The 56,395-nt window shown below is 70.6% G+C and carries 49 protein-coding genes (1 of these 49 cut by a window edge); 17 read left to right on the top strand and 32 right to left on the bottom strand.

Going from position 1 to position 56,395, the window contains the following annotated elements; all coding sequences use genetic code 11:
- Positions 1-2,227, bottom strand: the 5' portion of a protein-coding gene (locus tag ACZ6KY_RS28485; RefSeq protein WP_469313123.1) for an excinuclease ABC subunit UvrA. Its footprint begins 146 nt before the window's first position; only the first 2,227 of its 2,373 coding nucleotides appear in the window; its start codon is at positions 2,225-2,227; its stop codon lies beyond the left edge, outside the window.
- A gap of 194 nt (positions 2,228-2,421) precedes the next feature.
- Complete coding sequence (locus ACZ6KY_RS28480; protein ID WP_469313122.1) at positions 2,422-2,922, bottom strand: methylated-DNA--[protein]-cysteine S-methyltransferase; 501 nt, start codon at positions 2,920-2,922, stop codon at positions 2,422-2,424.
- Positions 2,923-3,146: 224 nt separating this feature from the next.
- On the opposite strand from ACZ6KY_RS28480, the gene ACZ6KY_RS28475 reads away from it, so the two are divergent.
- The 3 genes from ACZ6KY_RS28475 (at position 3,147) to ACZ6KY_RS28465 (ending at position 7,721) form a co-directional block, all read left to right on the top strand.
- A complete protein-coding gene (locus ACZ6KY_RS28475; RefSeq protein WP_469313121.1) occupies positions 3,147-3,920 on the top strand; it encodes a nuclear transport factor 2 family protein in 774 nt (257 codons plus the stop codon).
- An 83-nt stretch (positions 3,921-4,003) separates the two neighbouring features.
- Entirely contained in the window at positions 4,004-4,972 is a 969-nt protein-coding gene (locus ACZ6KY_RS28470; RefSeq protein WP_469313120.1) for an aldo/keto reductase, read from the top strand.
- 631 nt (positions 4,973-5,603) lie between these two features.
- Positions 5,604-7,721, top strand: a complete 2,118-nt coding sequence (locus ACZ6KY_RS28465; RefSeq protein WP_469313119.1) for a ricin-type beta-trefoil lectin domain protein — start codon at positions 5,604-5,606, stop codon at positions 7,719-7,721.
- Positions 7,722-7,757: 36 nt separating this feature from the next.
- Here ACZ6KY_RS28465 and ACZ6KY_RS28460 read toward each other — a convergent pair whose 3' ends face one another.
- The 3 genes from ACZ6KY_RS28460 to ACZ6KY_RS28450 all read right to left on the bottom strand — a co-directional run bounded on the left by ACZ6KY_RS28460 (position 7,758) and on the right by ACZ6KY_RS28450 (position 11,523).
- Positions 7,758-9,005: a polysaccharide deacetylase family protein gene (locus ACZ6KY_RS28460; RefSeq protein WP_469313118.1), complete on the bottom strand. Its 1,248-nt coding sequence runs from the start codon at positions 9,003-9,005 to the stop codon at positions 7,758-7,760.
- A 218-nt stretch (positions 9,006-9,223) separates the two neighbouring features.
- Positions 9,224-9,994, bottom strand: coding sequence for a DUF4232 domain-containing protein (locus ACZ6KY_RS28455; protein ID WP_469313117.1), 771 nt, complete (start codon positions 9,992-9,994; stop codon positions 9,224-9,226).
- 143 nt (positions 9,995-10,137) lie between these two features.
- Positions 10,138-11,523 carry a serine/threonine-protein kinase gene (locus ACZ6KY_RS28450; RefSeq protein WP_469313116.1) on the bottom strand — a complete coding sequence of 462 codons (1,386 nt, stop codon included), beginning with the start codon at positions 11,521-11,523 and terminating at the stop codon, positions 10,138-10,140.
- Positions 11,524-11,569: 46 nt separating this feature from the next.
- Between ACZ6KY_RS28450 and ACZ6KY_RS28445 the strand changes: the two genes are divergently transcribed.
- A complete protein-coding gene (locus ACZ6KY_RS28445; RefSeq protein WP_469313115.1) occupies positions 11,570-12,121 on the top strand; it encodes an RNA polymerase sigma factor in 552 nt (183 codons plus the stop codon).
- A gap of 70 nt (positions 12,122-12,191) precedes the next feature.
- Here ACZ6KY_RS28445 and ACZ6KY_RS28440 read toward each other — a convergent pair whose 3' ends face one another.
- Together ACZ6KY_RS28440 and ACZ6KY_RS28435 are read right to left on the bottom strand one after the other, a co-directional pair.
- Positions 12,192-13,541 (bottom strand): jacalin-like lectin, encoded by a 1,350-nt coding sequence (locus ACZ6KY_RS28440; RefSeq protein ID WP_469313114.1) that lies wholly within the window; start codon positions 13,539-13,541, stop codon positions 12,192-12,194.
- Positions 13,542-13,571: 30 nt separating this feature from the next.
- The gene (locus ACZ6KY_RS28435; protein WP_469313113.1) at positions 13,572-14,951 is read right to left on the bottom strand and encodes a glycoside hydrolase family 43 protein; all 1,380 of its coding nucleotides are present in this window, start codon (positions 14,949-14,951) and stop codon (positions 13,572-13,574) included.
- A 338-nt stretch (positions 14,952-15,289) separates the two neighbouring features.
- Here ACZ6KY_RS28435 and ACZ6KY_RS28430 point away from each other — a divergent pair, with 338 nt between their 5' ends.
- Entirely contained in the window at positions 15,290-15,781 is a 492-nt protein-coding gene (locus tag ACZ6KY_RS28430) for a phosphatase domain-containing protein (protein WP_469313112.1), read from the top strand.
- A 43-nt stretch (positions 15,782-15,824) separates the two neighbouring features.
- On the opposite strand, the gene ACZ6KY_RS28425 is transcribed toward ACZ6KY_RS28430, so the two are convergent.
- Complete coding sequence (locus ACZ6KY_RS28425; RefSeq protein ID WP_261707589.1) at positions 15,825-16,040, bottom strand: dodecin; 216 nt, start codon at positions 16,038-16,040, stop codon at positions 15,825-15,827.
- Between the two features lie 242 nt (positions 16,041-16,282).
- On the opposite strand from ACZ6KY_RS28425, the gene ACZ6KY_RS28420 reads away from it, so the two are divergent.
- Positions 16,283-17,545, top strand: a complete 1,263-nt coding sequence (locus ACZ6KY_RS28420) for an extracellular solute-binding protein (RefSeq protein ID WP_469313183.1) — start codon at positions 16,283-16,285, stop codon at positions 17,543-17,545.
- Positions 17,546-17,823: 278 nt separating this feature from the next.
- On the opposite strand, the gene egtD is transcribed toward ACZ6KY_RS28420, so the two are convergent.
- From egtD to egtA, 4 genes are read right to left on the bottom strand one after another with little or no spacing between them, the layout of a single operon-like run.
- Positions 17,824-18,786: an L-histidine N(alpha)-methyltransferase gene (egtD, locus tag ACZ6KY_RS28415; RefSeq protein ID WP_469313111.1), complete on the bottom strand. Its 963-nt coding sequence runs from the start codon at positions 18,784-18,786 to the stop codon at positions 17,824-17,826.
- Positions 18,783-19,574: an ergothioneine biosynthesis protein EgtC gene (egtC, locus tag ACZ6KY_RS28410; protein ID WP_469313110.1), complete on the bottom strand. Its 792-nt coding sequence runs from the start codon at positions 19,572-19,574 to the stop codon at positions 18,783-18,785. The genes egtD and egtC overlap by 4 nt, the downstream gene beginning before the upstream one ends.
- Positions 19,574-20,905: an ergothioneine biosynthesis protein EgtB gene (gene egtB, locus ACZ6KY_RS28405; protein WP_469313109.1), complete on the bottom strand. Its 1,332-nt coding sequence runs from the start codon at positions 20,903-20,905 to the stop codon at positions 19,574-19,576. Before egtB ends, egtC begins: the two co-directional genes overlap by 1 nt.
- Positions 20,902-22,239, bottom strand: a complete 1,338-nt coding sequence (gene egtA / locus ACZ6KY_RS28400; RefSeq protein ID WP_469313108.1) for an ergothioneine biosynthesis glutamate--cysteine ligase EgtA — start codon at positions 22,237-22,239, stop codon at positions 20,902-20,904. The genes egtB and egtA overlap by 4 nt, the downstream gene beginning before the upstream one ends.
- Before the next feature lie 256 nt (positions 22,240-22,495).
- Between egtA and ACZ6KY_RS28395 the strand changes: the two genes are divergently transcribed.
- The gene (locus tag ACZ6KY_RS28395; protein WP_469313107.1) at positions 22,496-23,329 is read left to right on the top strand and encodes a TIGR02452 family protein; all 834 of its coding nucleotides are present in this window, start codon (positions 22,496-22,498) and stop codon (positions 23,327-23,329) included.
- A gap of 93 nt (positions 23,330-23,422) precedes the next feature.
- On the opposite strand, the gene ACZ6KY_RS28390 is transcribed toward ACZ6KY_RS28395, so the two are convergent.
- The 4 genes from ACZ6KY_RS28390 to ACZ6KY_RS28375 form a co-directional block, all read right to left on the bottom strand.
- Entirely contained in the window at positions 23,423-23,869 is a 447-nt protein-coding gene (locus ACZ6KY_RS28390) for a type II toxin-antitoxin system PemK/MazF family toxin (protein WP_355840621.1), read from the bottom strand.
- 203 nt (positions 23,870-24,072) lie between these two features.
- On the bottom strand, positions 24,073-25,563 hold the full coding sequence (locus ACZ6KY_RS28385; protein WP_469313106.1) for a flotillin family protein: 1,491 nt from the start codon (positions 25,561-25,563) through the stop codon (positions 24,073-24,075).
- A 201-nt stretch (positions 25,564-25,764) separates the two neighbouring features.
- A complete protein-coding gene (locus ACZ6KY_RS28380; RefSeq protein WP_469313105.1) occupies positions 25,765-25,989 on the bottom strand; it encodes a hypothetical protein in 225 nt (74 codons plus the stop codon).
- A 20-nt stretch (positions 25,990-26,009) separates the two neighbouring features.
- Complete coding sequence (locus tag ACZ6KY_RS28375) at positions 26,010-27,434, bottom strand: amidase (protein WP_469313104.1); 1,425 nt, start codon at positions 27,432-27,434, stop codon at positions 26,010-26,012.
- Positions 27,435-27,603: 169 nt separating this feature from the next.
- On the opposite strand from ACZ6KY_RS28375, the gene ACZ6KY_RS28370 reads away from it, so the two are divergent.
- From ACZ6KY_RS28370 to ACZ6KY_RS28360, 3 genes are all read left to right on the top strand, one after another.
- Positions 27,604-28,638 (top strand): LacI family DNA-binding transcriptional regulator, encoded by a 1,035-nt coding sequence (locus tag ACZ6KY_RS28370; protein WP_469313103.1) that lies wholly within the window; start codon positions 27,604-27,606, stop codon positions 28,636-28,638.
- 94 nt (positions 28,639-28,732) lie between these two features.
- Positions 28,733-29,947: a 4-hydroxybenzoate 3-monooxygenase gene (locus ACZ6KY_RS28365; protein ID WP_469313102.1), complete on the top strand. Its 1,215-nt coding sequence runs from the start codon at positions 28,733-28,735 to the stop codon at positions 29,945-29,947.
- Between the two features lie 17 nt (positions 29,948-29,964).
- Entirely contained in the window at positions 29,965-31,401 is a 1,437-nt protein-coding gene (locus ACZ6KY_RS28360) for an aldehyde dehydrogenase family protein (RefSeq protein WP_469313182.1), read from the top strand.
- Positions 31,402-31,456: 55 nt separating this feature from the next.
- Here ACZ6KY_RS28360 and trxA read toward each other — a convergent pair whose 3' ends face one another.
- The gene (gene trxA / locus ACZ6KY_RS28355) at positions 31,457-31,870 is read right to left on the bottom strand and encodes a thioredoxin (protein WP_469313101.1); all 414 of its coding nucleotides are present in this window, start codon (positions 31,868-31,870) and stop codon (positions 31,457-31,459) included.
- Positions 31,871-31,989: 119 nt separating this feature from the next.
- Between trxA and ACZ6KY_RS28350 the strand changes: the two genes are divergently transcribed.
- Positions 31,990-33,423: a dihydrolipoyl dehydrogenase family protein gene (locus tag ACZ6KY_RS28350; protein ID WP_469313100.1), complete on the top strand. Its 1,434-nt coding sequence runs from the start codon at positions 31,990-31,992 to the stop codon at positions 33,421-33,423.
- Positions 33,424-33,512: 89 nt separating this feature from the next.
- Here ACZ6KY_RS28350 and ACZ6KY_RS28345 read toward each other — a convergent pair whose 3' ends face one another.
- From ACZ6KY_RS28345 to ACZ6KY_RS28325, 5 genes are all read right to left on the bottom strand, one after another.
- Positions 33,513-35,099: an ABC-F family ATP-binding cassette domain-containing protein gene (locus ACZ6KY_RS28345; protein WP_469313099.1), complete on the bottom strand. Its 1,587-nt coding sequence runs from the start codon at positions 35,097-35,099 to the stop codon at positions 33,513-33,515.
- A gap of 426 nt (positions 35,100-35,525) precedes the next feature.
- On the bottom strand, positions 35,526-36,185 hold the full coding sequence (locus ACZ6KY_RS28340) for a peptide deformylase (protein ID WP_469313098.1): 660 nt from the start codon (positions 36,183-36,185) through the stop codon (positions 35,526-35,528).
- A 419-nt stretch (positions 36,186-36,604) separates the two neighbouring features.
- Positions 36,605-36,952, bottom strand: coding sequence for a tetratricopeptide repeat protein (locus tag ACZ6KY_RS28335; RefSeq protein WP_469313181.1), 348 nt, complete (start codon positions 36,950-36,952; stop codon positions 36,605-36,607).
- A 111-nt stretch (positions 36,953-37,063) separates the two neighbouring features.
- Entirely contained in the window at positions 37,064-37,504 is a 441-nt protein-coding gene (locus tag ACZ6KY_RS28330) for a MarR family transcriptional regulator (RefSeq protein WP_469313097.1), read from the bottom strand.
- 2 nt (positions 37,505-37,506) lie between these two features.
- A complete protein-coding gene (locus tag ACZ6KY_RS28325) occupies positions 37,507-38,037 on the bottom strand; it encodes a MarR family winged helix-turn-helix transcriptional regulator (protein ID WP_469313096.1) in 531 nt (176 codons plus the stop codon).
- 179 nt (positions 38,038-38,216) lie between these two features.
- Between ACZ6KY_RS28325 and ACZ6KY_RS28320 the strand changes: the two genes are divergently transcribed.
- The 3 genes from ACZ6KY_RS28320 to ACZ6KY_RS28310 all read left to right on the top strand — a co-directional run bounded on the left by ACZ6KY_RS28320 (position 38,217) and on the right by ACZ6KY_RS28310 (position 41,631).
- Complete coding sequence (locus tag ACZ6KY_RS28320; RefSeq protein WP_469313095.1) at positions 38,217-39,182, top strand: pirin family protein; 966 nt, start codon at positions 38,217-38,219, stop codon at positions 39,180-39,182.
- Positions 39,183-39,527: 345 nt separating this feature from the next.
- Positions 39,528-39,704: a hypothetical protein gene (locus tag ACZ6KY_RS28315; RefSeq protein WP_469313094.1), complete on the top strand. Its 177-nt coding sequence runs from the start codon at positions 39,528-39,530 to the stop codon at positions 39,702-39,704.
- A 946-nt stretch (positions 39,705-40,650) separates the two neighbouring features.
- Positions 40,651-41,631: an Lrp/AsnC family transcriptional regulator gene (locus ACZ6KY_RS28310; RefSeq protein ID WP_469313093.1), complete on the top strand. Its 981-nt coding sequence runs from the start codon at positions 40,651-40,653 to the stop codon at positions 41,629-41,631.
- Between the two features lie 168 nt (positions 41,632-41,799).
- On the opposite strand, the gene ACZ6KY_RS28305 is transcribed toward ACZ6KY_RS28310, so the two are convergent.
- The 10 genes from ACZ6KY_RS28305 to ACZ6KY_RS28260 all read right to left on the bottom strand — a co-directional run bounded on the left by ACZ6KY_RS28305 (position 41,800) and on the right by ACZ6KY_RS28260 (position 52,066).
- Entirely contained in the window at positions 41,800-43,314 is a 1,515-nt protein-coding gene (locus ACZ6KY_RS28305) for a GMC family oxidoreductase (RefSeq protein WP_469313092.1), read from the bottom strand.
- A gap of 114 nt (positions 43,315-43,428) precedes the next feature.
- The gene (locus tag ACZ6KY_RS28300) at positions 43,429-44,793 is read right to left on the bottom strand and encodes an aldehyde dehydrogenase family protein (protein ID WP_469313091.1); all 1,365 of its coding nucleotides are present in this window, start codon (positions 44,791-44,793) and stop codon (positions 43,429-43,431) included.
- Positions 44,793-45,893, bottom strand: a complete 1,101-nt coding sequence (locus ACZ6KY_RS28295) for a phenylacetate--CoA ligase family protein (RefSeq protein ID WP_469313090.1) — start codon at positions 45,891-45,893, stop codon at positions 44,793-44,795. The genes ACZ6KY_RS28300 and ACZ6KY_RS28295 overlap by 1 nt, the downstream gene beginning before the upstream one ends.
- Before the next feature lie 104 nt (positions 45,894-45,997).
- Entirely contained in the window at positions 45,998-46,636 is a 639-nt protein-coding gene (gene phzG, locus ACZ6KY_RS28290) for a phenazine biosynthesis FMN-dependent oxidase PhzG (RefSeq protein ID WP_469313089.1), read from the bottom strand.
- Positions 46,637-46,649: 13 nt separating this feature from the next.
- Complete coding sequence (locus ACZ6KY_RS28285) at positions 46,650-47,483, bottom strand: PhzF family phenazine biosynthesis protein (protein ID WP_469313088.1); 834 nt, start codon at positions 47,481-47,483, stop codon at positions 46,650-46,652.
- A complete protein-coding gene (locus ACZ6KY_RS28280) occupies positions 47,483-47,836 on the bottom strand; it encodes a hypothetical protein (RefSeq protein ID WP_467760772.1) in 354 nt (117 codons plus the stop codon). The genes ACZ6KY_RS28285 and ACZ6KY_RS28280 overlap by 1 nt, the downstream gene beginning before the upstream one ends.
- Positions 47,833-49,698 (bottom strand): anthranilate synthase family protein, encoded by a 1,866-nt coding sequence (locus ACZ6KY_RS28275; protein WP_469313087.1) that lies wholly within the window; start codon positions 49,696-49,698, stop codon positions 47,833-47,835. Before ACZ6KY_RS28275 ends, ACZ6KY_RS28280 begins: the two co-directional genes overlap by 4 nt.
- The gene (locus tag ACZ6KY_RS28270) at positions 49,695-50,318 is read right to left on the bottom strand and encodes an isochorismatase family protein (RefSeq protein ID WP_467760770.1); all 624 of its coding nucleotides are present in this window, start codon (positions 50,316-50,318) and stop codon (positions 49,695-49,697) included. Before ACZ6KY_RS28270 ends, ACZ6KY_RS28275 begins: the two co-directional genes overlap by 4 nt.
- Before the next feature lie 24 nt (positions 50,319-50,342).
- Positions 50,343-51,509, bottom strand: coding sequence for a 3-deoxy-7-phosphoheptulonate synthase (locus ACZ6KY_RS28265; protein ID WP_469313086.1), 1,167 nt, complete (start codon positions 51,507-51,509; stop codon positions 50,343-50,345).
- A 47-nt stretch (positions 51,510-51,556) separates the two neighbouring features.
- Positions 51,557-52,066 (bottom strand): PhzA/PhzB family protein, encoded by a 510-nt coding sequence (locus ACZ6KY_RS28260; RefSeq protein WP_467760768.1) that lies wholly within the window; start codon positions 52,064-52,066, stop codon positions 51,557-51,559.
- Positions 52,067-52,406: 340 nt separating this feature from the next.
- Between ACZ6KY_RS28260 and ACZ6KY_RS28255 the strand changes: the two genes are divergently transcribed.
- The 3 genes from ACZ6KY_RS28255 to ACZ6KY_RS28245 all read left to right on the top strand — a co-directional run bounded on the left by ACZ6KY_RS28255 (position 52,407) and on the right by ACZ6KY_RS28245 (position 56,135).
- Entirely contained in the window at positions 52,407-53,204 is a 798-nt protein-coding gene (locus ACZ6KY_RS28255) for an IS5 family transposase (RefSeq protein WP_469313085.1), read from the top strand.
- A gap of 449 nt (positions 53,205-53,653) precedes the next feature.
- Complete coding sequence (locus tag ACZ6KY_RS28250; protein ID WP_469313084.1) at positions 53,654-55,012, top strand: FAD-dependent oxidoreductase; 1,359 nt, start codon at positions 53,654-53,656, stop codon at positions 55,010-55,012.
- Between the two features lie 13 nt (positions 55,013-55,025).
- Positions 55,026-56,135: a hypothetical protein gene (locus ACZ6KY_RS28245; RefSeq protein ID WP_469313083.1), complete on the top strand. Its 1,110-nt coding sequence runs from the start codon at positions 55,026-55,028 to the stop codon at positions 56,133-56,135.
- Positions 56,136-56,395: the final 260 nt, after the last annotated feature.

Here is a 56,395-nt window from a genome sequence, read left to right as displayed (position 1 = left end):
CCACGACCGTCATGTCGTGCTCGACCACCACGACGGTGTGACCGGCGTCGACCAGACCGTGCAACTGGCCCATCAGCACCTCGACATCGGCCGGATGCAGTCCCGTCGTCGGCTCGTCGAGCAGATAGAAGGTGTGCCCCCGGCGAACCCGCTGCAACTCACCGGCCAGCTTGATGCGCTGGGCCTCGCCGCCCGACAACTCCGTGGCGGGCTGGCCGAGTCGCAGATAGCCGAGGCCCACGTCGAGCAGTGTGCCGAGGCTGCGCAGGACGGCCGGGGTGTCCGTCTCGGCGAAGAACCGCGCCGCCGCCTCGACCGTCAGATCCAGGATCTGCGCGATGTTCCGTCCCCGGTACGTCACTTCGAGGGTCTCGGGGTTGTAGCGCGCGCCGCCGCAGTCCGGGCACGGGGCGTACGTGCTGGGCAGGAACAGCAGCTCCACGCTGACGAAGCCCTCGCCCTGACAGGTCTCGCAGCGTCCTCCTCCGGAGGGGGCACCACCGGCCACGTTGAAGGAGAACCGGCCGGCACCGTAGCCGCGCGCCGTGGCCTCCTCCGTCGCGGCGAACACCTTGCGCACGACGTCGAACAGCCCTGTGTAGGTGGCGAGATTGGAACGGGGGGTACGGCCGATGGGCTTCTGGTCGACACTGACCAGCCGGCCGACCCCCGCCAACTCCTCCGTCACCTCGCCGATCAGCGTGGACTTCCCGGAGCCGGAGACCCCGGTGACCGCGGTGAACACACCGAGCGGGAACTCGGCGGTGACCCCGCGCAGATTGTGCCGCGTCACCGGCCCGACCGTCACCTGTCCCCGGGGCCGGCGCACCGGTCGCGCCGGAGCGGGGGAGCGGTCGAAGAGGAAGCGTGCCGTCGCGGACTCCCGTACGCCCTCCAGGCCGGCGACCGGGCCGCAGTACAGCACCCGCCCGCCGTGCTCCCCGGCCCGCGGGCCCACGTCGACCAGCCAGTCCGCGCCGCGCACGACATCGAAGTGGTGCTCCACGACGAACACCGAGTTGCCCGCCGCCTTCAGCCGCTCCAGCACGGTGAGCAGAGCCTCCGTGTCCGCCGGGTGCAGTCCGGCGGACGGTTCGTCGAGGACGTACACCACACCGAAGAGTCCGGAACGCAACTGCGTGGCCAGCCGCAGCCGTTGGAGTTCACCCGCCGAGAGGGTGGGGCTGGCCCGGTCGAGACTGAGGTAGCCGAGCCCGAGTTCGACGACGGGCGCGATACGGGAGGTGAGGTCCTCGGTCAGCACACGGACGGTCTCGGAGTCGCCCGTGAGGGACTTCGCGAGCTCGACCAGCGGCAGCGCGGCCAGTTCGGCGATGGTCCGCCCCGCGAACGTCACCGCCAGCGCCTCGGGCCGCAGCCTGCTGCCGCCGCACACCGGACAGGGAGCGGCGGCGAGGAACCGCTCCGCCTTGGCCCGCAGGGTGGCGCTCTTCGTGTCGGAGAAGGTCTTCAGGACATAGCGCCGGGCGCTCATGTACGTCCCCTGGTAAGGGCGTTGGATGCGCTCGGCCTCGCGCACCGGGTGCACGGTGACCACCGGCTGCTCGTCGGTGAACAGGATCCACTCCCGTTCCTCGGCGGGCAGTTCGCGCCAGGGCCGGTCCACGTCGTACCCGAGCGTGTCGAGGATGTCGCGGAGGTTCTTGCCCTGCCAGGCCCCCGGCCAGGCGGCGATGGCGCCCTCGCGGATCGACAGCGACGGATCGGGGACGAGCAACTCCTCGGTCGTACGGTGCACTTGACCGAGACCATGGCACTCGGGGCACGCCCCGGCCGCCGTGTTCGGCGAGAACGCGTCCGAGTCGAGCCGCTCCGCGCCCGCCGGATACTCACCCGCGCGTGAGAACAGCATCCGCAGCGAGTTGGACAGATTGGTGACCGTGCCCACGGACGAGCGCGAGGTGGGCGCCGACCTGCGCTGCTGAAGGGACACCGCGGGCGGCAGCCCGGTGATCTCCCCGACCTTCGGCGCCCCCACCTGATGGATCAGCCGCCGCGCGTACGGCGCGACCGACTCGAAGTACCGCCGCTGCGCCTCCGCGTAGATCGTCCCGAAGGCCAGCGACGACTTCCCGGACCCCGACACACCGGTGAACACCACGAGAAGGTCCCGCGGGATGTCGACGTCCACACCCCGCAGATTGTGCTCCTGGGCACCGCGGACGCGGACGCAGGAGTCGCGGGGGCGGCCGTCGGGTCTTGGCATCGGCGGGACTCCTGCGGGCGGCCCGGTACCGCGGGCCGGTGGGCCGCGGCCCGGGCGTCGGTGGGGCGCGGGGCAAACCCCACGATTCTAGGTCGTGGCCGGTCCCGCGACCCGGGCGAGGCGCAGGCGGGGGTCCCGGAGTGCGGTCCGACCGGGCTCGAAGCCACCGCGAGGGCGGACCCGTCCGCGTCCGGTCATGACGGCACGTTCTCCAGGTCCAGGAGCTGGCGCTTGCGCTCCAGGCCGCCGGCGTAGCCGGTGAGCGCACCGCTCGCGCCGATCACGCGGTGGCAGGGGCGGACGACCAGCAGCGGGTTCGCGCCGATCGCCGTACCGACGGCGCGGACCGCGGCCCTGGACGCGCCGATCCGCGCGGCGATCTCGCCGTAGCTGAGCGTGGTGCCGTACGGGATGGTCTCCAGGGCCTGCCAGACGCGCCGCTGGAAGTCGCTGCCGCTCGTCACGTACTCGATGTCGAAGGCGGTCAGCCGGCCGTCGAAGTACGAGCGCAGCTGGGAGACGATCTCCCGGAAGGCGTCCGCGTCCTCGCGCCAGCCGTCCTGGACGACCGCGCCGTACTTCTGGTCCGGCACGGACAGCGCGGCGAGCGCGGTGCCGCCCTTCGCGGTGACCGACTCCTCACCCACCAGCAGCAGTCGGCCGAGCGGGCTGTCCATGGTCGTGTAGACCGTCATCGGTCCGGTCCTTTCCGAGGTCTCTCAGCAGTCTCACAGCGCGTTCACCGTCAACAGTGCGCCCCGCGCGGCATTCCGTCCGGCGGGATTCGGACAGAGCGCCGAGCGGGCGCTTCGGGGTCGTCGTACGGGACACCGTCACCGTCACCGCCGGTTGAGGTCGCGCCGGGGACGGTACGGGCACACGATCGAAGTCGACCACTCCGTACGGCCCAGGAGGCCACATGGTCTGGATCCCGCAGATCTCCGACCTCGTCGACCGGCTCGGCGCCGCCGGGCTCGCCGACGCGCTGCGCGACCCGGCGTCGGCCACGGTACCCGTCGCCCTCGACGACCCGGAGGCGGGCCGGATCAGCGGTGTCGGTGTCCTGGCCGCCTGGCTGGCCGTGCAGGACACCTGGCGGGCGGAGCGGAAGGTGGACATCGAGGAGGTCGCCACCACGCTCGGTGAGGGGCGGGCCGTGGGTGAGTGGGTCGTACACCTGGAGGGCCCGGAGGGCGAGCGCATCGGGCTGCCCGTGGCCGCCGCCGTGGACCCCGCCTCGACGCTGCCGGTGCGGATCCATCACTCCCGCCTGCCGCTGCTCGGCCGGCATGTCGTGCGCCGCCCGATGGTGCCGCCGGACCCGCGGGCGCACGCCTCCGACGTGGTGGGCGCCTACAAGGCCGCCCTCGACGCGGGGGACACCGCGGCCGTCGTCGCCGCCTTCGCGCCGGACGGCTCCTTCCGCGGGCCCACCGGTGACGCGTACCGGCACGTCGGGACCGAGGAGCTGACCGAGCTCTACGACTCCTTCTTCGCCGCGGGCGGCGGCATCCCGCTCAAGCTGTGCACCGTGACGGAGGACGGCACCCGCAGCGCGTTCGAGTACATCTGCGACCGCTGGGGCGACGCCGAGCTGCCGCCGCAGCCGGGCCTCGCGGTGTGCGCCCGGGGCGGTGATGGCCTGATCGTGTCGGCGCGGGTGTACGACGACGTGGAAGCCCCCGTGGAGTAGGGCTGTAGGGCGCCCATCGCGGGCAAGGATCTGTCCTCGGATCTCCCCACCCACCCCCACCGGCAGTGAGAGCAGGAGTGAGCATGCAGTACGTGAAGCTCGGTTCGACGGGTCTGGACGTCTCCCGGATCTGCCTGGGCTGCATGAGTTTCGGTCTGCCCGACCGAGGTGTCCACGAATGGACCCTCGACGAGGAGGCCTCGCGCCCGTTGATCCGCCAGGCCCTGGAGGCCGGGATCACCTTCTTCGACACGGCGAACGTGTACTCGGACGGCACCAGCGAGGAGATCGTCGGACGGGCGCTCGCCGAGTTCGCGCGCCGCGACGAGATCGTCATCGCCAGCAAGGTCCACGGCGCGATGCACGAGGGCCCCAACGGCCGAGGCCTGTCCCGCAAGGCGATCATGACGGAGATCGACAACAGTCTGCGCCGCCTCGGCACCGACTACGTCGACCTGTACCAGATCCACCGCTTCGACCGCCGTACCCCCGTCGAGGAGACGATGGAGGCCCTGCACGACGTGGTCAAGGCGGGCAAGGCCCGCTACATCGGCGCGAGTTCGATGTACGCGTGGGAGTTCTCCAAGGCCCAGTACACGGCCACCCTGCACGGCTGGACCCGGTTCGTGTCCATGCAGAACCACTACAACCTCCTCTACCGCGAGGAGGAGCGCGAGATGCTGCCGCTCTGCGCCGACCAGGGGGTCGGCGTCCTGCCGTGGAGCCCGCTCGCCCGCGGCCGGCTCACCCGCGACTGGGACACGGCCACCGCGCGCAGCCGGAGCGACGAGTTCGGCCGCAACCTGTACCAGGACGGCGACCGCGAGATCGTCGACGCGGTCGCGCGGATCGCCGCCGAGCGTGAGGTGCCGCGCGCCAGGATCGCGCTCGCCTGGCTGCTGCGGCGGAGCACGGTGACCGCGCCCATCGTCGGCGCAACGAAACCGCTGCACATCGAGGACGCGGTCGCCTCGCTCGACGTGGAACTCTCGGACAAGGAGATCGAGGAGATGGAACAGCCGTACACGCCCCGGGCGATCAGCGGCCACTGACGATCACGAGCCGCCACGCCGCCGCCCGTCACCGTGCCGCCCGTCATCGGGGCGCCTGTCACCGAGGCGCCTCCCACCGTGCCGTCAGTCACGGAGCCGTCGGCCGCAATCGGTCCCGTCGGGCCCACGGGCGGCCGGCGTGTCCGTGACGGGTGGCACGCCAACGATGGGCGGTGTGCGGCGACGGCTCCGCGCCGCCGGCGGGGCTCTGGGAGATCGGCGCCCGAGCGACAGGAATTCCGTGCGGAAAGGTGCTCGGATGAGCGCGTGAGAGCGCTCCCATTGTGGAGACTTCGGACGGATGGCAGAGACTTCGGGTTTCCGAATTTCTTTTAGCGCGGACTGACTGACATTTGGTCAGTATTCTCGGCGGGGCCGCATTAGGAGAAAATCCGGGTTCGCTTGTTCCCGCTCGGTGCCCTGTGCAAAGGTGTGCGTTGTCGGCGTGCAGACAATATCGGCTTCGTTCTGCACGCGTGCGGCGCGCCCGCTCCCCCTCGCCCGAAAGGGCTGTCAGAGGTGGTCGTTCGCGGCGTCACCCCCCATGGGTAGACCCTCCGGCACTGTCGGGCGGTCTACATACCCATTGGTATGGACTATTCGCCACGCTACCTTTGGGAGGAAAGCGGACGTGAATGACGGATCGCTGTCTCATTCGTCCGACCCCGACCGCTCGTTCGAGGTGTCGGATGAGCGGCTCGCGGCCGAACTGAAGAGCCAGGGGGGCGCGCCCGCGAACCATCCCGTCGGAGAACTCCTGGACCGCCACTGGGAGGCGGTGTTCTCTTACGCGCGGCTGTGCACCGACGGCGTACGTCCCGCCGGAATGCTGACCACCGCCTCATTCACGCGCCTGTTCGGGGATTCGCTGCACCAGGGAGGTCCGAGCGCCGCGTGGCGGCCCCAACTGCTCGTCACCGTCCGTCGCATCGCCGCGGAGTGGCTCACGGACCCCCGGCGCGAACTGCTCGATCCCGGACTCCTCGCCGAAGCGGAGCGGGAGGACCGGGAGAACCGGGCGGCGGCACGACTGCTTCCCCCGGAGGGCCGGCGTCTGATCTCCCGGGCGTTCCAGCGGCTGCCCGAACCGGCCCGCTGCCTGCTGTGGCACGGTGAGGTGGAGGCCGAACAACTGGACGTGCCCGCGGCCTTGTTGGGAATCTTCCCGGAGGACGCGGTCACCGAACTGGAGCGGGCCAGGGAACGCCTGCGCCAGGGCTGTCTGGAGATCCACCACGAATTCGCCCCCGGGGACGAGTGCCGCCGCTACCACCGCATGCTCGACGTCTCCTTCCGGCGCGGCGGCGCCGACCTCGACCCCGACCTGCGGGGCCACATGGACGAATGCGGCCACTGCCGGTACGCGGCCGACCAGTTGAGCCAGTTCAACGGCGACCTCGCCGTCCCGCTCGCCGAGGCCGTGCTCGGCTGGGGCGCGCGCGCCTACGTGGCATCCCGGCAGGCGCGGGCCGCGGCCGCCACGGAGGCGGCCCGCGAGCCGGGGAGGGGCCACAGCGACCAGGGCCCGCCTCTCGCCGACGGAGCGACGGCTGCCGGGAACTGGCCGACCGCCGAAACCGCCCGCATCGTCGAGTTCCAGCCCGAGGCCGACGTCGTACGCCCGCCGGGCCTTCCCCCGCTCACCCCGCCGGACGTTCCGCCGAACACCGGCACCCCGCCCACGGCCCACGAGGCGGCCGTGCCGCAACCGGCCGCCCCGTCGTCCCACCCGGGTGCCCCCACACCCGATGGAGGCACCCGTCCCTCCCGCCGCCGAGGCGCCCCCCTCTCCGGCGTCGGCACGCGCTCGTCGCGCAGGGCCACCGGGCACAAGGCGCCCAGACGCGCGCCGGGGCGCCGCAACGTCGCCCTCGCCGTTGCCACCGTCAGCGCGCTGATCCTGGTCCCGCTGGTGCTGTGGGCATCGGATCCGGGCCCCGGCAGCAAGAGCGGTACGGCCGACGGCAGCCACTCCTCCGTGGCACCGAGCCCGCGTACGAACCCGTCCTGGGTCGGGACCGGCGAACAGAAGGACGGCACCGTCCGCGGCCGGCTGCGCAACGCAGCGACCGGGCTCTGCGTCGGAATCGCCGGAACCACGCCCGCGATCGGTGCGGAGACCCGGCTCATCCCGTGCTCGTCGGAATCGGCGACGGAATACACGTACGCGGCGGACGGGCTGTTGCGCGACGCGGACCACCCCGGCCTGTGTCTCGACTCGCACCTCGGCTACTCCGTCCAACTGGCGCCCTGCGCCGGCCCGTCGCAGCCCGGAACCAAGAACGTCCGCTACGACTTCACCCTCCAGGGCATGCTGGTGCCGCGCTGGAACCAGGATCTGGCCCTCGCCCCGGCGTCGGCCAAGGGGGGTTCGGCGCTCGTCCTCAAGCTCCGGAACGACGAGCCGATCCAGCACTGGACGCTCGACACCTCGTCGCCCTCGCTCCAACTGGAGGTCGTCAACTGGGACTCCACGACCGGCGACGCGAAGGGCTCCACACCCCGGGAGCGGTCCACGCCCTCGACATCACCGGCACCCACCGGCACCCGGACGCCCACCGCGACACCCTCGACCCCGGGCCGGACCACGCCGACCGCGGCTCCGTCCGACGGCTCCTGTTCCTCCCTCTCCGCCTCCTGTCCCGGGGACGGGAACAACGGCTCGGTCCGGGACGGCGGTTACGGCACGGGCTCCGGTTCCGGCGGCTCCGGATCGTTCGGCGGAGGAGGCCGGGGAAGCCGCCGGTGACACGATGGACTCCGGGGGCTTCCTGGCTTCGGACCGTCAGGACGTCGCGGTTCCGGGGGACTTGGCGGCCGAACCGGCCGTGCCCAGGAACTCGGCCCAGCCGCCGAGCGGCGACTGCCCGGGACTGAGCGTGCGCAACTTCCGCAGGACCGCGGGATCCTGGGCCTCCAGCCACCGCACGAGCTGGCGGAAGGAGACCATGCGGACGTCGTCGTGGGCAGCCATCCGGGAGACGGCCTCCTCGACGGCGTCCATGTAGATGCCGCCGTTCCAGCGCTCGAAGTGGTTGCCGATGAAGAACGGGGCCCGGTTGCTCTCGTAGGCGCGCCGGAAGCCGGCGAGGTAGCTGTCGCGGGCCTGGGCGCGCCAGGCGTCGTAGCGGGTGCGGTCGCCGAGCGGGTTCGCGTTCGACTGGTTGGCCATCAGGTTGTAGTCCATCGACAGGACCTGGAAGGAATGGCCGGGGAACGGAATGGACTGGAGCGGGAAGTCCCAGATCCTGCCGCCCTGCACCTTCCCGGGCCACATCTGGAGCCCGCCTGGCGAGCTGGCGTCGTACTTCCAGCCGAGAGCGGCGGCGGTCGGCAGCAGACTCGACTGCCCCTCCAGGCACGGGGTGCGGCCGCCGGTCAGCTCCTTCTCGTAGTCGAAGGGCAGCGGTTCCAGGTCGGTGAAGCCGGTGTTGGTCCGCCACTCGGTGACGAACCTCTTCGCCTGCTCGATCTCGCTGCGCCACTCGGCCGGAGACCACCGCCGGACCCCGTCCGGGCCGCAGAAGTGACCGTTGAAGTGGGTGCCGATCTCGTGGCCCTCCAGCCAGGCCGCGCGTATCTGCTGGAGCGTCGCGTGGATGTGCCGGTCGGAGAGATAGCCGATCGCGGAGGCGCCGACGGGGTGCTGCGGCGGGTGGTAGAGGTGCTTCTTCGACTCGGGCAGGGCGTAGATGCCGCTGAGGAAGAACGTCATCGACGCCCCGTGGTCGGCGGCGACCTTGCGGAATCGGGAGAACAGCCTGTTGCTGAGTTCGCCCGCGCCGTCCCAGGAGAAGACGACGAACTGCGGGGGGCGTTCGCCGGACTTCAGGCGTTCCGCCCTCGGCTGCTTCGGCTGGGCTCCGGTGTCCGCGGTGGAGCCGTCGCCGATCGGTTTGACCGGCCGGGGCCGCGCCGGGCCACTGCCGCCGCTTCCCACGGACCAGTCGTCGGCCGAGCAGGCCGACAGGGCTCCCAGCGCGCCCGCCGACGCCGTCGCGGCCAGCAGTCGCCTGCGTGAGACACCGCTCATGATTCGTCCCCCGTTGCTCTTGGTGCCGGCCGGGGTCGTGCGGCCGGCACCTTCGTCCGTGCGACGCGCCGTTCACCGGGCGCGTCAAACGGTGGGATGCGCGCAATTCCGGAAAGGGTCGCGCGAACCCGGACGTGTAGCCGTTCCGTGACAAACCCGCCACCCGGGGGACGGATGGCGGGGCTGTGGGGAGCGGGACGGCTGTCGTGGGCGGACGGTCAGACGCCGCTTCCGGGGCGGACGACCGTCAGCCAGACCGACGAGGCGTTGCCGGACACGGGCACCTTGCCCCCCGTCCACGTCACGGTGAGGGAGTCCTTCTCGTCGGGCGGTGTGACGATCAGTGAGGCGGGTGTCGCCGTGTGGGCCTCGCTGATCTCCGGGTTGGAGAAGGTGAGGCCCGACCACGCGCTGTGCCCGGGCGCGAGCACGACCGTCGTCGGGGTGCCCGAGGACCGCCGGGGATCGGGGCCGAGCTGCTTGCCGGACGCGTCGACGAACGCCGCGCCGGGGTAGCCCCGCACGGTGCAGGTGCGCCCGGAGCGGTTGGTCAGGACGATGGGGAAGTTCTCCTGCCCCGCTCCCGGGTCGTTGCGGCCGACCGAGGCGCGCAGCTCCGACGTGTGGCAGCGGCCGCTGCCGGCGGCGGCGCTCCCCGAGGAGACCGAGGCCGAGGCGGAACCCGCCCCTGTCCCCGTCCCTGTTCCGGTTCCCGTCCCGGTCCCCGTCTTCTTCGAGGCGGCGCTCGCGGACGGGCTGGCCGCTCCGGTGGAAGCCGCCTTCGTGCTCGTGTCGCCGGAGGCCGGTCCGGCCGTGCCGGGAAGGCTCTTGGGCGAGCTCTGCGCGGTGCCGTTGCCGCAGGCGGTGAGCAGGCTCAGCAAGGCGACACCCGCGAGCAGCCCGGCCCGCCGGGCGACGGGTGAAGCACGGTGCGTGGACACCGTGCCGGGCCGGTCCGTGTCCGCCACCGTGCGCGGGAAGGTCGACATGTCACCACTCCTTGCGTATCTCCGCACGGGCTCGTCGCACGTGCGCGGGGCGTGTTGTGCCCCGTCACTACTCTCGGATGCGCCCGGGGCCCGAAAAGTTCTCGGGACCGCCGATGAATTCCGCCGGGACCGCCTGCCCGGCATCAGGCCTTGAGCCGTACGGAGCCGATGACGCCGTCGGCCGTGCCGTCGTCGCCGCTCTCCTGGCGGATCTGGACGTACACCTGGGGCTGTCCGGCGCCGCCCGCCGAGGTGAGCGCCGCTTCGGTGAGGGACCCGTGATCGCCCGGACAGCCGTCCCAGGTCCGTATCAGTCCGTGCCAACGCGCGCCGGAGTAGGCGCGGCTTCCGGCGTAGTGGCATCCGGGGTGCGTGATGGCCCGGACCTCGCCCGTCACGTCACCGTGTTCGCTGAGTCCGACGAAGGCTCCGTCGACGCCGGTGCCGAGGTTCTGCCAGCGAACCAGGTGGTTCGCGACGACGAGACCGGGTTCCGTGCCGTCCCGGAGTCCCAGCGCCCGTGGATTCCACCCGGAGTCGCGCGACTGCCCGCCCCAGGCGGCCGGGATCTCCACCGTGATCCGGCCCGTGCCGTCCGTGACGCGGAGGGTCTTCGCGGCGGGTTCGCGGGTCAGCAGTACGGCGGTGGCGCCGACGGCGCAGGCCACGACGACGCCGGTCAGCGCAAGGAGCGCGGTGCGTCCACGCCGCCGGGGCGCGGGGACGCCCCCGTCCGAGACCTCCTCGGCCAGCCGGTCCAGCTCCGCGGCGAAGGCGGTGGCTGTCGGCCACCGTTTCTCCCGGTCCGGTTCCATGGCGCGCAGCAGCGCCCGCCCGACGTCCGGGCCGACGTCCGTACGGAGCCGGTCGGGCCGTTCGACCCTGCCGGGCGGGCCCGGAACCGAACCGGTGACCAGATGGTGGCCGAGGGCGCCCAGGCTGTACACGTCGGCCCGCGCGTCGATCCCGGAGCCGGGTTCCGCCTGCTCGGGCGGGGTGTAGCCGGCCGAGCCCGCCGCCATGGTGAGTCCGGAGGCCTGGGCCAGGCTCTTGGCCAGCCCGAGGTCGGCCAGCAGCACCCGGTCGGCTCCGCCGGGCGTGCTTCGCAGCAGCACGTTGGACGGCTTGATGTCGCGGTGCACGATCCCGGCCTCGTGGAGCGCCGCCGCGCCCCTGGCCGCCAGGGCGGTCAGGCGCAGCGCCTCGGCGACGGGCAGCGGTCCGGCCTCGATCCGGTCGGCGAGGGTGCCACCGTCGGCGTACTCCATGACGAAGTAGGGCCTGCCGTCCGGGAGTTCACCGATGTCGTAGACCTGGACGACCCGGTTCGAGTCGGCCTTGCGCAGCAGCCGGGCCTCGGAGAGGAAGCGTTCCCGGATGTCCAGGCGGTCGATCCAGTTCTCGGAGAGCACCTTGACCGCGACGGTCGCGTCGAGGACGTCGTCATGGGCGAGCCAGACCACGCCGAAACCACCGGCGCCCAGGCGTCGTTCCAGGCGGTAGCGGCCGATCCGCTCCAGAGAGTGCATGCGACTATCATGCCTGGCCTCTGATCGACAATGAGGGGAGCGCCCGGTGGGGGACGCGGCGGAGACGGAGGAGCTGGCCCTGCGGGCGGCCGCCGGTGACCGGGCGGCACTCGACGTCCTGCTGCACCAGGTCCGGCCCGAGGTCGTGCGGCGGTGCGGACGCTTTCTGACCTGCCGCGAGGACGCCGAGGAGGCGGCCCAGGACGTTCTCCTCCAAGTGGCCCGGAAGATCACCACGTTCGAGGGCCGCAGCCGGTTCAGCACCTGGCTGTACACGGTGGTCGCCAACTGCGCCCGGCAGAAGTACCGCGAGCTGAAGCGGCGCGCCGCCGAGCAGCCGGAGACGATCGACGCGGCGCGGTACGTCGATCCGCGCACCACGAGTGTCATCGCGGGTTCCAGGATCGACCTCCTGGAGGCGCTGGAGCGCCTGGAGCGCGAACACCCGCATCTGGTCGCCCCGTTGGTCTACCGCGACATCTGTCAGCTGGAGTACGCGGAGGTCGCCGAACGCGTCGGCATTCCGCTCGGCACGCTCAAGTCCCGTCTGCACGAGGCACGCAGGAAGGTCAGGCCCTGGCTGTCCGACGTCTCCTGACGGGCGGTCGGGGTTCTCCGCCGAGTCCGCCTGGACTCGGCGGAGAACGGGCTCGGGGCCTGTCGTCCGGTCAGCGCTGGGTGTAGATGAAGCCGATCTTGTCGACCTCGTCACCCGCGCGGCCGTGGAAGCCGGCGATCTGCCGGCCGGCGGGCGCGGTACGGGTCACGCAGTCCGACGTCGTGGTGCCGCCGGCCAGGGTGCGGCCGAGGTTCGTGGTGAACTTCGTGTAGAAGATGCGGGTATGACTGTCCTTCACTCCCTCGCAGAGCTGCGCGGAGGTGACGTACTCGCCGCTGCCCAGCGTCAGTGAGGCGGCGGTGCCGCCGGTGCCGCCGTGCGCGAACGTCGTGCCGTCGCTCAGCGTCAGCCCCATCCGGTCGACCCGTGCCCCGCTGCTCAGGGACACGGCCGTCGCGCGGGCGCCGGCCGGTACTCCGGGGATGTCGTTGAAGTAGTCGCCGTGCGGGCCGCCGAACTGGTCGCTGAGCTGGAAGGCTGTGTTGCGCGACCAGGTGAACGACGCGGTGATCGGGTCGTGGTCGGAGAGCATCAGGCCGTCGGAGGTCAGGAAGCGGGTGTGCTCGTTGTCGTAGCTCGTCGCGTCGAGCGTGACGAGCTTGCTGCCGCGGTAGAGGATCTTGTCGACGACCTCGCAGGTGTCGGGCACGGTGGTGCCGCTCTGGTCGCAGACGAGCGCGTCGCTTCCCTTGGCCGGCGCGGTGCCGCCGCGAACGAGCTGGACCCAGGCGTCCGTCAGCCCGTTGGCGGCGTCGAACTCCGCGATGGTGTCGCCGGAGCGGGTGTAGCGGGTGTTCGTGTCGCCCATCACGACGACGGCGTTGCCCGCGGAATGGGTGCTGATGAACGCGGTGAGCTGGCTCAGGTTGTCGGCGCGGGAGGCGAGGTCGCCGTCGTTGGTGCCCGCGTTGGTGTGCAGGTTGTAGAAGTCGACGTAGACGCCCTCGGCGAGGCGTTCCCGCATGAACGTGAAGCCCTTGGGCGTGAGGCAGTCGCCGGAGTCGACCTGGCAGGAGTTCCAGCCGACCCGCTCGAAGTCGTCGGTGTCGTAGGAGATCTTCGAGAGGGTGTTGAGACCACTGCCGATGCCGGCGCCGCCGCTGGTGGGCGTGCGGTACGGGTGTGCGGTGTCGGCCGCGTACAGGGCCGCGTGGTAGTTGAAGTCCTCCTCGACATGGACGATGTCGTAGGGGGCGATGAGCCCGCCGATCGCCGTGGTGCTGGAATCACGGGGTGTCGGGGCGCTGGAGATGCCGTCGGGCAGCCCGGCGACGTTGTAGCTGAGCACACTGAACGTGCCCGAGTCGGCGGCCGTGGCGGGGGACGCGGCCGCGGTGAGTCCGCCGAGTGCGGCGGCTGTCGCCGCGGCACCGGCGAGAAGTCTGCGGAGAGGGGACATCGGGGGTTGTCTCCTGGGGACGAAGGGACGTCAAGAACCGACCGAGAAGGTGGCGTCGGCCTTGTCGGTGGAGGTGGAGATCGGATCGATGCGCAGCACGAAGTCTGCGTGCCTGAGGTAACGGTCCGGTTGGTTGTAGGAGCGGAAGGATGACCACGACGTGTCGGCCAGGCCCGCCGTCCGGTAGAACGTGGCGTCCTGCGCGAACGTCGTGGTCCCGTCGTCGACGTCGAGCGCCATCTGGTAGCCGCTGTGCCGCAGGTAGCGCGTCGGGTAGTTGACCGAGCGGAACGAGAGGCCCGCGGTGTCGGCGAGTCCGGGCACCAGCGTCCACTGCGAGTCCGTGTACGGGTCGAAGGGGTACTCGTCGATCCGGCCGACGTAGTTGGAGTGCCGGACGTAACGCGCCGGATAGTTGTAGGACTTGAGCCGGTTCCAGGCTGGAGCGCCCCACTTCGCGAGGAGGTTGGCGTACTCCGTCGTGGTGATCGGCTGGATGCCCGCGTGCTTGGAGTTGAGCGGCTGCGTGTACAGGCGCTGGTCGACCGCCGTCCAGGTGCCGCTCGCGAGGTCGGCGGACCGCCAGGCGTAGAACACCCCGTTGGGCGTGTAGGTGTCACCCCAGAGGAACCAAGTCCCGGTCGACTGGGCCTTGATGAGGATCGGGGCCTCGGTGCCGCCGTGGGCGACCGGGGTGCCGAACACGGTGAAACTGCCGGGGTCCAGGGACGTCGACCTGGCGCCCACCAGGGTCTGGTCCTTCTTGAAATACAGGTAGTTCACGCCGCCGACGCCCACGGCCAGGTCGCCGTCGATCACGTCGTAGCCGGGGTCGAAGAAGACCTGTGCCGCCGACGCCGTCACGAAGTCGGACGTGTGGTTGACCATGATGACGTTGTGGCCGCTGGAGTCGACGGCGGAGTAGATGATCCCGTACTGGCCCCGCCCGGCGTCCCAGTAGGCCTCGGGGGCCCAGCTGTGGGTGGCCATGTCGTGCAGCTTCAGCCGGCGGTAGCCGGTGAAGGACCGCAGATCGGCCGAGTCCCAGACGTGGATGTACTGGCTCTGCAGACTCCAGTCGGTCCCTTTGAGGTCGGTGGCGAGGACCACGAACGTGCCGTCCTGCCTGCGCAGGATGAACGGGTCGCGCAGACCGCCGGTACCGCCCGTGGGGGTCACGACGGGCTTGTTCTGGTTCAGCGGCGTCCACTGGAGGGAGTCGGCGCTGACGGCCAGATGAAGGCCGTAGTCCGCTCCGTCGCCGTTCGGGGACTCGGTGAAGTAGCCCATCACATAGGCGGTCGTGGCCGCGGCGCGGGCGGCCGGGGTCCCGAGGGCTAAGGCGGCGGTGAGGCCGGCCATCGCCCCGAGCGCGACGCGCCGGGACGGCTGAAGGGGACGGTCGTTCATGCCGGTCTCCTCGACGGGCGTGACGCCGTGTCGGGTGTGGTCATATGCGGCTCTCCTCGGGATCGCTGCTCACGGGGCCGACGGGAGGGGGCTCACCAAGAAGGGCGCGGGTTCGCCTGGACCTCCGCATGCCGAAGAGCGGGGCGGTGGTGTCCCTCCACCGCTCCTCTCGTGTTCGAAATATCGAATGCTGTGCGACATGCTGTGCGGGGTATTACGGTAAGGGCTTGCTCGGCGGTGTGAACAGGGCCCGTAGGGGCGGAAGTTGAGCGTGTTCACGCGCGGGACCGGGGGCCGTGGCGCGCCCGCTGTCGGTGCCGCTCCCTAGGCTGGTCGGCGTGAAGGAACAGAGCAGCAGGCCACTCGCCGTGTTCGATCTGGACGGCACCCTCGCGGACACCGCGCACCGGCAGCGGTTCCTGGAGCGCGCGCCGCGGGACTGGGACGCGTTCTTCGCGGCGGCGCCCGAGGACCCGCCGCTCGCGGAGGGCGTCGCGCTGGCGCTGAGCAGCGCGCGGGAGTGTGAGGTGCTCTATCTGACGGGCCGGCCTGAGCGGTGCCGGCGGGCGACCGTCGACTGGCTCGCCGTGCAGGGCCTGCCCGAGGGGCGCGTCTGGATGCGGCGCAACGACGACCGCAGGCCCGCCCGCCGCACCAAACTGGAGATCCTTCGCCGGCTCGCCCGGGACCGGGAGATCCGTGTCCTCGTCGACGACGACGAATTCGTCTGCGAGGAGGCGGAGCGGGCCGGCTTCACGGTCGTACGGGCACGGTGGGCGGCCGCGTCGGCGGCGCTGAAGGACGCGCAGGGGCGGGAGGGGCGGACCTGAGGGGTTCTTCGGAGAGCGGGGGACCCGCGAGGCGCGGGTCGGGTCAGTCGGCGTCCTCCAGCCGGAAACCGAGCTTCAGACCGACCTGGTAGTGCTCGATCCGCCCGTTCTCGATCTGACCCCTGACCTGCGTGACCTCGAACCAGTCGAGGTTGCGCAGGGTCTGCGAGGCCCGGGTGATCCCATTGCGAATGGCCTGGTCGACGCCCTCGTGGGAGGTCCCGACGATCTCGGTGACCCGGTAGGTGTGGTCGGACATGCGGGTGCTCCTCTCCGCCGTGGCGCGAGTGCCAGGCGTCATTCCACGGTGCCCCAGGGTGCGGCGCTCCGCGAGACGGCGGGGGTGGCCCGGTGACGTTCGGGTGACGTCGGGTGACCGTGGGCCCTTGACGGAGCCGATTGGTCCATACCAAACTCCAGACGCCCGTTCGAGCGACCGGCTCGTCCCCCACGTCGGGCCCTTGCCCCTGTCCGCAAGACAGAACAGGACCCCTCGTGAACGTGAAACGCCGCATTCTCGCCGTCGTCTGCGTCACCGCCTCCCTGCTCACCGCCTGCGGCACCCTCCCCGGCACCGGCGCGCACCGGCGGACCATCACCGTGTGGCTGATGAAGGACAGCGCCTCCAAGGACTTCCTGAAGCGGTTCACCGAGGACTTCGAGCGCAAGCACGGCGGCCTCCGGCTCGACATCCGCATCCAGGAGTGGACCGGGATCGGCGAGAAGGTGCAGGCGGCGCTGAAGCGGGACGACCAGGCCGCACCCGATGTCATCGAGGTCGGCAACACCCAGGTCGCGCAGTACGTCGACGGGGGCGGCCTGAGCGACATGACCCTGGAGTCGATGCGCGACTGGGGCATGAACGACTGGCTGCCGGGCCTCGCCGTACCCGGCCGGTTCGGATCCCACCAGTACGGCATCCCCTGGTACGCCGCCAACCGCGTCGTCATCTACCGCAAGGACCTGTTCGCGGGGGCCGGCATCGAACAGCCGCCGAAGACCCGCGAACAGTGGCTCACGGACACCGAGCGGCTCGACTCCGGTGGCAACCAGGGTATTTATCTGGCCGGACAGGACTGGTACACCCTCTCCGGGTTCATCTGGGACGAAGGAGGCGACCTCGCCGAGGAGTCGAGCTCCGGGCACTGGGAGGGCACGCTCGGCACGCCGGCCGCCCTGCGCGGCATGGACTTCTACCGGCGCCTTCAGGGACTTGGCGAGGGGCCGGCGGGCGCCGACGAGGAACACCCGCCGCAGTCAGGGGTGTTCGCCAAGGGCCGGGTCGCTCAGATCGTGGCCGTGCCCGGACTCGTCCAGGCCATCGAGCGGACCAACCCGGACCTCAAGGGCAGACTCGGCTTCTTCCCGGTCCCCGGCAGGACGGCCGCGAAGCCCGGCGCGGTCTTCACCGGCGGCTCCGATCTCGTGGTGCCCGAGAACACCGACGACCGTCCCGGCGCCACCGCCGTCGTCGCCGCCCTCGCCGGCGCCAAGTGGCAGACCGAGCTGGCCCGGACGATGAACTACGTGCCCAACAAGAAGACGCTCGCCCACGCCGTGGCGGGCGAGGCGGGGGTCGCGGCCATGGCGGCGGGCGCCGCGCAGGGCCGGGCGACCCCGTCGTCACCCCAATGGGCCGCGGTCGAGGCGAAGAACCCGATCAAGGACTGCATGACGAAGATCCTCGGCGGAGCCGACCCGGCGACGGAGGCCCGGCGCGCCTCCGACCGCATCACGGCCATCCTGACGGCGGACGGCGGCTGACGGACCGTCGCCGCCGCGCCAGGACGGGTCCGGGCCGCCGCCCGGCAACGGCCATGGACCGCTGCCCCGGACCGGGCCCGGCTGTTCATCAGGATCACCCGCGACCCGCTCCCGGCGGCGGCCACTCCGCCCGCGCCGGCATCCTCGTGGAGCTCGACTCCGCGGGCCCGCAGCGGACCGCGGGCCCCGACGAAACGGTCTTCGAGGTGGATCACTCCGCCTCGGAGACCGTTTCGCCGGCCACCGTTCGACAGGGGTCCGGCCGGGTTTCGGAGGGACTACGCCGCCATGCTCAGCGACAGGGCGAAGCGGCCCTTCGTGTCCGTCCACCAGTGGGTCAGGCCGAAGCCTGCCGCGGCCAGTTCGCCGCGGACGCCGTCCTCGCGGAACTTCGCCGAGATCTCCGTCCGCAGCTCCTCGTCCTGCGCGAAGTGGACGGCCAGGTCGAGGGCCGGGATCTTCACGGTCTGCGCGATCCGCGACCGCAGCCGCATCTCGATCCACTCGTTCTCGGCGTCCCACAACGCGACATGCTCGAACGCGTCGAGGTCGAAGTCGGCGCCGAGCTCGCGGTCGACGACGCTCAGCACGTTCTTGTTGAACGCCGCCGTCACCCCGGCCGCGTCGTCGTAGGCGCGCACGAGGACCGACTCGTCCTTGACCAGGTCGGTACCGAGCAGCAGGGTGTCGCCGGGCGACAGCAGCGCCCGTACGGACGCCAGGAACGTCGCGCGCTCGGCGGGCAGCAGATTGCCGATGGTGCCGCCGAGGAAGGCCACGAGCCGTGGCCCGGGAGTGCCCGGGAGCGCGAGACCGCCGGTGAAGTCGGCGATCAGCGCGTGCACGTTCAGGCCCGGCCGCTCGGCGATCAGCGCGTGCCCGGCCTGGGTGAGCGCGCTCTCGCTGACATCCACGGGCACGTAGGTGTGCAGGTCCGGCAGCGCGTCCAGAATATGGCGGGTCTTCTCCGACGAGCCCGAACCGAGCTCGACGAGGGTGCGCGCACCGCTCGCCGCGGCGATCTCCCCGGCCCGGGCGAGCAGGATCTCGCGTTCGGCGCGGGTCGGGTAGTACTCCGGGAGTTCGGTGATCTTCTCGAAGAGCTCGCTGCCGTGGGCGTCGTAGAACCACTTCGGCGGCAGCGTCTTGGGCAGGTGTCCGAGGCCGTGCAGGACGTCGGCGCGCAGGGCCGCGTCCGTGGCGTCCTCGGGGAGGGTGCGGGTCAGCAGGAACGGACTCACGTACGGGGCTCCTTGCGCTGTGCGGATGCCATGTCGTCGCTCATGTCCTTGAGCGGGGTGAGCAGGACCTCGGTGCGGTTCGCGGTGAGGAGGGTGCGGTCGGGGACCTCCCTCCAGCGCGGGTCGTCGTCGTGCGGCTCGGAGGCCACGAGGGTGCGACCGCCCGGATCGAGGAGGTACCAGAGGGTGTCGCCCCAGGCGGTCGCGGTGATCGTCTCGCCGTTGGTGAGCAGCAGGTTGAGCCGGGACCCGGGGGCCGCCTCGGCGACCTCCAGGACCGTGTCGGCCAGTGCCTGGCCCTCCTCGTCACCGGCGCGCAGCCGGCGCAGGACGAGCGCCCACACGAACGCCGCGTCGCACCGGGCCTCCAGCGCCAGCAACTCGGCCGCGGGCAGGCCCGATACGAGGGGCGCGAGTGTGTCCGGCCACCCGGAGACCGCGCCGTTGTGGCTGAACAGCCAGGGGCCCGCGGCGAACGGCGCCGCCGCGGCCTCCCCGTCCGCGCCCGCCACGGTCGCGTCCCGCACCGCGGCGAGCAGCGCCCGCGTCCCGACCACCCGGGCCAGGTCCGCGAACGACAGGTCGCCCCAGATGGGACCGGTGCGCCGGTACCTGGCCGGCACCGGGTCGCCCGCGGCGTACCAACCCACCCCGAAACCATCGGCGTTGACCGTCCCGTGCCGTTGCCGCCGGGGTGCCCACGACTGCCGGAACAGGCTGTGCTCCGGCTCCACGAGGAGCGCGCCGAGCCTCTCCTCGTCTCCCAGGAACGCCAGATGACGGCACATCAGGAGCCTCCGTCGCGGGCCGTGCGGAACCCGGAGAAGATCTGCCGCCGGATCGGGTAGTCCCAGTTGCGGAACGTGCCCCGGCAGGCCACCTGGTCCACCGCGAACGAACCGCCGCGCAGCACCTTGTACTCCGGGCCGAAGAACACCTCCGAGTACTCCCGGTAGGGGAAGGCGACGAACCCGGGGTAGGGCTCCAGATCGCTCGACGTCCACTCCCACACGTCGCCGATCAACTGCCGTACGCCGAGCGGCGACGCGCCCGCCGGATAGCTTCCCGCCGGGGCCGGGCGCAGATGGCGCTGGCCCAGGTTGGCGTGGACCGGGGAGGGGTCCTCGTCGCCCCACGGGTAGCGCGTGGAACGGCCGGACACCGGGTCGTGGCGGGCCGCCTTCTCCCACTCGGCCTCGGTGGGCAGCCGCCGCCCCGCCCAGCGCGCGTACGCGTCGGCCTCGTACCAGCACACGTGCAGGACCGGCTCGTCCGGCGGTACGACCTCGGTGACCCCGAAGCGGCGCCGGAGCCACTGCCCGCCCTCGCGCCGCCAGAACAGCGGCGCCTCGACGCCGTGTTCGCGGATGTGGTCCCAGCCGTCGGGGGTCCACCAGCGCGGCTCGCCGTAGCCGCCGTCCTCGATGAAGGCCTGGTACGCGGCGTTCGTGACGGGAGTGGTGTCGATGAAGAACGACGGGACCGTACGCCGGTGCGCGGGGCGCTCGTTGTCGAGCGCCCACGGCTCGGTGGACGTGCCCATCACGAACGGACCCCCGGGCACCAGGACTTCGGCGGGACCGTCGAACGGCGGCGCGGGCTCGGGGTCCGGCGCCGTGAGGGCGGCGGGCCCCCGGCGGAGCTGATGGGTGATCAGCATGGTCTCGTCGTGCTGCTGTTCGTGCTGCGCGATCATGCCGAAGGCGAATCCCGACTCGGTCAGCCGGGTGCCCTGGAACGCGGCGCTCTCCAGGACGTCCAGCGCCCGGCCGCGCACCTCGGCCGCGTAGGTACGGGCCTCCGCGGGCGGCAGCAGCGGCAGCGAGGGCCGTTCGGCGCGGGAGTGCTCGAACGCGTCGTAGAGCCCGTCGATCTCGGGCCGCATCGCCTCACGCCCCGCGACCCCCCGCAGCAGCCACAGCTCCTCCTGGTTGCCGATGTGCGCGAGGTCCCACACCAGCGGGGACATCAACGGCGAGTGCTGCGCGGTCAGATCGGGGTCCTCCACACACGAGGTGAGGAGGGCGGTGCGGTCGCGGGCGGTGGTGAGCGCCTCCAGCGCGCGCTGCCTGAGCGACTCCGGATCCGTGAGCGGATCGGGGGCGGTCGTGCCGGTCATGAGCTGATGTCCTTCCCGTCGGACCGACCCTGCGGGCGGCCGTCGGAGCGGCGCCCGGATCGACCGTCGTGCTGAGAACGGATCACGCCGACCAGGTCGTCGGCGGGGCAGCGGCCACGTGCCACATAGCGGTCGGTGAACTCCGCCACCGCGTCGAGGACCTCGGTGGTGGCACCGAGCCGGGGCAGCGCCTCGGACGCCGCCGCGAAACAGATCGCCGCGGCCTCGCGCAGTTCCGGATCGGCGAGGCCGAACCGCGCGGCGTCCCGCCACAGCGGGTTGCGGGGCGCCGGCCCGGGGCCCGCCCGCTCCGCGAGCGGCTTGACGGTCCGGTAGGCGACCTCGGCCGCGTTCGGGTCGTCGAAGAGCGCCGCCGTCACCGCGAGCGGCACGATCCAGCCGTTCTCGCCCGGCTGCGCGTCGATCATGCGCAGTTCCAGATGGCCGCGCGGCCGCACCGGCGGGAACAGCGTCGTCAGGTGGTAGTCGAGGTCCTCCCGGTCCGGTGGCGCGCCTGACCGGGTCCAGTCCCGGAAACTCAGGTCCTCCGGGACGTCCCAGGGTCCTTCGGGCGCCCGTACGCACATCACCGGCGAGTCCAGCACGTGCCGGGCCCAGGCGGCACGGGGATCACCGCCCAGAGCCGGCGCGTCGCTGCGCCCGGGGTCCATCGACGCCCACAGCGACTGCCGTGTCGAGCGCCAGCCCGTGCGGCGCCCCCGGGCCATCGGGGAGTGCGCGAACGCGGCCACCAGGACCGCGCCGAGCTGGTGGGCCAGCCACCAGCGGCGCCCGTGCCCGAGCGGGCCCGGTTCCTCGTAGCCGGCGTCCAGGCACACCTGGACCGACGCCGACGTGCACATCATGGCGCGGCCCTCGGGTCCCGCGCGGTCGAGGTAACGCTCCATGGCGTCGTACCTGGGCTCATGGAGGTAGCGGCTCGGGGGGTTCCAGGGGTCCTGGCCGTAACCACTGAGGCCGAGACCCGCCTCGCGCAAGCCGGCGCGAACGGCGTCGAGGTCGGCCGAGACGGACCCCACGCACTCCATCAGGGAGGTGGCGGGAGCGGAGCTGAGCTCCAGCTGCCCACCGGGTTCGACGGTGAGCGCCGAACGCAGGGGCAGGGTCCGCAGTGCGGCGTACGCCGCTTCCAGTCGTTCAGGTGGTACGGGGAGCCACGGCCTGCGCAGCTCGTGGACGAGCCATTCAACTTCGACACCGAGGAGGCGGGGCGGACCGGTCTTGAAGCAGATGCCGCGGACCAGCGCCTCCACCTCGGCCTCGGTGACGGCGGAGCGTCGGCGCTCCGTACAGTCACTCACCGAATCGGACATGTAGGGATCCTCCTGAGATTCCACCATGCCGCCGGCCCGGGGTCTGGTGGGTCGGGCCGACAATCACCTGTCCACCCAAGACCCTCGCGGCGGTTCGCACAAGGGTGCAAATGCTCGCTTTCGGGACCGGGAAACACTGTTTGCGGGGCCGCGAAACTCTGTTGCGCCGCACGACCAGCATCGCTCACGATGCGTTCATGGGCACGACGGGGGAGCGCACGCAGGCCGCGCCCGTGGCGCGTACGGGGGTCGCGCCATGAGCGCGCGCCTGCGTGCGATCGCCCGGGAGACCGAGGAGATCGTGGCCGCCGGCGGCTACCGCGGCCCCTCCGGGGGCGCGGTAGCCATCGCCGCTGCCGTCGAGAGCGCGCGGGCCGGGACGCGCCTGTACGGCCCGGAACCGGTGGAGACACCCTCGGTGACGCCGGTCAGCACATCGTTCGAGGTCACGGGCGAGAGCAGCCTGGAGGCGGCCCGCCGGCTGACCTTGCTGGGCGGGGACCCGGTCGCCGTGCTGAACTTCTCCTCGGCGCGCAATCCCGGCGGCGGCTATCTGAACGGCGCACAGGCCCAGGAAGAGGCCCTGTGCCGGGCCTCCGCGCTGTACACCTGCCTGCTGCGGGCCCGGGGTTTCTACGATCATCACCGCGCCCACCGCGACGCCTTCTACACGGACCGTGTCATTCACTCACCCGGTGTACCCGTCTTCCGGGACGACCGCGGCCGGCTCCTCGACGCGCCGTTTCCGGCCGGATTCCTCACGGCGGCGGCCCCGAACGCCGGAGTCGTCCTGCGTACCACCCCGCAGCGCGCGGCCGACCTGCCGGGCGCGCTCGCGATCCGCGCCGAACGCGTCCTGGAGACGGCCGCCGCGCACGGCTACCGCCGCCTGGTCCTGGGGGCCTGGGGCTGCGGGGTGTTCCGGAACGACCCGGCGCAGGTGGCCCAGGCCTTCCGCGGGCTGCTGGTCGAGGGCCGCTTCGAGGGGTACTTCGACCACGTGGTGTTCGGGATCCTGGACCGCACGCCGGGCCGGACGACCCACCACGCATTCGAGCAGACGTTCGCATTCGAGCTCCGGGGAGCGTGACGCGCCCTCGCCGGGTCGCCTCGGCGCGGCGCGACCGTCACAACGCGTCCGTCACCGGGCGTCCGTCACAACGCGTCCGTCACCGCGTGGCGGTCAGCGCCACCCGTACCGCTCCCGCAGCCGGTGCACCACGGAGTTGAACCGCATCCGGTCCAGCGCGCACGCCTCCCGTCGCATCCCCTCCTCGTGCAGCCGGAGGACCCGGTCCACGTCCACCCAGGAGTCCCGCCCGGTCCGGTCCCACGGGCCGCTGCCGATCGCCACCCACTCGCGGTCGCCGTCGTGCCGCTTGCTGGAGAGCTGAACGGCGAGCAGCGTGCCCGCGGCCTCCCGGGCCACGACCAGCACCGGGCGGTCCTTGCCCCGGCCGTCGTTCTCCTCGAAGGGCACCCACGTCCAGACGATCTCGCCGGGATCGGGGTCGCCGTCGTGCGCGGGGGAGTACTCGGTCTTCATGGGGCCGACCTCGCGGGGCTCGGCCTCGGAGGTCGCGGAGGGGCCGTAGCGGCCGGGAACGTCGTCTTCGGTAAAGGCAGTCACGCGGGCCACGGTAGAGCCTGCGCCGGGCGCGTCGGCGGGCGGGTCCGGGGCCGTACGGCGTCGGGCGTACGGGAGTGGATGTCCAACTCCCCCGCGACGTCGGCCGTACGACGTCGGGCGTACCGGAGTTGTGATCCAACTCCCGTACGCCCGAGCCTCATTGATCAGAACCTGTGGTGCCTGTGCGCCTCAGCGCGTCGACCTCACCCCTCGTCCTTCTCCACGGGCACCTTCTCGCTGCGCGGCGTCGCGAACCCGTTGAGCTCGGGGGCCGGGTTCTTGGCCGGGCTCCCCTCCGGGTTCATCGTCGAGAGCAACTGGCGTGCGAGGCCCAGGCCGGTGCCGCCCATGGTGAGTGCCTTGGCGAACATCTCCGACATGCCGTCGGCCCCGTTGAGCAGCACCATGTGATCCACGTTCCCGAACGCGCTCGCGCCCGCCTGCACGATCTCCGGCCAGTTCTCGGCGAGTTGCTGGGCGACCACCGCCTCCTGGTTCTCGGCGAGCGCGGAGGCCCGGGCCTGGATGGCCTCCGCCTCCGCGAGACCCTGGGCCCGGGTCGCCTCGGCTGCCGCGAGGCCCTTGGCCTGGGCGGCGGCGGCCTCGGCCTCACCGGTGGCGCGGGTCGCCAGTGCGGCGGCCGTACCCCGGGCCTTGGTCGCCTCGGCCTCGGCGTTGGCGGCCGTCCTGACCCGGGTCGCCTCCGCCGCCGCGGCCAGTTCGGTCTCCTGGGCCTGGGCCTGCGCCGCCGAGATCCGCGCGTCACGCTCGGCCTCGGCCCGGGCCCGGATCTCGTACGCCCTGGCGTCCGCCGGCTTGCGGACGTCAGCCTGGAGCTGCTGCTCGCGGCGGTGCGCCTCCAGTTCGGCGACCCGGGTCTCCTGGACGACGACGTCCTGCTGGGCGGCGGCCGCCGCGAGCGGGCCGGCCATCTGGGCCGTCGCCGCCGCCTTGTCGCGCTCGGCCTGGTAGCCGGCCTGCTGGATCTCGCTGTCCCGGGTCGCCTCCGACATCCGAGCCGCGGCCTTCTGCTCGGCCTCGGTGGCGAGACGGTTCGCCTCCGCCTGCGCGATGCGCGCGTCCCGCTGTACGGCGGCGGCGTGCGGCATGGCCAGGTTCCTGATGTATCCGGTCGGGTCCTCGATCTCGTGGATCTGCAGCGAGTCGACGATCAGACCGAGTTTCTCCATCTCCGTACCGCACGCGGCACGGGTCTGGCCGGTCAGCTTCTCCCGGTCGCGGATCATGTCCTCGACGGTCAACCCGCCGACGATGGACCGCAGATGACCGGCGAAGACGTTGTGCACCCGCTCGGCCATCATCTTCTGCTGGTCGAGGAAGCGGCGCCCCGCGTTGGCGATCGACACGAAGTCGTCGCCCACCTTGAAGATGACCACGCCCCGCACCTTCAGCGGAATGCCCTGGGTGGTCACGCAGTCCACGTGCAGCTCGGTCTCGTTGAGGTCGAGGGAGATCTTCCGCACCGCTTGCACACCCGGCAGTACCAGCGTGCCGCGCCCCGTCACGATCCGGAAACCCATGCCCTCTTCGAGACCCTCGGTCCGATGCTTCGAACCGGAGATGATCAACGCTTCGTTGGGCTCCGCTACACGCCACATGAGCTTGAAGACCACAACGATGAAGATCAGTGCGAGGACAACCGTCCCCGCCACGACGCCGACAACCATCGGCATACGCCCCCTTTTGATGGTGCCCTATCGGCACCGAACGAAGGGAGTGTGCTCCTCGCCGACACCGGGGTACAGAGGTGGGCGAATCCTTGTTGCGTTCTTGACGCATACGGCTCTCACCTGGGACGAGGGCAGCTCAACTGTCGTATGGACGGCGTGAGTCGGAGGCGGTTCCGCCGTGTCGTCCGCCGTCCCGGCGAGCCGTCAGCTGTCGTACGCGGCCGAGACGTACACCGTGCGCGGCGGCAGGTACTCGACCACCATCACCACCGTGCCCCGCTCGATGCGGTCCCGCGGCGCGGCCGGATACGCGAGGAAGTGCTCGGCGCCGCCGCGCACCCGGACGATCACCTCGCCGACGAGCCCCGGTCCGACCGTGCCGGTGACCCGTCCCATCAAACCGACCATCGAGGCATCGTCCATGGTCACAGCGTAAGGCCGGAACTCCCCTACGCGGCCGGGGAGTCCGTGACGGCTTCGTACGACGGCCACTCCTCGTGCCAGCGCCGGTCCGCCTCCAACTGCGCGGCCAGCGACACCAGCAGCGGCTCGCTGTCCGCCGGGCCGAGCAACTGCGCGCCGACCGGGAGCCCTTCGCCGACGAAGCCCGCGGGGACGTTCACGCCCGGCCAGCCCAGGATGTTCCACGGCCAGGCGTACGGGCAGGCGGCGATCATGGCCCGGTCGGTGCGGAAGCCGCCCAGGCCGAGCATCGCGCCGATCCGCGGCGGGGGAGCGGCGGTCGTCGGCGCGAGCAGCACGTCGTACGTGTCGAAGAGCGCGCCGATGCGGCGTTGCAGGGTGGCCTCGGCCCGGCGGGATGCCCGCAGCGGCGCCCCGCCGAGCAGCCGCCCAAGGCGCGCGGCGTCGTGCGTGCGCCGGTCGAGGAGCTCGGGGAACGGCGCGTCGCGCACGCGTTCCGCGATGCCGGCCGTGGCGCGCGGGACGAACGCGAGCCCGATCCGGCCATAGCGCGGATCGGCCTCCTCCACCGTGTGCCCGAGCCCGGCGAGCCGCTCCGCGAGCGCGAGCACCTTCGCCCGTACGGCCGGGTCGAGCCGCGCGGGCACCGCGGTGAACGGCGGCTTCAGCGACAGCGCGACGCGCAGCCGGCCCGGATCGCGCCCCACGGCGTCGCGGACGCGCAGGGCGGCGGGCCGGTGCAGATCGCCGTCGTGGCTGCCGCTCGCCGCGTCCAGCAGCAGGGCCGCGTCCTCGACCGTGCGGGCGAGCGTGCCGTTGACCGTGATGCCCTGGAAGGACTCCGGGCGCGGCCAGGTCGAGATCCGGCCGCGCTGCGGCTTGATGCCGACCAGATGGGTCCAGGCGGCCGGTATGCGCACGGAGCCCGCGCCGTCCGAGCCCAGCGCGGCGGGCACCAGACCCGCGGCCACGGCCGCCGCGGAGCCCCCCGACGAGCCGCCCGGAGTGTGCCCGTGGTGCCACGGATTGCGGGTCGCGCCGAAGGCCGGGCCCTCCGTGAACGGCCACTGGCCCAGCTCGCAGGTGTTGGTCTTGCCGATCACGACGGCACCGGCCGCGCGCAGCCGCCGTACCGCCTCGCCGTCCCCGGCCACCGGCGGGTGGTCGCCCGGGCAGCCGAACGCGGTCGGCTCGCCCGCCACGTCCATGTCGTCCTTGACCGCGAGCGGCACCCCGAGCAGTGGCCGCCGCACGCCCGCCGCCAGCTCCCTGTCCGCCGCGTCGGCCTCCGCGAGGGCGGCCTCGGCGCGCACCAGCCGGAAGGCGTTCACCGTGGACCGGGCCGCCTCGATCCGGGCGAGCGACCGCTCGACCAGCTCGCGTGAGCTCACCTCGCCGGCGGCCAGCGCACGCGCGCTCTCCGTCAGCCCTGGGGCACGGTCGGGGGTCATGCGGGTCACCTCCGGAGCACAGTGTCTACCGAACGGTAACCTCTGCGTCGGTCCTTCGGTACGGGACACGCAACCTCCTTTGTGGAAGCGGCAGTTCCGGCATCCGGGGACTCGGCCGGACGCCCCGGCACAAAGCGGTGTTCGGGCTCCTGCAAGGATGCGGTACGTCATGGTGCAGATACCGAAGCAGTCCGCCCAGCCGGCGCCCGCACAGCGACCCGTGCCGACCAGTGCCGATGTGGCACGCCTCGCGGGTGTCTCGCGCGCGACCGTCTCGTACGTCCTGAACAACACCAGCGCCGTCCGCATCAGCGAACCCACCCGGCTCCGGGTCCGCGAGGCCGCCGAGGAACTCGGATACGTCCCGCACGCGGCCGCCCGCAGTCTGCGCGCAGGACACAGCCGCATGGTCCTGATGCCCGCCCCGACCGTGCCCGTGGGCCCGCTCTACCACCAGTTCTTCACCGAACTCCAGTCGGCGCTCGGCCGGCTCGACTACACCGTCGTGCAGTACGGCAGCGTCGGCCTGCGCGGCGACGAGGCCGCCCGCGCCTGGGCCGAGCTGCGGCCCGTCGCCGTCCTGGTGCCCGGCAACGGGTTCGGCCCGCAGGGCGTCGCGGTCCTCAAGCGGGCCGGCGCCCGCGCCGTGGTCACGCTGGGCCCCGAACGGGTCGAGGGTGCCCACGCGCTGCTCATGGACCACGACCGGGTCGGCCACTGCGCGGGCGTCCACCTGCTGTCCGCGGGCCGGCGCCGCATCGGCGTGGTGATGCCCGAGGAGACCGGCCTGGAGGTCTTCTCCAGGCCCCGGCTCGACGGCGTACGGCGGGCCGTGCGCGGCACGGACGCGACGGTGACCGAACTGCCTCTCGCGTACGAGGAGGAGGCGGCAGCCCACCTCGCGGTGCGCTGGCGTCCGCTGGGCCTCGACGCCGTCTTCGCGTACAACGACGAGTACGCGATGCTCCTCATGCGCGCCCTTCAGGACGAAGGGATCGCCGTACCGGACGAGACCGCCGTCGTGGGCGCCGACGACCTCATGCTCGGCCGGCTGCTCCGCCCCCGGCTGACCACGGTCCACGTCGAGCTGCCCTCCGGCCGCGACCTCGCCGAACTGGTCGACCGGGCGGTCCGCGAACCGGGCGCCGAGCTCGAGACGCACGAGGTGCTGGGAGCACGGGTCGTGCACCGCGCGTCGAGCTGAGAGAGGCTGGGTCTGTTCGCCCGGCCCGTGCGGGGTCGGGCCGGTCCCCGTGCCGGAGCCCGGCCTTGGCGGCATCGGACTCCGGAGGCGCGTCATGCGGACCACGGTCGGCATCATCGGCGGCGGCCCGGCAGGGCTCCTGCTGGCCCGGCTGCTGCACCGGACGGGGATCGACTGTGTCGTCCTGGAGAGCAGGACGCGCGCGTACGTGGAGCGGCGCCAGCGGGCCGGGATGCTGGAACAGGGCACGGTCGACGCGCTGCGCGCGTGCGGAGCGGGCGAACGGCTGGACGCCGAGGGCCTGGTCCACCACGGTATCGAGCTGCGCTTCGAGGGCGAGCGCCACCACATCGACTTCCCCGGGCTGACCGGCGGGCGGACGGTCACGATCTACGCCCAGACGGAGATCGTGAAGGACCTCGTCGCCCTCCAACTCGACTCCGGGCCACCCCTGTTGTTCGAGGCCGAGGCTCTCGCCGTCGAGAGGCCGGAGACCGGCGCGCCCGTCGTGCGGTTCGTGCACGAGGGACGTGAGCGGAGGCTGAACTGCGACTGGGTGGTGGGCTGCGACGGCTTCCACGGCATCGCGCGTGCCGCCTTCCCGGCCGGGACGGGCCGCTCGTACGCGCACGACCACCCGTACTCCTGGCTCGGGATCCTCGCCGATGTGCCGCCCTCCTGCGAGGAGTTGATCTACGCCCGGGGTGCCACCGGCTTCGCCCTGCACAGCATGCGCTCCCCGTCGGTGTCGCGGCTGTACCTCCAGGTCCCGAACGGCACCGACGTCGCCGACTGGCCCGACGAGCGCGTCTGGGACGAACTGGCCGCGCGCTTCGCGGTCGACGGGGACTGGCGGCTGGAACGCGGTCCCGTCACCGCCAAGTCGGTCACCCCGATGCGCAGTTGGGTCCACGAGCCGATGCGCCACGGGCGGCTGTTCCTCGCCGGGGACGCCGCCCACATCGTGCCGCCGACCGGCGCCAAGGGGCTCAACCTCGCGGTGTCCGACGTGCGGGTCCTGGCGCGCGGCTTCGCCGAGCTGCACCGCACCGGCTCGACCGAACTCCTGCATCAATACTCGGAGTTGGCCCTCGAACGGGTGTGGCAGGCGACGCGCTTCTCGTACGACATGACTAGGATGTTGCACGCTCAACCAGATGGGGACGCCTTCGAACACCGGATGCAGCTCGCGCGACTGCGCCGGATCACGGCATCCCGTCCCGCCGCCGCCGAACTGGCCGCGAACTACACGGGACTTCCGCTCGCCCCGAGCCGTAAGGGCCCGCTGAGTCCCGCCGGTGATCAGTGACCGATCGGAGAGCCGACATGCCGCTGCTCGACCCCACGACCTGGCAGTCCCGCCCGCTCTCGGGCGATGAGTACACCGTCACCGAACCCGCCACCGGCGAGAGTCTCGGCACCGTCACGCTCGCCGCCGCCGAGGACATCGCGACGGCCGCGCGGACCGCCCGCGCCGCCCAGACCGAGTGGGCCAAGGCCCCGCACTTCGCGCGCGCCGCCGTCCTGCGCGAGGCGGGGGACCTGTTCGCCGCGCACGCCGACGAGCTGCGCGACTGGATCGTGCGGGAGTCCGGCTCCATCCCCGGCAAGGCGGACTTCGAGCTGCACGTCACCGCCCAGGAGTGCTACGAGGCGGCCGCCCTCGCCTCACGTCCGACGGGCCAGGTCCTGCCCTCGGAGGCGCCGCGTCTGTCGTACACGCGCCGCGTCCCGGTCGGTGTCGTGGGCGTGATCGCGCCCTTCAACGCGCCGCTGATCCTCTCGATCCGCTCGGTCGCCCCGGCGCTCGCGCTCGGCAACGGAGTCGTCCTGAAGCCGGATCCGCGCACGGCCGTGTGCGGGGGCCTCGCGCTCGCCGCCGTCTTCGCCGAGGCGGGACTTCCGGACGGGCTGCTGCACGTCCTGCCGGGCGGTCCCGAGACCGGGCGCGCGCTGGTCGCCGATCCGCTGGTCCCGGTCATCTCCTTCACCGGCTCGACCGCCGCCGGACGCGCGGTCGGTGAGGCGGCCGGCCGCCATCTCAAGCGCGCGCACCTGGAGTTGGGCGGGAACTCCGCCCTGGTCGTCCTGGCGGACGCCGATCTCGACGCGGTCATCTCCACGGCGGCCTGGGGCTCGTTCTTCCACCAGGGCCAGATCTGCATGACGACCGGCCGCCACCTCGTCCACGCCTCGCTGTACGAGAAGTACGTCGAACGGCTCGCCGCCAAGGCCGACTCACTGGCCGTCGGCGACCCGCACCGCGAACAGGTGCACCTGGGCCCCATCATCGACGGGGCCCAACTCGCCAAGATCCGGGGGCTGGTGGAGTCCAGCACGGCGGGCGGCGCGAAGCTGGCGGCGGGCGGCACGCACGACCGGCTCTTCTACCGGCCCACGGTGCTCGCCGGAGTCGACGACACGACCCCCGCGTACGCGGAGGAGGTCTTCGGCCCCGTCGCGCCGGTCCGTTCCTTCAGCACCCTCGACGAGGCGGCGGCCCTCGCGTCCGCGGGACCGTACGGCCTCTCCCTGGGCATCGTCACCCGGGACACCGCGCTCGGCCTGGAACTCGCCGAGCGCATCCCGACCGGTATCGCCCACATCAACGACCAGACCGTCAACGACGAGGCGGTCGCGCCCTTCGGCGGTACCGCCGCCTCCGGCACCGGTGCCCGCTTCGGCGGCGAGGCCAATCTGGAGGCCTTCACCGACGTACGGTGGACGACGGTGCGCGGGGACGTGGCGGTGTACCCCTTCTAGGAGCCCGCGACTCGGACGCACCCGGCCCCGGGCTCGGGCGTACGTGGTCCGGGGCCTACTCGGCGCCGTCGACCTGTTCGGTGCCCTGGGCCTGCTCGCCGGCCTTGGCCTGCTCCGCCGCGACCGACTTGCGGACCTCGTCCATGTCCAGCTTCCGGGCCTGCCCGATGACGTCCTCCAGGGCGGCCGCGGGCAGCGCCCCGGGCTGGGCGAAGATCGCGACCTGGTCGCGGACGATCATCAGGGTCGGAATCGACTGGATGTCGAACGCGGCCGCGAGCTCCGGCTGGGCCTCCGTGTCGACCTTGGCGAAGACCAGATCCGGGTTGGCCTCGGCGGCCTTCTCGTAGACCGGGGCGAACTGACGGCACGGCCCGCACCAGGACGCCCAGAAGTCGATCAGGACGAACTCGTTGTCCGTGACCGTCTGGTCGAAGTTCTCCTTGGTGAGCTCAACGGTGCTGCTCATTCCTTTTCCCTCTTCCTCACGTCCGGGTCATGCCGGTTTCCACAACGCCACCCATCGGGGGCCTATTCCGCGCCCGTACCCGTGTGGCCACGGCGCACACCAGCAACCAGACTGGCCCCATGACGGAAACGGAATCCATCGCCTACGACGTCGTGGTGCTCGGTGCCGGACCCGTGGGGGAGAACGTCGCCGACCGCGCCCGCGCCGCCGGCCTCTCCACCGCGGTCGTGGAGAGCGAACTGGCCGGCGGCGAGTGCTCGTACTGGGCGTGCATGCCCAGCAAGGCACTCCTGCGCCCGGCCATCGCCCGCGCCGACGCCCGCCGGGTACCCGGCCTCTCCCAAGCGGTGCAGGGTCCCCTCGACGCCCCCGCGGTGCTCGCCCACCGCGACTACTACACCTCGAACTGGAAGGACGACGGCCAGCTCGCCTGGCTGGACGGCATCGGAGCCGACTTCTACCGCGGACACGGCCGGCTCGCCGGACCGCGCACCGTGACGGTGGACGGACCCGACGGTGAACGCAAAACGCTGACCGCGCGGCACGCGGTCGCGGTCTGCACCGGCACCCGTGCCCTGCTCCCCGACCTGCCCGGGCTCGCCCAGGTCAAGCCGTGGACGAGCCGCGAGGCCACCAGCGCGCACGCCGTGCCCGGACGGCTGATCGTGGTGGGCGGCGGTGTCGTCGCCGCCGAGATGGCCACCGCCTGGCAGGCCCTCGGCTCCCAGGTCACCCTGCTGGTCCGCGGCAAGGGCCTGCTGCCCCGCATGGAGCCCTTCGCCGGGGAACTGGTCGCGGAGGCGCTGACCGAGGCGGGCGCGGACGTGCGCACCGGCGTCTCGGTGACCGCGGTCTCGCGCGAGGGCTCGACCGTGGTCGCCCTCACGGACACCGGCGACCGTATCGAGGCCGACGAGATCCTGTTCGCCACCGGCCGCGCGCCCCGCACGGACGACCTGGGCCTGGACACGGTCGGCCTGGAGCCGGGCAAGTGGATCGAGGTCGACGACAGCCTCCGGGTCATCGGCAGCCAGTGGCTGTATGCGGTCGGCGACGTCAACCACCGTGCCCTGCTCACCCACCAGGGCAAGTACCAGGCCCGGATCGCGGGAGCCGCCATCGCCGCCCGTGCCGCCGGGGTGCCGCTGCTGGAGACGGACCCCTGGGGCGCGCACGCCGCGACCGCCGACCACGCGGCCGTCCCGCAGTGCGTCTTCACCGACCCGGAGGCCGCGGCCGTGGGCCTCTCCCTCGCGGAGGCGGAGCAGGCGGGCCACCGGGTCCGGGCCGTGGACGTCGACATGGCCTCGGTGGCCGGCGCCGGCCTGTACGCGGACGGCTACCGGGGCAAGGCCCGGATGGTCGTCGACCTCGACCACGAGATCCTCCTCGGTCTCACCCTGGTCGGCCCCGGCGTCGGCGAGCTGATCCACTCGGCGACCGTCGCCGTCGTAGGACAGGTCCCGATCGACCGCCTGTGGCATGCCGTCCCGTCCTACCCGACGGTCAGCGAGGTGTGGCTGAGGCTCCTGGAGGCCTACCGGGACGCGTGACGCGGGGGCGGGACACCGGGGGCGACGAGGGCCCAGCGACCCAGGGCGCCGCGTCGCGCGGCGCCCGGCGTGCCGCCGTACTCCCGGTGTCAGGCCAGTGACACCAACTCCCGGTACTCCTCGCTCCACAGGTCCTCGTCCGCGTCCGGGAGCAGCAGCACCCGGTCCGGGCGCAGGGCGTCGAGGGCTCCCTCGTCGTGGGTGACCATGACGAGCGCGCCGGGATACGTCGCCACCGCGGCCAGGACCTCGGAGCGGGAGGCCGGGTCGAGGTTGTTGGTCGGCTCGTCCAGGAGGAGCACGTTCGCGCCGGAGTGGACGAGACCCGCCAGGGCGAGCCTGGTCTTCTCGCCTCCGGAGAGGACCCCGACCCGCTTGTCGGCGTCGTCGCCCGTGAACAGGAACGAGCCGAGCACCCGCCGCACCTCGCCGTCGGTGAGATGCGGCGCGGCGGCGGTGAGCCGGCCGCGGACCGTGCCGGCGGGGTCGAGCGTGTCGTGCTCCTGCGCGAAGTAGCCGAGGCGCAGCCCGTGCCCGCGCACCACCCGACCGCTGTCCGGGCGGTCGTGACCGGCGAGCAGACGCAGCAGCGTGGTCTTGCCCGAGCCGTTCGGGCCGAGGATCACCAGGCGGCTGCCCCGGTCGACGGCGAGGTCGACGCCGCGAAGGACGCGCAGATCGCCGTACGACCTGGTCAGGGCGACCGCGCCGAGCGGCATCCGGCCGCACGGGGCGGGTTCGGGCAGCCGGATCCGGGCCACCTTCTCCGTCTGCCGGACCGGCTCGAGGCCGGAGAGCAGGCGGTCGGCGCGGCGGGCCATGTTCTTCGCCGCCACGGCCGTCGACACATGGGCGCGCATCCTGTCCGCCTGCGCGTGCAGGGCCGCCGCCTTCCGTTCGGCGTTCGCCCGCTCCCGGGCCCGCCGCCGATCGGCGGCGTCGCGCTGGGCGAGGTAGGCCGCCCAGCCGGTGTTGTGGACGTCGAGCGTGGCGCGGTGCGGGTCCAGGTGGAACACGCGGTTGACGACGTCGGCCAGCAGGGAGGTGTCGTGACTGATGAGGACGAGCCCCGCCTGATGGCTGCGCAGAAACCCGCGCAGCCAGGCGATCGAGTCGGCGTCCAGATGGTTCGTCGGCTCGTCGAGGAGCAGCGTGCCGTCGTCCGCGAACAGGATGCGGGCCAGTTCGGCTCTCCGTCGCTGCCCGCCGGACAGGGTGCCGACCGGCTGGTCCATCACCCGGGCGGGCAGCCCGAGGCCGGCGGCGACCCGGGCCGCCTCGGCCTCGGCGGCGTACCCGCCGCGCGCCTGGAACTCGGCCTCGGCGCGCGCATAGGCGTTCATCGCGCGCTCGGATCCGTCGGCCATCGCGGTCTCGGCCGCCCGCAGGGCCCGTACGGCACGGTCGAGGCCCCGGGCTGACAGGATCCGGTCGGTGACCGTGACCGCGGGGTCCGCCGCGCGTGGATCCTGGGACAGGTAACCGACCGCCCCGGTACGGGAGACGGAACCGGCGGCGGGACGCCGCTGCCCCGAGAGGGTGCTCAGGAGGGTGGTCTTGCCGGTGCCGTTACGGCCGACCAGGCCGATGCGGTCGCCGGGCGAGACGTGGAAGGACAGGCCGGACAGCAGCAGACGGGCGCCGACGCGCACGTCGACACCGCGAACGGTGATCATGGGAGAACGCTCCAGAAGTCAATCGGCTCAAGGACACACGGGTGGCGTGGAAACGGGTCCTTGAGCTAAGAGACGCGGGGCGTAGACATGCCCCCAGGCTAACGAGCCCGAGGACGGGGCGCCTCTGATTTACCGGCCGGGACACCCTGGCGAGCACCGTCCGGGCGACCTTGCCGCTGTACCTGCTGGTGGCCGGTGGCCCGCTGCCCGGGTCGTCCGGCAGCCGGGTGGGGTTCGGCGCTCGGCAGCATGACGGCCCGGCAGCGGCGCCGGCTTGATGGTGTGACGGCCCGGTCCGGCAGTCCGACGGTCCGGGCACGCCGGTGGCGTCGCGCGGTGGCCAGGTGACGTCCGCCGATGGGCCGGTGACGTCCGTCCGGGTGTCAGCCGGGCAGTGTGATGCCGCGCTGACGTCCGCCCGGGATGTCAGTCCGGCAGGGGGAAGCCGAGCGTCTCGGCTGCCAGCCGCGGCGTCGGCTGGGCCCAGAGTTCCGCTGTCGCCTGGTTCGAGGACAGCGAGCGCAGCTCCGCGTGGTCGAGGTAGAGCGTGCCGTCCAAGTGGTCCGTCTCGTGCTGGACGATGCGCGCGGGCCAGCCACTGAACACCTCGTCAACCGCTTGCCCGTGCTCGTCCAGCGCCGTCAGCCGCACCTCGGCGTGCCGCGCCACCACGGCCTGCCAGCCCGGAACGCTCAGACAGCCCTCGAAGAACGCCGCGCGCCCCGGACCGACCCCTTCGTACGACGGATTGACCAGCACACGGAACGGCTGCGGCACCCGACCCCGTACGACGCGGACCTCCTCCGGCACCGGCGCGGGGTCCTCGATGACGGCGATCCGCAACGGCACGCCGACCTGCGGCGCGGCCAGACCGACCCCCGGCGCCGCGTGCATCGTGGCGCGCAGGGCGGCGACGAACCGGGCCAGCAGGCCCGGGTCGAGTTGTCCGTCGAACGGTTCCGTGCCTCGGCGCAGTACGGGGTCACCGGCCGCGACGATCGGCAACGGACCCTCGTGGCCGAGGAGTTCCTCGACCAGGTCGCTCAGAGTGATGCGCGGGGCGCTGCGGTCACGTTCGGATGCCATCGCGCCAGGATGCCAAGCCGGATCGAGCCGATCGAGGCGGCGCAGGGTGAGTCCCGCGACTTTCCCTGTGTGACGCAGGCCACATGCGAGCCCGGGAACTCGTCGCTCCCGCGCCGCGACCCACTGGCCCGCTGCCGCCAAGGGGGCCCAACTCCCCGGCCCACGGCTCTTTTCCGTCCCCGGCCCGAGCGGAGAACACTGTCGATGAGATCGCGCGCCGGAGGGGCGGGCGCACCCGCAGCGGCCGGGCCGGGCGGCGTGATCCGGTACGCGACGGCCGGAGGGGCACACCTCCGGACCCGCCCGGCCGGTCCGCCGTGATCGACGGACCGCCCGACACGCGAGAAGGCCGGTCACCGAGGTGACCGGCCTTCTCGCCGGGTCCGAACCCGGGACGGAATCTCCCGGGCCGGATCGGGTCAAGCCTGTTCGAAGTCGCCCGCGAGCGCGGACGCGATCCGCAGGTGCGACGCGGCTTCGTCGGACCGGCCGAGGCGCTGAAGCGTGCGCCCCAGCATCAGCCGGGCGTAGTGCTCGACCGGGTCGAGCTCCACGAGCGCGCGCAACTCGGCTTCGGCACGGCGCAGTTGGGCCGAGTGGTAGTAGGAGCGCGCCAGCAGCAGCCGGGGTCCCGTCTGCTCCGGCACCTCCTCGACCAGTCCGCCCAGCACCCGCGCCGCCGCGGCATAGTCCTTGGCGTCGAAGAACAGCCGCGCCCGCTCCCAGCGCTCCGCGGCCGTCCCGTGGTCGTAGTACGTCGTCTCCATCGCTGACCTCTCCACCGCTGACCTCCTTCGACGGGCCACAACCGCGCTAGTTGGTTGAATATTCCACGAACCTGTGCGGGTGTCCGGGGGTGCCCGGGGCCGCGGAGGGGGCTACGCGCCGGCGAGTTCCGCGTTGGCCCGCTCGGTGACGAGGGCCAGCACGCGCCCGGCGGTCGCCAGGTCCTCGGCCGGGATCCCGGCGTACACCCGGGCCGCGATCTCGTTGCCCGCGCTGCGGATCGACTCGAACAGCCCCCGGCCGCCGTCCGTGAGGGACACCTGCTCGGCCGTCGGCTCCTCCAGGAGCTTGCGTGCCGTCATCTCCTCGACGGCACGCAGGGCGGCCGGCTCCGCGATCTTCAGTCCGCCGGTCAGCCGGCCCACGAGCCGGGCGCGCTCGATGGTCCCGCCGCTGTCGGAGACGGCCCGCAGGGCCACGGACTGCTCGAAGGTGGTGCCGCTGCGGGCCAGTACCCGCTCCAGGGCGGCGCGGCTCGCGTAGTGGGCGAGGCCGATGACCTGGCCGTTGACGGAGGGAACAGAGGTGGTCATGGCTACTCCTCGGGTGAAACCTCTTCGGAAGGGGGTGGAGCCTCGCCGGAACGCGGCCCGGCTCCGGTGTGCGGATCGAGCGGTACGTCGAGCAGGACGGCCAGCTCGTGGCTGAACGCCCGTGTGCGCGCGCCGTCGAGCCCGCCCAGTGGTTCGAGAAGCTGATCGAGCAGGCCCTGGACCACGGTGATCGCGCGGAGGGTGATCTCGCGCCCGTCCTCGGTGAGGGACAACCGCACCGCACGGGGGTCCGCGGGATCCCGGGTGCGGTCGACAAGCCCGGCCGCCTCCAGGGAGCGGGCCAGCTTCGAGACGTAGAGCGGTTCGAGCCCGGTGTGGTCGGCGAGCCGGCGCTGACTGGGGTGATGCCCGCCCCGGTTCATGCTGTACAGCGACGCCACCAGCGAGTACTGCGCGTGTGTCAGGCCCAGCGGGGCCACCGCCCGGTCGACCGCGACGCGCCATTTCATCGACAGGCGCCAGACGAGGAAACCGGGCGTCGCGTACTCGGATACCGACTTCGCTGGACTCATACAAGAAACAGTACATGGACATTATGTCCATGGCTACTATTTCCTCGAACGGCCTGTTCCATCGCGTACGAACCGGGGACCGGGTTCTGGGCCCGCCGCGCCGGTTCTGAGCCAAGTGCCCCCCAATGGGCGGATCGATGGCCTGACGAGAGGTCCCCGACGGGGCTAGGTTGGGCGCCATGAGCAATCTTGATCGGGAGGCGGTTCCCGCCCCCTGCGGTGGCCGCGGGTTCGTGGTGGCCGAGCCGGTGCGCGAACTCCTCAGCCCCCGCCGGGTCAAGCTCGGCGAGTCCACCGAAGTCCGCCGTCTGCTGCCCAACCTGGGCCGGCGCATGGTCGGCGCGTGGTGCTTCGTCGATCACTACGGGCCCGACGACATCGCCGACGAGCCCGGCATGCAGGTTCCGCCGCACCCGCACATGGGCCTGCAGACCGTCAGCTGGCTGCACGAGGGCGAGGTGCTGCACCGCGACTCCACGGGCAGCCTCCAGACGATCCGCCCCCGCGAACTCGGCCTCATGACCTCGGGCCGCGCCATCAGCCACTCCGAGGAGAGCCCCCGCTCGCACTCCCGCCTGCTGCACGGCGCGCAGCTCTGGGTCGCCCTGCCGGACAGCCACCGGAACACCGACCCGCGCTTCGAACACCACGCCGAACTGCCTGTCGTCACCGCCCCCGGCCTGCGGGCCACGCTCCTGCTGGGCACCCTCGACGGCACTGCCTCGCCCGGCACGGCGTACACGCCGATCGTCGGCGCCGACCTGGCCCTCGCGAGCGGCGCGGACGTGCGCCTGCCGCTGGAGCCCGACTTCGAGTACGCCGTCCTCGCCATGTCCGGCGAGGCTCATGTCGACGGCGTACCGGTGGTCCCGGGCTCCATGCTCTACCTCGGCTGCGGCCGCACCGAGCTCCCGCTGCGCGCCACGACGGACGCGGGCCTCATGCTCCTGGGCGGTGAGCCGTTCGAGGAGGAGCTGATCATGTGGTGGAACTTCATCGGGCGGTCCGACGAGGATATCGCTCAGGCCCGTTCGGACTGGATGAAGGGCTCCCGTTTCGGTGAGGTGGTGGGGTACGACGGTGCACCGTTGACCGCCCCCGAACTCCCGCCTGTCCCGCTGAAACCGCGTGGCAGGGTGCGCTGACCTGGGGTTCCAGCTCTGGCGCACGCCTCCCGCGGGACACGGTTGTCTCCGCTCGGCACCCGGTTTCCCTGAGGGGCGATCGCTCCTCAGGGAAAACCTCGACGGGCAAAGCCGCGTTCTCACGTCTGGCCATCTGCAGACGGGTTCAGTCAGCCTAATGCTGACCCAGTGCCGGCTTTCCTGACGGAGCGTCAGCACTGTTGTGGTGGTTTCGCAGCTGTTGGAGCACCCGCCCCGGAGCTGCCGCTCGCGTGTTGGCCAGGCCGAAGTCGGCAGGTTCTTGGTCCCAGGACGTTTTTGGGTGAACACCAGCTGCTGAATGTCCAGTTCACCAGCCTCGGTCTCATGACCGAAGAGACGATCACCGCGCTGAAGAACTACGACTGGCTCGTCCGAAGCAAGGGCTTGGACGAGGTTGAGTCGCACGGGGGGAGCGACTCGTTCGTGTCGGGCGATGGCGGCTATGAGATCTCACTGTTGACCGATCCGGGGTTCACGCCGGGGACGCGACAGGAGTCCTAAGGCGCCCTCTAGGTCTCTGAATCGCTGGCTGGCTGTCTGCTGGCGTCGCTTCTGCATGCCGTTGCCAGTGAGAGCCTGCTGCACGATCGGATGACATCTGAACTGGCCGGGGTTTGCTCAGCGGTTGCCACCGCTTCCTACGCCGCCCGGCACGTCCGGCGCGGCCGTGTCGCAGCTCGATGCGTGTCCCTCGGACAGGTCGGACGCCGAGTGGGTGGTGGTCCGCGACACGATGCCGGTGCCGCCGTGGCACGAAGGGGAAGAACATGTACACTCGTCCGAAGATTGGACCTAGTGGATTCCGCCGACCGAGCCCTGGCGATCAGTCAGGATCCCGGCGAGTTCCTCTCGACCTACTGATATCCACTTCGTGGTGATGGTCATGGTCCGCGGTGGTTCGGGAGCTGGTCGGGGGGCTGGTGTAGTGGCAGCGGCTGCATGCGATATGACCAAATCGTTTGGCCTTGACCGCTCGGAATGCCACGTCGTGCCGGGTGGAGAGATTCCCGGGCAGGCGTACAGTGCGGGCCTGGCGGCGCTCCTCCTCGAAGGTGCCACCCAGGACGTTATGCCGGTACTCGGCGGACCAACGCAGCTGTTGACGGACCGCCAGGTCGCTGAGGCTCGCGCCCCAGGTCGGCAGGCTGGTGATACCGAATGCGTATTCCTGAAACCACGATCGTGGACTCCATGTCCGCGCGCCAGGTCCGGCAAGGCATGACCGATCACGAGAACTGACTGACCATCACCATGGAACGGAACCCACCGGGACCCTGGTGATGAAAAACGCCGTCGCCGACAGCCACGTCCATTGACGAGGTCCTGTCCTAGGCTATCCGGGGGAAACAGTGCCGCAAACTTTGCTGAGCAAGCCTTGCTGAGCGTCCATGGCCCAAGAAGGCCAGTGGGGGACTTTTCTGAGCCGACGGTCCCCACAGTCGATGAGTTGGACCACTGTATCATTCATGCCCTGCGCATCGACGGTCGGGCGCCGTTCAGCCGGATCGCCGAGGTTCTGGGCGTCTCCACGCAAACAGTCGCCCGTCGCTACGGGCGACTGAGCAGTGAGCTGTCGCTTCGCGTTGTCGGGGTGGTGAACCCGCGGCAACCGTCGGGCGGGAAGTGGATTCTGAGGCTCACGGCCAGCCCGAACACCGCTCAGAGTGTCGCGTACAGCCTGGCTCGGCGGGACGACACCACCTGGGTGCGGCTCGTGGCCGGGGGAACCGAAATATGCCTCGTCATGAACTCCGCGGCGCACCATACGCTGCTGTTCCGCGAGATCCCTCGGGTGGCCAACATCGCCGAGGTGTCGGCGCACCGCCTGCTGCATACCTATCTAGGCGGTCCCACCGCCTGGCAGGGGCACACTACCGCTCTCACCAAGGAGCAGCAGGAACAACTGCGCCGAGCACTCGACTCGTCGGATGACGCTGACGAGCACAAGCTCCGCTCATCCCTGACCCAGGCGGACTGGCACCTGCTGGCCGCGTTGCAGAACAACGGCCGCATCAGCTACACAGACCTCGCCGCCGAGACCGGCCAGTCTTCCTCGACCATTACGCGCCGGCTCGCGGCTTTGCAGGCCAGCGGCATGCTCACCTTCGACGTCGAGATCAGTGCGGAGGTATACGGCATCACCACGCAAGCCCTGCTGTGGATGTCCGTCGCCCCCGCGCACCTGAACCAGGTAGCGAGCACCATGATCCAGCACAGGGAACTGGCCTTCCTGGCCTCTACCACCGGCCCGACCAACCTGGTGGCCCTCGTCCTGTGCAAGAGTCCCGGTGAACTGCATGACTACCTGGCCGACAGGCTCAGCGCGCTGGACTCCATCCGCGTGCTCGAAACAAGTCCTGTCCAGAAGACCCTGAAATCCTGCAGTCCGTTCCTGCACAGCAGCCCGAGACGGAGCAATTCAGCCTGACGCGGGTTCGGGGCCTCCTCGACCAGAGGTCTGATGACGTGGCCCGGCCTGCGTGAAGTGCGCCGAACCACCGCACCCGTCGGATGCGGCGCTCGCCGCTTGATGATTCCGGGGCTCGGCCCCGGAATCATCAAGGTGAGCGGTCGGCCTCTCGGCAGCCTGGGGTCATCAGTGGTTGTAGACGAGGTGGGCGATGCGTTCGGCGATCATGATCGTGGTGAGGTTGGTGACGCTGGAGGGCACGTACGGAATGATCGAGGCGTCCACGACACGCAGGGCGGCGATTCCGTGCACGGCTCCGCGGGAGTCGACGACGGCCTGAGGCGAGTCGGCGGCACCCATGGGGGCGGTGGAGGTGGGGTGACCGTAGATGGAGAGGCTGGATTCGATCACCCGCGTCAGTTCCTCGGCGTCGTCGGGCAGTTCGCGCGGCATCAGAAGCCCGGCGAGCGACGGCGCGAGTGCCGGGTCACGGGCCAGATCACGGGCGATTCGTACGCCTTCGAGCATGCGCCGGCGGTCGCGCTCGGTGCCGAGGTAGTTGTGGTCGATCAAGGGCTGGGCAAGCGGATCGCGGCCGGCGAGGCGCACCGTGCCCTGCGCCTCGGGGAGCACGAGAGCCGTGGACAGGGCGATGACGCCGCCGGCGGGCATGAACGGAGCCCCGCCTGGATGCACGGCGACGACGTTCAGATCGAGTTCACCGTCCGCGGCCTCGCTGGAGGCGGTCCACAGCAGTGCGCCGAGGGCCGGAGCCATCTCCCCTCGCCCCGGGGCGAGTGCATGGACCGCGGGGCAGAAAGGGTGGTCTTGCAGGTGTTGTCCGACGGGTAGGTCGGCGAGGGGCTCGATGCCGAGCGACGCCAGTTCGCCGGCGGGCCCGATGCCGGAGCGCAGCAGGATCGCCGCGCTTCCGTAGGTCCCGGCAGAGAGGATCACCTCGTCGGCATCGTGCACGGTCCCGTCGGCGGTGACCACTCCGGTCGCACTGCCACCGCGGAACAGGACCCGGTCGACGGTGACGGCACCGTGCACCGTGAGATTCGGGCGGGCGCGCACCGCGGCGGTGAGGTAGACCAGCGCGGTGTTCTGCCGGATCCCGTCGAGGACGTTGACCGCGAAGGCTCCCACGCCTTCCTGCTCGGCACCGTTGAAGTCGGTGATCCGCTTGTGGCCGAGGGCGACCGCGGCGTCGATGAAGCCACGATGCGCGGGGGTCAGCTCGGAGTCGGTCAGTTGGCGCACGGGCATCGGCCCGCTTCGCCCGTGAAACTCGTCCTCGCCGGTGGGGGTGTTCTCCAGCTCGCGGAAGTACGGCAGGACGTCGGCGAAGCTCCAGTCGTCGAGCCCGTTCTCGGCCCAGCGGGCGAAGTCGCGGGCACGGGCGCGGAGGGCGGCGCCGGCGTTGACGGCGGAACTCCCGCCCATCACCTTGCCGCGCAGGGCGACCATCGAGGGGCTCAGTCGCCCGCCCCGCGAGGTGTATCCCCAGTCGTGATCGAGATCGGCGATGCGGTTGGCGTCGAGCAGCGCGTCGGGGAACTGGGTGGGGCCGTAGTCCGGCCCGGCCTCGAGCAGCACGACGCGCCGGGCGGGGTTCTCGCTCAGGCGCGCGGCGAGCACTGCGCCGGCCGACCCGCCGCCGACGATCAGGACGTCGGCCGGTTCGACGGAATGGGACAAGGTAGGACCCTTTCGATCTCGTTGGAGTTGGAGCGAGCGTCCCGGTGGCGAGCCGCCGCGGGCGGCATCGGAACCGCGCTCACGGTGCGAACGTGAGCGTTGCCAGAACCGCTTTCAGTTCCGGACGACACCCTTGTTCCGCATGAGGAAGTCGGCCAGGTAGCCATCGTGCGGTACCGAGGGATCCATCCAGTGGGTGTGCTGGCTTCCCAGGTACAGGTTGCTGATGGTCGGCTCGTCGAGCAGGCGGTCGATGAGCCGGCTGTCGTGGGTCATCGCGTTGAGCACGAGCGTGTTCTTCAGCGGCTCCGTGCCGGCCTCGGGTGTCCACGGCGCGATCCACACGCACGGGAACGGCAGTTCCACACCTGCCTGCGGAGCGGCCGGATCGTCGAGTTGGAAGACGGCCGGCATCAGCGCGGCGCTCCCGTCCCCGAGTTCGCCCACGACGCCGTCGCCGCCGAGCCAGGGCCGGGCGCCGGCCGCCTTCTTGAGCAGGTGCGTTTCGATCGCCTTGGCGACCGCGACCGGCTGTACGGGGAGTACGGCCTTGTCGTCCTCGGGCGGCAAGGGGGTCGCGGCGGACAACCGCGCCGCGACCGCCTCGGCGAGCGGAGCCGGGTCGCCCTCCACGAAGATGGCTGTCGTGTTCACGCATCCGGTCCCGCCGTGGCCGCTCACGGATGAGACGATCACGTCCAGGTGGTCGCGCCAGTCCACGTCGGCCGTGATGAGGATCTTCGACCGACCCGGCCCCTGCGGCAGCACCGTCGCGGCCTCGCCGTACTTGCGGGTCACCTCCTCGCCGCCGTACACCATCCCCAGGTCGGCGCCGCGCAGGATGGCGTCGGCACCGGCGTGGTCGGTGGGCAGGAGCACCACCTGGTCGTCGGCGAATCCCGCGCTCCGCAGTGCCGCCACGAGCCGGTGCGGGGTGAAGGGATCGCGGCTCGACGGGCGGACCGCGACGCGGTAGCCCAGTGCCAGTGCCTCCGGCCAGATGCTGTGGGTGCCGGGGTGGTTGCCCGCGGCGTGCACGGCGAACACGTCCCCACGCCGTGTCCACGCCGAACGCCCGGTCCGCGTCAGCGGATCGCGCCAGTTGTCGACCGCCCCCCGTGGGCGCGCGCACTGGACGCTCGCATGAGCCTTCGCCACCCGCTCGGCGACCGTCGTGGTCGCCGTGACGACGGAGGAGATCGGGACGCCACCGACCCTGCTGACAGCGTGTTGGTACTCCTCGACGGTCAGGCCGTCGATCGTCGCGGTCGCGAAGAGCTTGGCCGCACGGATCATCGCGTCGGCCCGTTCGTCGGCCGGCATGATGCTGCTCCGGCGCAGCGCGGCCATGGTGCGGTTGACGTACAACGGCGGCACGAGGCTCAGTTCCGCGAGGGCAGTGCCTGCCACATCGGTGACCGTCTGTATGTTCCTGGAGCGGTAGGCACCCGTTGCACCGAGCGCGGGCAGGTCGATCATCAGTAGACCCCCTCGATGACGTCCTCGTCCTCGAAGACCGCGACCGTGGAGATGTCGGCGACCGAGTCCCCGACCAAGCCGTTCACCTGAGGAATCCGGGTGGCGAGGTCACGTTCCAGGTTGCTGGGCAGCAGGAAGGACTTGCTGACGTGGTTGACCAGCACCCGGCCCCGCTCTCCGTAGGGCACCGGCTCGAGGCTCTTCGGATCGACGACCGTGAAGGTCACGTAGGGGGAGAAGGAGTCGAAGACACACGGATCGTCGAGGGTGATCCCGGCACGCTCGCCCGCGACCCCGATGATCATCGTGCTTCCGTACTCGCCGCACAGCGCGACCTCGGGGAACACCTCGGTCTTGAACAGGTGCCGGGAGTCGGCGTCCATCTGAGTGCCTCCCCACCTGATGCACTTCACCCGCTCGTTCACCAGGGCGACCAGCTTCTCGTCCCTGGCCAGCCGTTCCAGCAGCGGGGGCGTGATGGTGAGCAGGCCGATGTCCTGCGTCCGCAGGACGTCGGCGGCCTGGCCGATGAGGTGCTGGGCGTAGGCGTCGACCTGCCCGAACTGACCGTCGGCGATGAGCCGCTTCACCCAGCGCGGATCGAGGTCGATCGTGAAGCCGTGGCGGCCGTGCGTCACGGCGTGCTGCCGGAACAGGGTGCCCACGACGTGCGGCCCGGTCGGGATGATTCCCAGCCAGTTCCCTCCGCGCGGCACACCGTGGCGGTCCAGGTTCGCGTTGCTCCAGCTCACCATGCGGTCAAGCCAGTCCCGCATCAGAACGACCCGCTTCGGAGCGCCGGTGGTGCCGCCGCTTTCGAAGAACCCGACCACGTCGGGCTGATTTCCGTATCCCCTGGGTATCAGGTCCTCGCCACGGGCGTCACGAAGCTCCGCGGCCATGTTCGGGAAGAGCCGGAGGTCCTCGTGCGTCTTGACGTCGGCTCGCGGATCGAAGCCGAGAGCAGCGGCTCGGTCCAGCCAGAACGTGCAGCCGGTCTCGGGATTGAAGTGCCACTCCATGGCGGCGCGGATGAACTCGTCCGGATCGGGCTGGACGTCGAACGGAAGATCCAGGATCTGGTCTGCGGTGAGCGGCATTATCTCTTCCTCATGGAAAGGGTCGGGTGTCCGGGCACGACGACGATGCCGCCGAAGCCGTGAGAGGCGGTGAGCGCCAGGAGGGTTCGTCGAAGGAGCGGGGACTACGGTTGCAGCCGGCTCGTACGCCATTCGAGCGAGTCGCGGTCATAGCGCAGCCTGCGGTGCAGCCGGTCCGAGCTCGCGGACCAGAATTCGACGACGTCGGGCTGGAGCCGGTAGCCGACGAAGAACTCCGGCCGTGACTGGGGCTCCCCGGTCAGTTCCAGGCTGCGTGCCCTGGCGCGCAGAGCCTCGACGTCCTCCAGCGGCTCGCTCTGCTCGGTGACCGTCGACATGGCGTGCAACGGAATCGGCCGGGCGGACCACAGGGCGTCCGACTCGGCGTCGGGCAGCAGCTCGACCGGACCGGAGACGATGATCTGCTGACCGGTCTCTCGCCAGTACAGCAAACCCGACGCCCACCCCGTAGCGGCGAGTTCGCGTCCTTTCTGGCTGCAGCTGTGGCTGGTGAACACCAGACCGAGGTCGGTGACCTCGGTGATGGCGACTATCCGGTTGGAGGCGCGGCCGCGGGAGTCCGCGGTGGCCAGCGCCAGCGCGCTGGGCTCGCGGACTCCGATGTCCCGTGCCTCGGAAAGCCAGCTGCGCACCAGCTGGAGAGGCTCCGACGGCGGCTTGTCGTACTCGGGGAAGGGGAGGTCGACCTTCCCGCTGAGGGACTCGTATCCACTTGCGTCCATCAAAGGGCCCCCGCTAGACATTGATCGTTCCCTCGGCGACCAGGACGGCGTGCCCGCCGACGTGGACCGAGCTGATCGACTCGCCGACCCCCTCGGCGGTCGCCCTCATGACCGACGGACGTCCCATTTCCACGCCTTGGGTAATTCTGATCTCCTGCCCGTACTCGGCGAACCCGTGTCTGGCCAGGTGAATCGCGAGAGGCCCGGCAGCGGAACCGGTCGCCGCGTCCTCGACCACGCCGTAGGCGGGGGAGAACATCCGCGTCCGCCAGCCCCCGTCCGCCTCGGCGAAGCAGTTGGCGGCCATGTCGGGGAAGCGCGAGAGGGCGCGATGATCCGGGTGGAGAGCGGAAAGCGCCTCGACGTCGCTCAACCCCACGAACACGTGACGCGGCCCGTTGTGGTAGATCTCGACCGGGGTCGTCGATGACCCGACCCCGAGTGCGGCCAGGAGCTCCGTGGCGAGATCGTAGGGCTTCGAACTGGGAACCGGCTGCTCCATCCGGACCCACGCGGCGCCGTCGCGGGTGCCCAGCTCGAACGGGATGGCACCCATCGCGGTCTCCAGCAGCAGCCTGTCGCGTCCCCAGGTCCGGCCGAGCGCGAAGGCCGTGCCGAGCAGCGGGTGCCCGGCGAACGGCAGTTCGTTCACCGGGGTGAAGATCCTGATCCGTGCGTCGCCGTCCTGCTCGGCCGGCAGCACGAAGGTGACCTCGGAGAGGTTCATCTCCTTCGCGATGCGTTGCATCGTCTCACCGGTCAGATCCTCGCTGTCGAAGAAGACGGCGACCGGGTTGCCCAGCAGGGGCTCGCTGGAAAAAGCGTCGACGACCATGTATCGGTGCATTACGGGCGCTCCAGGGCTTGTGCCGGTACCGAGGGCCCGGCGGAGAAGGCGAGGCCGAGCGAGTCGATCCCCTCGGCCACCGCTGCGACGTCGAAGCCGGTGCGGTGGTCGGGTGCGTACCCGATCAGCTCGGCCGCCCGGTTGGGGGGCAGTTGCTGATCTGCCGGAACGTCCGAGTCCCACCACATGACCGCGCCCCAACGGCCGCGTTCACGGTCGGCGATCCACAGCTTCAGGCGCAGTCCCTTGACCTCGTGCCACGGCTCGACGGAGCCGTCACGAAGATCCTTCTCCAGGGATTCGACGGTCTGGTGGGACCTGGCCAGGTCCCACCAGACGACATCCACTCTCATCGGCCGAGCACCCCCTGTATCGCCTCTCTGATGATGCGCGGGCCGTCGACGGTGAGCACCGACTCGGCGTGGAACTGCATCGAGGCGAAGCCCGGCCCGCGGAGCGCGTTCACCTCGCCGGTCTCCTGGTCCCGGCTCACCTCGACCACGCCGATCCCTCCGACGGTTCGCTCGCTCACCGCGCTGTGCGCGGCGAACGTGTTGTAGAAGCCCACTCGTTCGGGCACGCCGAACAGTTCGATCTCACGCTGTACGCCCTGGTTGGGTACCTCGCGGCGGTGCAGCTCGAAGCCGAGCTTCGTGCTGAGCACCTGATGGCTCAGGCACACGGCCAGCATCGGCCGGCGACTCGCCAGCGCGGTGTCGATCGACTGCCGCAGCTTGGCGATCTTGGGGTGGGAGGTCGTCCGCGGATCTCCCGGACCGGGGCCGAAGACCGTCAGGCCGTAGGCCGCCACGTCGTACGGCTCGTCGAAGCGGCGGACCTCCACGGACAGCCCCAGTGACCGCAACTGCTGGTCGAGCATCGCGGTGAAGGTGTCCTCCGCGTCCACGACCAGTGCCGTCATGCCGTCCAGCGAGGCCCCGGCCGACGGGCGGTCATCCTTGTCCCGGAGCCAGAAGCCCGCGATCCCCTCGTTGCGGCGCTCCAGGGCGGCGCGGACCTCCGGGTCGGCCGCGTAGCCGGATGGACGGTCGGACTTGAGCGCGTTGAGCAGGGTCGCCAGCTTGCCGTGGGTCTCGGCGGCCTCGGCCATCGGGTCGGAGTGGCGCACCAGTGTGGCCCCCACGGAAATGTTCATCCGGCCGCCGGGATCGATGTCGGCCGTCCGGATCAAGATCGCCGAGTCGAGTGTCTGCTGTCCGGCCGCGTCCCGTCCGATCAGCGCGGCGACCCCGCTGTAGTAGCCGCGTCCGTTCGGTTCGTAGCGCGAGATGACCTTGGCGGCGCTCTCCAGCGGGCTTCCGGTGACGGTCGGGGCGAACATCGTCTCGTGCAGGACCTCGCGCACATCGCGGTTGGTCCTGCCCTCGATCAGGTATTCGGTGTGCGCGAGGCGCGCCATTTCCTTCAGGTACGGCCCGTGGACGCGCCCGCCGTCATCGCACAGCCGGGCCATCATCTTCAGTTCCTCGTCGAGGACCATGTAGAGCTCGTCGGTCTCCTTGGTGTCGGCGAGGAACTCCATGACCCCCTGCAAGCTGGGGCCGCCGGACGGATACCGGTACGTGCCGCTGATCGGGTTCATGACGGCCGTGCCGCCGACGAGCGAGACGTGGCGCTCCGGTGTCGCACCGACGAGAGTGTTGCGGCCGGTGTGGATGATGAAGGTCCAGTAGGCCTTCTCCTCGCGCTCCAACAGCCGCCGGAAGAACGACAGGGCGCCGGTCAGCGAGTAGTCGCCGATGTCCGCGACGAACGAGCGCTTCATCACGAAGTTGGCGCCCTCGCCGGTGCCGATCTCCTCGGTGACGATCTGACGCACCATCTGCGCATAGGCGTCGTCGTCCATGTCGAAGTGTCCGTCGGTCAGTTCCGTCGGGACCTGCGGGAAGCCGGCGAGCGCTTCGGCGGCCGGCACCGTGTCGCGAGCGGTGAGGCTCATCGCGAGCAGGGGCGTGGCGTCGTCCCGCGCGGCGAAGCCGCGATCGGCCAGCTGCCGGTAGGGGACGAGGACCAGCGTGTCGAGCGCGGGACCCGGCCCGGAGTCGTCGGCCAACGGGATGTCGTCCAGCGACTTGTACTCGGTCACCTGGCCGGCCAGGACGTCCAGCGTGCCGGGGGAGCCGCTTTCGGGACGGTGGATGATCGCGAAGGCGGGTAGTTCCAGCGCGAGAACCTGCTCAAGCAAGGCGCTCATGCGAGCACGTCCTCGGTTCGGACCACCATGGCGCAGCACCGTGCCGCGTATTCGAGGGTCATCTTGTGGCGGTCTTCGGAGAAGTCGCCGAGCGCGTCGGCGACCAGGAAGGGCTGGATGTCGTTGGAGAACGCCTCCAAGGCGGTCGACAGCACACCGATATGCGCGTAGACGCCGCAAATGATCAACTGGTCACGCTGTAGCGCGCGCATGCGCTGGAGCAGCTCCGACCCGAAGAACGCGCTGTAGCGCCATTTCGTGCTCACCCAGTCGTCCGCGTCGGGTTCGAGTTCGGGAACGACCGCGCGTTCGGTCTCGTCAGTGCGCATGCCGGGGCCCCAGAAGTCCTTCAGGAGTCCACGCTGCCGGTCAGTCATCCCGCCGGGCTGGGCGGTGTAGGCCACCGGCACCCCCAGCGCTCCGCAGCGCTTCTTGAGGTCGGCGATGTTGCTCACCAATTCGCTGCGCATGCCGTCCTCGAAGGGCTTGAGGAAATAGCTCTGCATGTCGTGGATGAGGAGCACCGCCCGATCCGGGTCGACGGTCCAGCGCACGGTGTTTTCCGGCAGCGCATCCCTCGGCGGCAGTCTGTAAGGCGCGATCGGCGGTATTCCCGTCATCACAAGGCTCCCTCTCTAGGAATCTCAGTACTCGGACCACGCCGAGACCACCTTGATGGCCTGGGGGGTGTTGAGTCGCGGATCACACAGGCTGGTGACGGGGCCCGACCCCAGCTCGGCCGTGTCCAGCACGCACTCGGTCACGTCGTCGGGGGTCGCCTCGAGGTGAAGCCCCCCGGCCGGAACTCCCGCCAGGTCCAGGACCCGCCGGAAGCCGCGGACTTCCCGGGCGACGGTTTCCACGAGCCGGTATTTGGTGCCGTCAGCCGCGCAATCGGTGTTTCCGTGCATCGGGTCGCTGAGCCAGACCACCGGGTGCCCGGCCGACTGCACAGCCTCGACGAGCCGGGGCAGCCTGTCAGCGACGAGGTCGGCGCCCATGCGCACGATGAGTGAGAGCCGGCCCGGCTCCCGCTCCGGGTCCAACCGGTCGCACAGCTCGACGATCTCGCCGGCGGTCATTGACGGGCCGACCTTGCAGGCAACCGGGTTGGCCACCTGGGCGAGCAGTGCGACGTGCGGGCCGTCGATCTGCCGGGTCCGCTCGCCGATCCACGGCCAGTGGGTGGAGCCGAGTAAGTGCCGACCGCCGTCGAGCTCTCGGAGCATCGACATCTCATAGTCCAGAAGCAGCGCTTCATGGCTGGTCCAGACGACAGGCGCGTGGGGCCGAGGCGCTGACCCGACCCACCCGAGCCGCGTCGTGATCTCCCGCGCCGCCATGTAGCCCGTGAGCATGCGCAGTGGATCGGGACGCCTGCTCTCGTGGGTGGGCTCCGGTCCGTTGATCATGTGCCCGAAGAAGGACGGCAGTTCGTCATCGCCGAGTTTTTCGACCTGGCTGGAGCGGGGCTTGCAGAACTGCCCTGCGATCCGCCCGACCCGCAGCGTGGGCTTGCCGGTGGCGGTCTCCAGGTTCTGGGCGAGCAGATCGATGAGTCCGGTCTTGCCTCGAATGTGCCCAGCGGTGCACTCGGCCGGGTCCTCCGCGCAATCCCCGGCCTGTAGCACCTGCATCTCGCCGGTGGCGACGCGGGCCAGGTGGGAGCGGAGGGTCTCTACCTGCGCCGCGGTCACCAGCGGTGTGACGGACGACAGCATCGCTCGTACGAGCTCGACCTGTGAGGGACTGTCCCATTCGGGCTGATGGCGCGCCTGGGCCCTATCGATGTCGGCAAGGATGTTTCCCATAACGACCTTCTCCATTGATTGATAAGAAGACGCCTGGCGAACGGCGTTCAGGTCGGTATGTCGGCCCGCTTGACCTGAGGGACGGCGATGCCCAGAGCCCTGAACTGCTGGCAGGGGTTCATGAACTCGCGCTGGCGCTTGATCTTCCCGTTCTCGAACAGGAAGGAGTGCAGGAAGTGATTGCGGTAGTGGCCGTCGGGATAGTCGGGGAAGCGGATCGTTCCCTCGCCGTCGCATTCGACCCAGAACTGGTTGGGGTCCTGCGTGTCGAAGATCTCGACGTTCGTCCAGGCCCAGTCGGGGAAGCACTTGAGCGACCATTGGCCGTGGTCACCCAGTCGGTCCCTGCCCGTGATGACGATCGGCTGCCCCGTTTCGGTCGTCCAGAGACCACCGGTGCCGTCTTCGGTGAACAGAAGGTGCCGACGCAGGCGATCCTCCCCGCGGGTATTCATGTACTGCGCCACGATCGCACGGTTGCTCGCTCGCAGTTCCGCGTCGCCGCGGGAACTCGACAAGGTATCGGTGGTTTCAGCGGTGCCGGTGATGTCGACCATTGGCTCTTCCTTGTAGTGCCGAAGTAAAGCGGGATCACCGCGCGCACAAGGGCAGACCCAACAAGTCATGACGACGCTGAAAGAGCACAATCATGCGTTGGTTCATGAGATTTCTGTTGAACCCCCCTCCCGCGCTCGGCGGGTAGGCGGAATCTTGTTCATACCCTGGCTGGTTCGGGAAGCCGATCACCGCTGTCTGGCCGAAAAATTCCAGCCGGTATCACCGTCTGACGGATCTGCTCCATGGCGGGCGTGACTCTGCCCGAGCACTCGTAACACGATCTTGTGGCTGTGGGCTGGTGGGCCGTGTCCGGTGTGACGATTAGTCCGTTGTGGTGGTGTGAGTGCACCGTGGATGATCGATGACGAGCTGTGGGCGCTGATCGAGCCGGTCCTGCCGCCGTGGCCGGAGCGCTCCCCGGGACCGCGGCCGGTGGACGACCGGCTGTGCCTACAGGGGATCCTGTTCGTGCTGTTCACGGGCATCACATGGCAGCAGTTGCCGCCTGAACTGGGCTTCGGCTCGGGGCAGACCTGCTGGCGCCGGCTGTGCCGGTGGACGGAAGCGGGAGTGTTCGACCAGATCCACCGCACACTGCTCGCCGAGTTGAACGCGGCCCGGCGGATCGACTGGACGCGCGCCTGCGTGGACTCCTCCCACGTGCGCGCGAAAAAGGGGGGGGCCGGGGTTGATCCGTCGCCGGTCGATCGCGGCAAGTCGGGCGGCGAACACCACCTGATCCGCGACGGCAGCGGCACGTCGCTGAAAGTGATCACGACCGGCGGCAACGTCCCCGACATCACCCAGGCACTGGCCCTGGTCGACGGCGTCCCGTCCGCGGCAGGCCGACCGGGTCGGCCACGCAAGCGGCCCGAGTCCCTTCCCGGTGACAAGGGTGACGACAGTCGGCACGTCCGAGGCGAGCTGACCCGGCGTCGGGTCCTGCCTGTCATCTCCCGTCGAGGCGAGCCCGACATCCGCGGCCTCGGCAAGCCCCGCTACGTCATCGAGCGGACCTTCGCCCCGCTCCACCAGTTCAAGCGCCTCGCCACCCGCGGGGAACGACGCCTCGACCTCCACGACTCACTCGCATGCGTCCTCGTCTACTGGCGAAGGATCGACAAGCCGACACCATGATCGTGTTACGAGCTCTGAGCCCCGATCCACCGATCGGGGCTCGGGGCGACGGCCAGTCGACCGGGAGTCGGCCCGCCCGCCGGCCTGCACTCCTATCCCCTGTCTGAGGGACGCCCGCGACTGCTACTACCGGCAGCCTGGAGCTCCGGACCGGCACCGGTGCCCGGACACGTGCCGCCTGCCTGGCCGCCGGCGCGCTGGAGCCTCGCATCCGACGTGAATTTCGGCCACGCGAGCCGCGCTCGATGGAACGAACAAGCCAATACGGCGCCACCTGCGGTGGCCAAACCTATGGGGCACTTATGTTCGCGGTGCGCTGCGCACCGCACACCTCGATGATTTCCAGATCGAAGGATTCGGGAAACCATCGCCCGAGCATCGGCCGCGATCACCCATATCTTGCATGACATACCCCACACAAGACAGTTGCCCAACCAGAAGGAATTCCAGTGAAGCGTATCGGTGAACATGCGGTGGTGCTGGGAGCGAGTATCTCGGGTCTACTCGCAGCCCGGGTGCTCTCCGAGGCATTCGACCGGGTAACGGTGGTAGAGCGTGACCAGCTGCCGGAGGGGCAGCGGACTCAGCGGCGAGGTGTGCCGCAGGGCCGTCACGCTCATGGCCTGCTCTCCAAGGGTGCGAAGATCTTCGAGGAGCTGTTCCCCGGGATACTCGACGACTTCGTTGCCGGTGGCGCGCCCGTCATCGACGGACCTGCCGAGCTGCGGATGAGCTTGGGCGGGCACTTGTTGCGCATGGACGGCGAGTACGCCGATCTGTCCCGGACCTACCAGCCGAGCCGGCCGCATCTGGAGAGTCGGCTCCGCGCCCGGATCGGGGATCTCGCGAAGATCAAGCTCATCGACGAGTGCCAGGTCACCGGCCTGGAGACCACCTCGGACAAGGGCGCTGTCACCGGTGTGCGTGTCAGGTACGTGGGCAGCGGCTCCGAGGATGTGATCCCCGCCGATCTGGTGGTGGACGCGACCGGCCGGTCCGGACGGACCACCAAGTGGCTGGTCGAGATGGGATACGAGCCGCCGCTCGAGGAGCGTATCGACGTCGACATCATGTACACCAGCCGGTATCTGCGGCCGGCCCCTGGTTCGATGGGCCGTGAGAAGGTCGTGATCATCGGGCACGCACCGGGGAGCCCCAAGGGCGCGGAATTCCTGGAGGAAGAGGACGGCCGCTGGGTCCTGACGCTGATCGGTTACCGCGACCACCATCCGCCGACCGACCCGGCCGGGTGGGTGGAGTTCGCCAGGCCGTTGGTTCCCGAACACGTCTTCGCGGCGATCCGCGACGCTGAGCCGCTCAGCGAGATTTCCGCGCACCGGTTCCCGGCGAGCGTGCGCCGTCGCTATGAGAAGCTGACCCGATTCCCGCGCAGGCTGCTGGTGGTGGGCGACGCGATATCCAGCTTCAACCCCATCTACGCCCAGGGGATGACGGTGGCCTCGCTCCAGGCGATGGCGCTGCGTGACTCGCTGAGCGGTGACCTGGATCAGGTCGCGCAACGATTCTTCCGCAAGGCCGCCAAGCCCATCGGCGTCGCCTGGAAGATGGCGACCGGCAGTGACCTGGCCCTGCCTCAGATCGAAGGCCCGAGGCCACTTCCCGTGCGGCTCATCAACTCCTACATGGACAAGGTGCTCGCCGCAGCCGAAACGGACATGGTCGTGGCCGAGAAATTCCTGAAAGTCCAGTACTTGCTCGAACCGCCGACAGCAGTGTGCACCCCGGGCATCATGTGGCGCGTTCTGATGGGAAATCGCCGGCGGCGCTTCCCGGCACACACCAGTTAATGGAGGTAACGAAATGACCCTCTCCATCGCCGACAAAGTCCTTCGGCTCTCCCTGACCACGTTCCCGTTCATAGACGCGTCACAGTTCTTTCCATCGCTCTCCACGTACAAGGTTGACAGGGCCTTCGAGCCCGCCGAGTTCGAGGAGGCCATGAAGCACTTCTTCCGGGGGAATCCGCTCTTCTCCAAGTGCCACTTGGTAGAGCTGACCTTCGACACTCCTGAGGATTTCCCCCTCTCGTCATTCCAAGGGCTCCTTGCGGAAAAGTACGAAAGCTATTACGACAGCTTTCTGCTCGCCTCCGTCACCTATCGCTCCGACCCGCACCTGCAGGGCATCTTTACGTGCATACCGTTTCCGCTGCAGGACGGATACAAGGTTTTCCGATTCCACCAGGCGCTGATGAGGACCCTGAAGACTCGGCAGGACGGCTTCCGGATCGCCGAAGGCCTCGCAGAGCTGGGGATCCGGGCTGACGAGCTGGCAGCCTTCTTGCCGCCCGCTCAGACTTCGCCCTCCGGCGCGAGCAAAGAACTCCCCGTCACCTTCACCGAAGGCTCTGACGCGCCGGTCAAGATCGGCCCCTTCATGGAAAAGATGAGGGCAGATTTCCTTGACCGCGACAGCGCGAACATGTTCGTCCTCAAGAACAGCCTTTACTCGCCGAAGCTGCCCCTTGGCAACACACTTCGGTTTCTGACGGTGCCGCGAAGCGTCATCGAGCAGAGCACGGGAATCCAGATCCGTGACTACTATCGCGCCGAGGAACAGCGCGAGATAGACGCGCTGTCTCGCATCGAGCGGCGAGAAGACTTCATTGAAGCCGGCCGGGCCCGAATCGGGAAGATGATTTCCACGCCCGACGTCTTTGCCGTCAACAACTACGGCAATGTATCGGCGCACGACGGCTCGGACGCCCATGCGGACCAAGGCACGCTCGTGAAGTACGAGTGGCATATGCCGCTCATCGTGTTGGGGCTTACCGTGGGCGAGAGGTCCGGACTCTCGTGGACAATCACCATTCGCGACAAGGCGTTCAACTTCGCGACGGTCCGAACGTCTTCGCAGGATGACACCGTCAAGGCGGCTACCGGAAGCAAGCCGGCAGCGTCCGTCGCATGATCCGCCGGTGTGCCGCTAGTATCTGCATCCCGCTTCAGGAGGTTTGGGCGCGGCGGTGACGTGCAGGAACGAGGGGTCTGAGGCTCGGCCTCAGAGTAAATGGCTTGATTATGCGTGAAACACTCGAAGATTTCACGAATAATCGAAGACCGCTCGTCTTCTACCGGTCGGGGGGGGGGGGGGGGGGGGGGGGGGGGGGGTCAGCTCCCGCTCCCCCCCCACCCGCCCCCGGCGCAGAGCGTTTCAACCGACGCCGCAAC

This window comes from Streptomyces sp. NPDC042002 (genome assembly GCF_055588305.1).
Note: the sequence above shows the minus strand (reverse complement) of the source record. Positions and strands in the feature narration are given on the sequence as shown.

Coding starts and splice junctions, on each gene's coding strand:
- ACZ6KY_RS28475 (WP_469313121.1), top strand. CDS start 3,147: ATGGTCTGGATCCCGCAGATCTCCGACCTCGTCGACCGGCTCGGCGCC.
- ACZ6KY_RS28295 (WP_469313090.1), bottom strand. CDS start 45,893: ATGCCGCTCACCGCAGACCAGATCCTGGATCTTCCGTTCGACGTCCAG.
- ACZ6KY_RS28340 (WP_469313098.1), bottom strand. CDS start 36,185: ATGGCATCCGAACGTGACCGCAGCGCCCCGCGCATCACTCTGAGCGAC.
- egtC (WP_469313110.1), bottom strand. CDS start 19,574: ATGTGCCGTCATCTGGCGTTCCTGGGAGACGAGGAGAGGCTCGGCGCG.
- ACZ6KY_RS28350 (WP_469313100.1), top strand. CDS start 31,990: ATGACGGAAACGGAATCCATCGCCTACGACGTCGTGGTGCTCGGTGCC.
- ACZ6KY_RS28375 (WP_469313104.1), bottom strand. CDS start 27,434: ATGACCCCCGACCGTGCCCCAGGGCTGACGGAGAGCGCGCGTGCGCTG.
- ACZ6KY_RS28470 (WP_469313120.1), top strand. CDS start 4,004: ATGCAGTACGTGAAGCTCGGTTCGACGGGTCTGGACGTCTCCCGGATC.
- ACZ6KY_RS28270 (WP_467760770.1), bottom strand. CDS start 50,318: ATGACGGGAATACCGCCGATCGCGCCTTACAGACTGCCGCCGAGGGAT.
- egtA (WP_469313108.1), bottom strand. CDS start 22,239: ATGTCCGATTCGGTGAGTGACTGTACGGAGCGCCGACGCTCCGCCGTC.
- ACZ6KY_RS28480 (WP_469313122.1), bottom strand. CDS start 2,922: ATGACGGTCTACACGACCATGGACAGCCCGCTCGGCCGACTGCTGCTG.
- ACZ6KY_RS28395 (WP_469313107.1), top strand. CDS start 22,496: ATGAGCGCGCGCCTGCGTGCGATCGCCCGGGAGACCGAGGAGATCGTG.
- ACZ6KY_RS28450 (WP_469313116.1), bottom strand. CDS start 11,523: ATGCACTCTCTGGAGCGGATCGGCCGCTACCGCCTGGAACGACGCCTG.
- phzG (WP_469313089.1), bottom strand. CDS start 46,636: ATGGACGCAAGTGGATACGAGTCCCTCAGCGGGAAGGTCGACCTCCCC.
- ACZ6KY_RS28335 (WP_469313181.1), bottom strand. CDS start 36,952: ATGGAGACGACGTACTACGACCACGGGACGGCCGCGGAGCGCTGGGAG.
- ACZ6KY_RS28320 (WP_469313095.1), top strand. CDS start 38,217: ATGAGCAATCTTGATCGGGAGGCGGTTCCCGCCCCCTGCGGTGGCCGC.
- ACZ6KY_RS28345 (WP_469313099.1), bottom strand. CDS start 35,099: ATGATCACCGTTCGCGGTGTCGACGTGCGCGTCGGCGCCCGTCTGCTG.
- trxA (WP_469313101.1), bottom strand. CDS start 31,870: ATGAGCAGCACCGTTGAGCTCACCAAGGAGAACTTCGACCAGACGGTC.
- ACZ6KY_RS28365 (WP_469313102.1), top strand. CDS start 28,733: ATGCGGACCACGGTCGGCATCATCGGCGGCGGCCCGGCAGGGCTCCTG.
- ACZ6KY_RS28300 (WP_469313091.1), bottom strand. CDS start 44,793: ATGATCGACCTGCCCGCGCTCGGTGCAACGGGTGCCTACCGCTCCAGG.
- ACZ6KY_RS28360 (WP_469313182.1), top strand. CDS start 29,965: ATGCCGCTGCTCGACCCCACGACCTGGCAGTCCCGCCCGCTCTCGGGC.
- egtB (WP_469313109.1), bottom strand. CDS start 20,905: ATGACCGGCACGACCGCCCCCGATCCGCTCACGGATCCGGAGTCGCTC.
- ACZ6KY_RS28425 (WP_261707589.1), bottom strand. CDS start 16,040: ATGTCCGACCACACCTACCGGGTCACCGAGATCGTCGGGACCTCCCAC.
- ACZ6KY_RS28265 (WP_469313086.1), bottom strand. CDS start 51,509: ATGGGAAACATCCTTGCCGACATCGATAGGGCCCAGGCGCGCCATCAG.
- ACZ6KY_RS28330 (WP_469313097.1), bottom strand. CDS start 37,504: ATGACCACCTCTGTTCCCTCCGTCAACGGCCAGGTCATCGGCCTCGCC.
- ACZ6KY_RS28455 (WP_469313117.1), bottom strand. CDS start 9,994: ATGTCGACCTTCCCGCGCACGGTGGCGGACACGGACCGGCCCGGCACG.
- ACZ6KY_RS28260 (WP_467760768.1), bottom strand. CDS start 52,066: ATGGTCGACATCACCGGCACCGCTGAAACCACCGATACCTTGTCGAGT.
- ACZ6KY_RS28285 (WP_469313088.1), bottom strand. CDS start 47,483: ATGCACCGATACATGGTCGTCGACGCTTTTTCCAGCGAGCCCCTGCTG.
- ACZ6KY_RS28370 (WP_469313103.1), top strand. CDS start 27,604: ATGGTGCAGATACCGAAGCAGTCCGCCCAGCCGGCGCCCGCACAGCGA.
- ACZ6KY_RS28460 (WP_469313118.1), bottom strand. CDS start 9,005: ATGAGCGGTGTCTCACGCAGGCGACTGCTGGCCGCGACGGCGTCGGCG.
- ACZ6KY_RS28275 (WP_469313087.1), bottom strand. CDS start 49,698: ATGAGCGCCTTGCTTGAGCAGGTTCTCGCGCTGGAACTACCCGCCTTC.
- ACZ6KY_RS28245 (WP_469313083.1), top strand. CDS start 55,026: ATGACCCTCTCCATCGCCGACAAAGTCCTTCGGCTCTCCCTGACCACG.
- ACZ6KY_RS28325 (WP_469313096.1), bottom strand. CDS start 38,037: ATGAGTCCAGCGAAGTCGGTATCCGAGTACGCGACGCCCGGTTTCCTC.
- ACZ6KY_RS28435 (WP_469313113.1), bottom strand. CDS start 14,951: ATGAACGACCGTCCCCTTCAGCCGTCCCGGCGCGTCGCGCTCGGGGCG.
- ACZ6KY_RS28440 (WP_469313114.1), bottom strand. CDS start 13,541: ATGTCCCCTCTCCGCAGACTTCTCGCCGGTGCCGCGGCGACAGCCGCC.
- ACZ6KY_RS28385 (WP_469313106.1), bottom strand. CDS start 25,563: ATGCCGATGGTTGTCGGCGTCGTGGCGGGGACGGTTGTCCTCGCACTG.
- ACZ6KY_RS28315 (WP_469313094.1), top strand. CDS start 39,528: ATGACCGAAGAGACGATCACCGCGCTGAAGAACTACGACTGGCTCGTC.
- ACZ6KY_RS28280 (WP_467760772.1), bottom strand. CDS start 47,836: ATGAGAGTGGATGTCGTCTGGTGGGACCTGGCCAGGTCCCACCAGACC.